Source organism: Rothia nasimurium (assembly GCF_928381415.1).
Classification (GTDB): Bacteria; Actinomycetota; Actinomycetes; order Actinomycetales; family Micrococcaceae; genus Rothia; species Rothia nasimurium_H.
In genome coordinates this window covers 171,957-229,627 of sequence record NZ_CAKMSF010000002.1, presented here as the reverse complement: position 1 = coordinate 229,627, position 57,671 = coordinate 171,957, and the positions used below count along the sequence as shown (strand labels likewise).

At 54.2% G+C, this 57,671-nt stretch carries 51 protein-coding genes and 1 tRNA gene; 33 read left to right on the top strand and 19 right to left on the bottom strand.

Features of this window, described 5'->3' with window-relative positions:
- Positions 1 to 110: 110 nt before the first annotated feature.
- Together L7A20_RS02905 and L7A20_RS02900 are read left to right on the top strand one after the other, a co-directional pair.
- Complete coding sequence (locus L7A20_RS02905) at positions 111 to 1,352, top strand: L,D-transpeptidase (RefSeq protein ID WP_237222349.1); 1,242 nt, start codon at positions 111 to 113, stop codon at positions 1,350 to 1,352.
- A gap of 135 nt (positions 1,353 to 1,487) precedes the next feature.
- Complete coding sequence (locus tag L7A20_RS02900) at positions 1,488 to 2,510, top strand: TIGR01906 family membrane protein (protein WP_237222348.1); 1,023 nt, start codon at positions 1,488 to 1,490, stop codon at positions 2,508 to 2,510.
- Between the two features lie 4 nt (positions 2,511 to 2,514).
- Here L7A20_RS02900 and L7A20_RS02895 read toward each other — a convergent pair whose 3' ends face one another.
- On the bottom strand, positions 2,515 to 4,122 hold the full coding sequence (locus L7A20_RS02895) for a dolichyl-phosphate-mannose--protein mannosyltransferase (protein ID WP_237222347.1): 1,608 nt from the start codon (positions 4,120 to 4,122) through the stop codon (positions 2,515 to 2,517).
- A 320-nt stretch (positions 4,123 to 4,442) separates the two neighbouring features.
- Here L7A20_RS02895 and L7A20_RS02890 point away from each other — a divergent pair, with 320 nt between their 5' ends.
- The 3 genes from L7A20_RS02890 (at position 4,443) to L7A20_RS02880 (ending at position 7,437) form a co-directional block, all read left to right on the top strand.
- Positions 4,443 to 5,369 (top strand): DUF559 domain-containing protein, encoded by a 927-nt coding sequence (locus L7A20_RS02890; protein ID WP_237222346.1) that lies wholly within the window; start codon positions 4,443 to 4,445, stop codon positions 5,367 to 5,369.
- A 102-nt stretch (positions 5,370 to 5,471) separates the two neighbouring features.
- A complete protein-coding gene (rsmI, locus tag L7A20_RS02885) occupies positions 5,472 to 6,356 on the top strand; it encodes a 16S rRNA (cytidine(1402)-2'-O)-methyltransferase (protein ID WP_237222345.1) in 885 nt (294 codons plus the stop codon).
- Between the two features lie 4 nt (positions 6,357 to 6,360).
- Positions 6,361 to 7,437, top strand: a complete 1,077-nt coding sequence (locus L7A20_RS02880; protein WP_237222344.1) for a TatD family hydrolase — start codon at positions 6,361 to 6,363, stop codon at positions 7,435 to 7,437.
- Here L7A20_RS02880 and L7A20_RS02875 read toward each other — a convergent pair.
- Positions 7,391 to 8,635 (bottom strand): glycosyltransferase 87 family protein, encoded by a 1,245-nt coding sequence (locus tag L7A20_RS02875; protein ID WP_237222343.1) that lies wholly within the window; start codon positions 8,633 to 8,635, stop codon positions 7,391 to 7,393. The two genes, L7A20_RS02880 and L7A20_RS02875, sit on opposite strands and share 47 nt — an antisense overlap.
- A gap of 105 nt (positions 8,636 to 8,740) precedes the next feature.
- Between L7A20_RS02875 and rsmA the strand changes: the two genes are divergently transcribed.
- The 3 genes from rsmA to L7A20_RS02860 are packed head-to-tail and all read left to right on the top strand — an operon-like array spanning position 8,741 to position 11,432.
- The gene (gene rsmA, locus L7A20_RS02870) at positions 8,741 to 9,649 is read left to right on the top strand and encodes a 16S rRNA (adenine(1518)-N(6)/adenine(1519)-N(6))-dimethyltransferase RsmA (RefSeq protein ID WP_237222342.1); all 909 of its coding nucleotides are present in this window, start codon (positions 8,741 to 8,743) and stop codon (positions 9,647 to 9,649) included.
- Positions 9,646 to 10,566 carry a 4-diphosphocytidyl-2C-methyl-D-erythritol kinase gene (locus tag L7A20_RS02865; protein ID WP_237222341.1) on the top strand — a complete coding sequence of 307 codons (921 nt, stop codon included), beginning with the start codon at positions 9,646 to 9,648 and terminating at the stop codon, positions 10,564 to 10,566. Before rsmA ends, L7A20_RS02865 begins: the two co-directional genes overlap by 4 nt.
- Complete coding sequence (locus tag L7A20_RS02860; RefSeq protein WP_237222340.1) at positions 10,563 to 11,432, top strand: glycosyltransferase; 870 nt, start codon at positions 10,563 to 10,565, stop codon at positions 11,430 to 11,432. The genes L7A20_RS02865 and L7A20_RS02860 overlap by 4 nt, the downstream gene beginning before the upstream one ends.
- On the opposite strand, the gene L7A20_RS02855 is transcribed toward L7A20_RS02860, so the two are convergent.
- From L7A20_RS02855 to L7A20_RS02835, 4 genes are read right to left on the bottom strand one after another with little or no spacing between them, the layout of a single operon-like run.
- On the bottom strand, positions 11,422 to 12,561 hold the full coding sequence (locus L7A20_RS02855) for a glycosyltransferase (RefSeq protein ID WP_237222339.1): 1,140 nt from the start codon (positions 12,559 to 12,561) through the stop codon (positions 11,422 to 11,424). The genes L7A20_RS02860 and L7A20_RS02855 overlap by 11 nt on opposite strands.
- A 14-nt stretch (positions 12,562 to 12,575) precedes the next feature.
- A complete protein-coding gene (locus tag L7A20_RS02850) occupies positions 12,576 to 13,502 on the bottom strand; it encodes a glycosyltransferase (protein ID WP_237222338.1) in 927 nt (308 codons plus the stop codon).
- Entirely contained in the window at positions 13,499 to 13,993 is a 495-nt protein-coding gene (locus L7A20_RS02840) for an acyltransferase (RefSeq protein WP_272879206.1), read from the bottom strand. The genes L7A20_RS02850 and L7A20_RS02840 overlap by 4 nt, the downstream gene beginning before the upstream one ends.
- 23 nt (positions 13,994 to 14,016) lie before the next feature.
- On the bottom strand, positions 14,017 to 15,840 hold the full coding sequence (locus L7A20_RS02835; protein WP_237222337.1) for an ABC-F family ATP-binding cassette domain-containing protein: 1,824 nt from the start codon (positions 15,838 to 15,840) through the stop codon (positions 14,017 to 14,019).
- A 173-nt stretch (positions 15,841 to 16,013) separates the two neighbouring features.
- Between L7A20_RS02835 and L7A20_RS02830 the strand changes: the two genes are divergently transcribed.
- The 17 genes from L7A20_RS02830 to L7A20_RS02750 all read left to right on the top strand — a co-directional run bounded on the left by L7A20_RS02830 (position 16,014) and on the right by L7A20_RS02750 (position 34,979).
- On the top strand, positions 16,014 to 16,604 hold the full coding sequence (locus L7A20_RS02830; RefSeq protein ID WP_237222336.1) for a hypothetical protein: 591 nt from the start codon (positions 16,014 to 16,016) through the stop codon (positions 16,602 to 16,604).
- 108 nt (positions 16,605 to 16,712) lie between these two features.
- Positions 16,713 to 16,784, top strand: a tRNA-Gln gene (locus L7A20_RS02825).
- A gap of 64 nt (positions 16,785 to 16,848) precedes the next feature.
- The gene (gene glmU / locus L7A20_RS02820; RefSeq protein WP_272879205.1) at positions 16,849 to 18,324 is read left to right on the top strand and encodes a bifunctional UDP-N-acetylglucosamine diphosphorylase/glucosamine-1-phosphate N-acetyltransferase GlmU; all 1,476 of its coding nucleotides are present in this window, start codon (positions 16,849 to 16,851) and stop codon (positions 18,322 to 18,324) included.
- Between the two features lie 5 nt (positions 18,325 to 18,329).
- Positions 18,330 to 19,313, top strand: coding sequence for a ribose-phosphate diphosphokinase (locus L7A20_RS02815; protein ID WP_237222335.1), 984 nt, complete (start codon positions 18,330 to 18,332; stop codon positions 19,311 to 19,313).
- 109 nt (positions 19,314 to 19,422) lie between these two features.
- On the top strand, positions 19,423 to 21,237 hold the full coding sequence (locus L7A20_RS02810; RefSeq protein ID WP_237209550.1) for an ABC transporter ATP-binding protein: 1,815 nt from the start codon (positions 19,423 to 19,425) through the stop codon (positions 21,235 to 21,237).
- A gap of 18 nt (positions 21,238 to 21,255) precedes the next feature.
- Entirely contained in the window at positions 21,256 to 22,290 is a 1,035-nt protein-coding gene (locus tag L7A20_RS02805) for a hypothetical protein (protein ID WP_237209549.1), read from the top strand.
- On the top strand, positions 22,283 to 23,470 hold the full coding sequence (locus L7A20_RS02800; protein ID WP_237222334.1) for a glycosyltransferase: 1,188 nt from the start codon (positions 22,283 to 22,285) through the stop codon (positions 23,468 to 23,470). The genes L7A20_RS02805 and L7A20_RS02800 overlap by 8 nt, the downstream gene beginning before the upstream one ends.
- A gap of 46 nt (positions 23,471 to 23,516) precedes the next feature.
- Positions 23,517 to 24,527: a CgeB family protein gene (locus L7A20_RS02795; RefSeq protein ID WP_237209547.1), complete on the top strand. Its 1,011-nt coding sequence runs from the start codon at positions 23,517 to 23,519 to the stop codon at positions 24,525 to 24,527.
- Complete coding sequence (locus L7A20_RS02790) at positions 24,518 to 25,591, top strand: RNA-binding protein (protein ID WP_237206684.1); 1,074 nt, start codon at positions 24,518 to 24,520, stop codon at positions 25,589 to 25,591. The genes L7A20_RS02795 and L7A20_RS02790 overlap by 10 nt, the downstream gene beginning before the upstream one ends.
- A gap of 4 nt (positions 25,592 to 25,595) precedes the next feature.
- Positions 25,596 to 26,315, top strand: coding sequence for a cytidylyltransferase domain-containing protein (locus L7A20_RS02785; RefSeq protein WP_237206685.1), 720 nt, complete (start codon positions 25,596 to 25,598; stop codon positions 26,313 to 26,315).
- A 5-nt stretch (positions 26,316 to 26,320) separates the two neighbouring features.
- Positions 26,321 to 28,564 carry an N-acetylneuraminate synthase family protein gene (locus tag L7A20_RS02780; RefSeq protein ID WP_237206686.1) on the top strand — a complete coding sequence of 748 codons (2,244 nt, stop codon included), beginning with the start codon at positions 26,321 to 26,323 and terminating at the stop codon, positions 28,562 to 28,564.
- Positions 28,555 to 29,682: a glycosyltransferase gene (locus L7A20_RS02775; protein ID WP_237222333.1), complete on the top strand. Its 1,128-nt coding sequence runs from the start codon at positions 28,555 to 28,557 to the stop codon at positions 29,680 to 29,682. The genes L7A20_RS02780 and L7A20_RS02775 overlap by 10 nt, the downstream gene beginning before the upstream one ends.
- A gap of 1 nt (position 29,683) precedes the next feature.
- Positions 29,684 to 30,919 carry a hypothetical protein gene (locus tag L7A20_RS02770; RefSeq protein WP_237197453.1) on the top strand — a complete coding sequence of 412 codons (1,236 nt, stop codon included), beginning with the start codon at positions 29,684 to 29,686 and terminating at the stop codon, positions 30,917 to 30,919.
- 14 nt (positions 30,920 to 30,933) lie between these two features.
- On the top strand, positions 30,934 to 31,824 hold the full coding sequence (locus L7A20_RS02765; RefSeq protein WP_237197451.1) for a glycosyltransferase family 2 protein: 891 nt from the start codon (positions 30,934 to 30,936) through the stop codon (positions 31,822 to 31,824).
- Positions 31,825 to 31,839: 15 nt separating this feature from the next.
- Positions 31,840 to 32,886, top strand: coding sequence for a glycosyltransferase family 4 protein (locus L7A20_RS02760; protein ID WP_237197449.1), 1,047 nt, complete (start codon positions 31,840 to 31,842; stop codon positions 32,884 to 32,886).
- 7 nt (positions 32,887 to 32,893) lie between these two features.
- Complete coding sequence (locus tag L7A20_RS02755; RefSeq protein ID WP_237222332.1) at positions 32,894 to 33,838, top strand: glycosyltransferase family 2 protein; 945 nt, start codon at positions 32,894 to 32,896, stop codon at positions 33,836 to 33,838.
- A complete protein-coding gene (locus L7A20_RS02750) occupies positions 33,795 to 34,979 on the top strand; it encodes a glycosyltransferase (RefSeq protein WP_237222331.1) in 1,185 nt (394 codons plus the stop codon). The genes L7A20_RS02755 and L7A20_RS02750 overlap by 44 nt, the downstream gene beginning before the upstream one ends.
- A 44-nt stretch (positions 34,980 to 35,023) precedes the next feature.
- Here the strand turns inward: L7A20_RS02750 and L7A20_RS02745 are convergent, their stop codons facing one another.
- The 4 genes from L7A20_RS02745 to rfbA all read right to left on the bottom strand — a co-directional run bounded on the left by L7A20_RS02745 (position 35,024) and on the right by rfbA (position 38,704).
- Complete coding sequence (locus L7A20_RS02745; protein ID WP_237197444.1) at positions 35,024 to 35,335, bottom strand: PqqD family protein; 312 nt, start codon at positions 35,333 to 35,335, stop codon at positions 35,024 to 35,026.
- On the bottom strand, positions 35,335 to 36,189 hold the full coding sequence (locus L7A20_RS02740) for a nucleotidyltransferase family protein (protein WP_237222330.1): 855 nt from the start codon (positions 36,187 to 36,189) through the stop codon (positions 35,335 to 35,337). The genes L7A20_RS02745 and L7A20_RS02740 overlap by 1 nt, the downstream gene beginning before the upstream one ends.
- A 92-nt stretch (positions 36,190 to 36,281) precedes the next feature.
- A complete protein-coding gene (locus L7A20_RS02735) occupies positions 36,282 to 37,700 on the bottom strand; it encodes a polysaccharide biosynthesis tyrosine autokinase (RefSeq protein WP_237197441.1) in 1,419 nt (472 codons plus the stop codon).
- A 143-nt stretch (positions 37,701 to 37,843) separates the two neighbouring features.
- Positions 37,844 to 38,704 (bottom strand): glucose-1-phosphate thymidylyltransferase RfbA, encoded by an 861-nt coding sequence (gene rfbA, locus L7A20_RS02730; RefSeq protein WP_237197440.1) that lies wholly within the window; start codon positions 38,702 to 38,704, stop codon positions 37,844 to 37,846.
- Between the two features lie 90 nt (positions 38,705 to 38,794).
- Between rfbA and rfbB the strand changes: the two genes are divergently transcribed.
- The 8 genes from rfbB (at position 38,795) to L7A20_RS02690 (ending at position 46,735) form a co-directional block, all read left to right on the top strand.
- Complete coding sequence (rfbB, locus tag L7A20_RS02725; protein WP_237222329.1) at positions 38,795 to 39,793, top strand: dTDP-glucose 4,6-dehydratase; 999 nt, start codon at positions 38,795 to 38,797, stop codon at positions 39,791 to 39,793.
- Positions 39,793 to 41,205 carry a dTDP-4-dehydrorhamnose reductase gene (rfbD, locus tag L7A20_RS02720; protein WP_237222328.1) on the top strand — a complete coding sequence of 471 codons (1,413 nt, stop codon included), beginning with the start codon at positions 39,793 to 39,795 and terminating at the stop codon, positions 41,203 to 41,205. The genes rfbB and rfbD overlap by 1 nt, the downstream gene beginning before the upstream one ends.
- A gap of 253 nt (positions 41,206 to 41,458) precedes the next feature.
- Positions 41,459 to 42,082 carry a 50S ribosomal protein L25/general stress protein Ctc gene (locus tag L7A20_RS02715; protein ID WP_237222327.1) on the top strand — a complete coding sequence of 208 codons (624 nt, stop codon included), beginning with the start codon at positions 41,459 to 41,461 and terminating at the stop codon, positions 42,080 to 42,082.
- Between the two features lie 122 nt (positions 42,083 to 42,204).
- Positions 42,205 to 42,786: an aminoacyl-tRNA hydrolase gene (gene pth / locus L7A20_RS02710; protein WP_237222326.1), complete on the top strand. Its 582-nt coding sequence runs from the start codon at positions 42,205 to 42,207 to the stop codon at positions 42,784 to 42,786.
- Positions 42,787 to 43,017: 231 nt separating this feature from the next.
- Positions 43,018 to 43,968, top strand: coding sequence for a glycosyltransferase (locus tag L7A20_RS02705; RefSeq protein ID WP_237222325.1), 951 nt, complete (start codon positions 43,018 to 43,020; stop codon positions 43,966 to 43,968).
- A 268-nt stretch (positions 43,969 to 44,236) separates the two neighbouring features.
- Positions 44,237 to 45,544: a SufS family cysteine desulfurase gene (locus tag L7A20_RS02700; protein ID WP_237222324.1), complete on the top strand. Its 1,308-nt coding sequence runs from the start codon at positions 44,237 to 44,239 to the stop codon at positions 45,542 to 45,544.
- A gap of 46 nt (positions 45,545 to 45,590) precedes the next feature.
- The gene (gene sufU, locus L7A20_RS02695; protein WP_237222323.1) at positions 45,591 to 46,049 is read left to right on the top strand and encodes a Fe-S cluster assembly sulfur transfer protein SufU; all 459 of its coding nucleotides are present in this window, start codon (positions 45,591 to 45,593) and stop codon (positions 46,047 to 46,049) included.
- 251 nt (positions 46,050 to 46,300) lie between these two features.
- The gene (locus L7A20_RS02690) at positions 46,301 to 46,735 is read left to right on the top strand and encodes an adenylyltransferase/cytidyltransferase family protein (RefSeq protein ID WP_237198666.1); all 435 of its coding nucleotides are present in this window, start codon (positions 46,301 to 46,303) and stop codon (positions 46,733 to 46,735) included.
- Positions 46,736 to 46,840: 105 nt separating this feature from the next.
- Here L7A20_RS02690 and L7A20_RS02685 read toward each other — a convergent pair whose 3' ends face one another.
- The 9 genes from L7A20_RS02685 to L7A20_RS02645 form a co-directional block, all read right to left on the bottom strand.
- Positions 46,841 to 47,347 carry a DUF2505 domain-containing protein gene (locus L7A20_RS02685; RefSeq protein ID WP_237222322.1) on the bottom strand — a complete coding sequence of 169 codons (507 nt, stop codon included), beginning with the start codon at positions 47,345 to 47,347 and terminating at the stop codon, positions 46,841 to 46,843.
- Positions 47,348 to 47,436: 89 nt separating this feature from the next.
- Positions 47,437 to 48,033, bottom strand: a complete 597-nt coding sequence (locus L7A20_RS02680; protein ID WP_237222321.1) for a glycosyltransferase — start codon at positions 48,031 to 48,033, stop codon at positions 47,437 to 47,439.
- Between the two features lie 9 nt (positions 48,034 to 48,042).
- Positions 48,043 to 48,492, bottom strand: a complete 450-nt coding sequence (gene pssD, locus L7A20_RS02675; protein WP_237187093.1) for a PssD/Cps14F family polysaccharide biosynthesis glycosyltransferase — start codon at positions 48,490 to 48,492, stop codon at positions 48,043 to 48,045.
- Positions 48,493 to 48,498: 6 nt separating this feature from the next.
- Positions 48,499 to 49,704 carry a YveK family protein gene (locus L7A20_RS02670; protein ID WP_237222320.1) on the bottom strand — a complete coding sequence of 402 codons (1,206 nt, stop codon included), beginning with the start codon at positions 49,702 to 49,704 and terminating at the stop codon, positions 48,499 to 48,501.
- A 29-nt stretch (positions 49,705 to 49,733) separates the two neighbouring features.
- A complete protein-coding gene (locus tag L7A20_RS02665) occupies positions 49,734 to 51,260 on the bottom strand; it encodes a lipopolysaccharide biosynthesis protein (protein ID WP_237222319.1) in 1,527 nt (508 codons plus the stop codon).
- Entirely contained in the window at positions 51,260 to 52,546 is a 1,287-nt protein-coding gene (locus tag L7A20_RS02660; protein WP_423817419.1) for an O-antigen ligase family protein, read from the bottom strand. Before L7A20_RS02660 ends, L7A20_RS02665 begins: the two co-directional genes overlap by 1 nt.
- Before the next feature lie 5 nt (positions 52,547 to 52,551).
- Complete coding sequence (locus tag L7A20_RS02655) at positions 52,552 to 53,463, bottom strand: glycosyltransferase family 2 protein (protein ID WP_237222318.1); 912 nt, start codon at positions 53,461 to 53,463, stop codon at positions 52,552 to 52,554.
- Positions 53,463 to 54,125, bottom strand: coding sequence for a CDP-alcohol phosphatidyltransferase family protein (locus tag L7A20_RS02650; protein ID WP_237222317.1), 663 nt, complete (start codon positions 54,123 to 54,125; stop codon positions 53,463 to 53,465). Before L7A20_RS02650 ends, L7A20_RS02655 begins: the two co-directional genes overlap by 1 nt.
- Positions 54,126 to 54,524: 399 nt before the next feature.
- Positions 54,525 to 57,671, bottom strand: a complete 3,147-nt coding sequence (locus L7A20_RS02645; RefSeq protein WP_237222316.1) for a fibrinogen-like YCDxxxxGGGW domain-containing protein — start codon at positions 57,669 to 57,671, stop codon at positions 54,525 to 54,527.

The following is a 57,671-nucleotide window of genomic DNA, read 5'->3' as shown; positions in this document are numbered from 1 at the left end:
AACGGGCTTTCTTCTACCCCGCTATATCAAAAAGTGCCCTAATCCGATAAACTTTGACGAGCACACAACACACTCGCGCCCACAGTCCGTGACATAAGGAAGATAAGTTCGTGGTCAACCCCATCAACGCAGCCAACCGAGACGCCTTCACCCGCCGGTCCTTCGTGACCGTAGGAGCTCTGGGCACAATGACTCTTGCTGCCTGCTCCACACCCGAGAGCAGTACCAGCAGCGCAAGTGCCGCTGCGACTGCAAGCTCAAGCCCCACTCCCACCGTAAAGTTTGCCGGTACTGTAGAGGTTTACCCCGCCCTCGACGAGGTAGAAATCAACCCCATCGAGACCGTCACCGTTACCACCACAGACTCAACACTCACCAAGGTTACTGTCGCCACCGCGGAGGGTGAGGAACTCGCCGGTGAGCTAGCTGCAGACGGTAAGAGCTGGACATCCACCGACCGTATGCTCTTCCACAGCGATTACACCGTAGAGTGGGAAGCAGAAGACGCTGCAGGTACCGCAGGAACCGGCGAGAGCACCTTCTCTACTGTCTCCGCTGCCTACGAAGTAGACGCCCTCATGAACTTTGAAGATGGAGCCAGCTACGGCATCGGCAAAATCATTCAGTTCAACTTCTCTGAGCCCGTGCTCAACAAGGCTGAAGTAGAAAAGCGCATCACCGTGAAGGGCGGAGGCGACCAAGCCGGTAAGTTCCGTTGGTACAGCGATTACATGGTGCGTTATCGCCCTGAAGATAAATGGGCCACTAACTCTACCGTAACTGTCACCATTGATATTTTTGGTCTCGATGTAGGCAACGGCATGATTGGCAACCACACCACCACCCGCACTTTCAAGACCTGGAACAAGCGCTACGCTTTTGCAGACAACAACACCAAGACCATCAAGATGTATGTTGATGATGTCATGGTGCGCGAAGCCTACATCACCCTGGGCAACTCCGAGTGGCCCTCAGTTGTTGGCCAGCTGGTCATCATGGAAAAGGCCGAGAGCTACTACTTCAACCCCGGCTCCCTTAACCTGGACGTGAACGACCCCCACTACTACGAACCCTTCTGGGCCTCCTGGACCTCCCGCCTGACCTCCGGCGGCGTATTCGTGCACCAGGCCCTGCCCTCAGCCTGGTCTTCGGTAGGCCGGGTAAACGTCTCCCACGGCTGCATCGGCATGCTGCCCGATGACGCTAAGTTCTTCTACAACACCTTCGGCGTAGGCGATGTGGTGGAGACCGTTAACACCGGCTACCCCCAGGCTGACCCCGATGACGGCTACGGCGACTGGAACATCCCCTTCGCCAACTACCACGACTCAAACTGGAAGGGTAACTGGTAAAACCAGAGCCTAACCGGCACAGACTGCAAAACTCCCGCCCCTAGCACCGCCCCGGTGCCCGGGCGGGAGTTTTTGGTTTCTAGCGCGTAGAATACACAGGCAGACGCACCCTAGACACCCGGGAGGAAACCCGCCGTGGCCCAGCAGCCCGACCAGAACCAGGAGTGGAAGAAACTCAGCCCCGCCGTCACCCCGCCTAAGGCCGATAGCCTACTGTCAGCCCGCCGGGCTGAGCGCGGTATTCAGACTCCGGCTCCTACCGCCCACGAGGTAGGTGATACCAGCCCGTCGGCAGAGCAGACCGGGGCGGACGCTCCCTCCGAGGCTGCCCCCTGGACCGCGCCCCTAGCCGCGGTGGCAGCTCCCGAAGGTAACGCGTCCGCTCCCGAAGCCACCCCGGCTGCAGAACGCGCCGAAGCCCGCGAAGTCGCGGTAGATGACAAGCCCCGCCTGCTGGGGCTGCGCCGGGCCCTTATCGCGCTGGCCGTTCCCGTGCTGACCATCATGCTAGCCGTGCGTGCCGTCGCCAGCCCCGCCTTCCTCTGGCTCGAATACCACCGCCCCGGCTTTCCCTCAGACAGCTACGGCTTCGATACCCAGGAAAGACTGCGTCTGGGCTCCTACGGGCTGGACTATATCTTGAACTTTGCCCCCCACACCTACCTGGCCGATATCACCACCGGCGGCAACACTGCCTTCCTTGCCAGCGAAGTTGAACACATGACCGACGTCAAACGAGTCATGCTCATCAGTATGACCTTCGCCTTCATCATACTGGTCCTTGCTCTGCTCTCAGCTCGAACCCTGCGCCTGCGGGCCCCGGGCGTCCTGCGCTCCTCCCTCTTCACCGGTGCCTGGCTCACCCTAGTCCTGCTCATCGGCCTGGGCGTTGCCGGCGCTATCGGCTGGGAAGCCTTCTTCACCACCTTCCACGAGGTCTTCTTCCCCCAGGGCAACTGGCAGTTCCGCATGAGCGATACCCTCATCCGTCTCTACCCGCCCCAGTTCTGGGTGGATGCCGCCGCCACCGCCGGTGCCCTCACCCTCTTGATGACGGCAGCCGTCCTCGCCATGACCTGGCCTACCCGCTACCGCAAGCAGCTAGCCCTCAAGCGCCGGGCAGAGCGTCAGGAGCTCAAAGAACTCCTGACCAAGTAAGCCCCTAAATCCAGGCGTCAAACCACATGCGCTCGCGCCACTCGGTGTAGGGGACGGTCTGGGCTGTCCAAATAGGCCAGTAGTAGATAGAGACTAACAGCGCGAAGACCACAAAGAGCCCTACCACCAGTAGCCCTGCCCGGCGGCGGCGTACGCTGTCGCCGGGGCGTCCTAGCGCTAGCCCCAAAATACCTGCCAGCATAAGAATCAGGTAGGGCTCGAAGGAGAGAGCGTAGAAGAAGAACATGGTGCGTTCGGGGTAGCCAAACCAGGGGAAGTAGCCCACCGCGAAGACCGCGAAAAGGGCCGCAAAACGCCAGTCGCGGCGGAGTACCACCAGCAGCAGGGAGAGAGTAGCCACGATAATAAAGGACCACCAGATGAGGGGGTTGCCGATATTGAGGACCGCCTCGGAGCAGGAATCAACCGTGCACCCGTTAACCCCCAGGTCAGGGGACTCATAGTAGTAGCTGGTAGGGCGGCCCAAAATGAGCCACTGCCAGGCAGGAGACTCGTAGGTGTGGGGGGAGTCCAGCCCGGAATGGAAGGAGTAGGCAGAGCGGTGGTACTCCCAGAGGGAGCGCAGAGACTCTGGCAGCCAGAGAAGTCCCTCGCCGGGGTGCTCCGTGGCCCAGTTGCGGTCGTAGGCAGAATCTGAGAGGAACCAGCCGGTCCAGGTCGCTAGGTAGGTGAGTAGGCCGGTGCCGATGAGGGCAAAGAAGGCGAGGACGCCGTCGCGCAGGAAACCTGAGATGTACCAGCGGCGGATACCTGCGATACGGCGGGCGTTAGCGTCCCAGAAGACCGTCATCAGGCCGAAGATAGCGATGAAGAAGAGGGCGTTCCATTTGACGCCAACCGCTAGGCCCGCGCAGATACCTGCGATAAACCGCCAGTAGCGGAAACCCAGCCAGGGCCCGTAGAGCATAAAACCGTCGGTGGGAGTGCCGCCCTGGGTGCGGGCATGAGCCGCTATACGGGCCGCGAGCCTACGCCTACCCTGGTAACGGTCAAGCAGTAGCGCCACAAAGGTAGCCAGCAACCAGAACATGAGGAAGATATCGAGCAGGGCAAAGCGGGACTGCACAAAATGCAGGCCGTCGATAGAAATCAGCAGGCCAGCCAGGGTAGCAACGGTAACCGAGCGGAAGAGAATCCAGCCAGCGAGCATGACCAGCCCCACCGATAGGGTGCCGGTCAGGGCTGCGGCAAATCGCCAGCCAAAGGGGTTATCATCGCCAAAAACTGCCATACCGAAGGCAATCATCCACTTACCGACCGGCGGGTGAACCACATATTCAGCGGTCTCAAGGATGCCCGAAGGGGCACCTGCGACGAAGGTTTCGTTAGCTGTATCTGACCAGTTACGCTCATACCCAAAATGCAAGAGAGAGTAAGCGTCTTTGGCATAGTAGGTCTCGTCAAAGACGATGGCGTTCGGGTTAGCCAGGTTCACAAAGCGCATAAGCCCGGCCAGCACCAGAACCAGCAGGGGTGCTACCCAGCCGTAACGGGGCAGGGGCACAGAGGCTACGGCAAGCCGAGCCCGCAGGGCTGATTCGGTGAAAGCGTCTTTGAGGGTCAGGACGGCAGAGGTTGGGTTAGATGTCACCCTAGCTATGCTACCCGGGGCAGCAGAATCATGCGCGCGGACGCGTGGGGACCAGATTTCTTTGGTCCTATTTAGTATGGACCAGATTCCTCCCAAAATACTTCGTGCCATGACCTACAGTCGGTATTTTTCTGGTCCCTACGAGGGGCGGGGTCTAACCCGCTGGGTGGTGAAGCTACCCTGTGGATATCTGTATATGCGCTGTAACAACCCGACCGATAAAAAATCTTTTTTGGCGCAATACGTTGAGACTGGGAGAAACTTTATCCACAGGAAACATCAGTTCTAGAAAATTAGCTCATACACAACAGAATGCTGTCATGGATATTCTCGATAGCCTTCAAACCGTTTATACCTACAGGGAACTGCAGCAGCTGGGTATGAGCTCTACTGTTATCGCTCGCCGGGTTAGACAACAGGAGCTGACTCGTCTCCTCCCTGGCGTTTATACAACCCAGTCAAATTTTCGTCAGCTTCCCCGCTATCAGCAGTACCCCTATTTTATTTCTGCTGTTTACAAGAAGAACCCTCAAACCATCTTTACCCACCAAACCGCTGCCTGGTTGCATGGCTTTGCTGTGGTAGATCAGAAGCTGGTAGATGTACAGTGCCACCCTAGTTCACGGGGGCGTGCTCAAGGTATTGCAAAGCACTATTCGTATACAGCTCTCGATACGATGTCATCGCACGGTTTATTTCACCTCACTACCCGCCTGCGGACTTTAGCTGACTGTTGCCGCTACCTGCATCCGTCCTCAGCGCTAGTTACGGTTGAGTCAGCGCTTTATCAGGGAGCATGCACCGTTGAGGAAGTCGCGGAATATTTGGGGCACCAGAGGGGGCGCGGAGTTCAGAAAATGCGGACGGTCGCCGGCCTCATGAGTTCTTCGAGCGAGAGTGCTGGTGAAAGCAAACTGAAATGGGTCTTACACATGAGCCCCTTACCCCTGCCAACCCAGCAGGTTGATGTCTGGGTTGATAACGAACACTTCCGGCTCGACTTTGCTTACGAGGATGAAATGATTGCCCTCGAATTTGATGGGCGGGTGAAATACCTTGATTCCCAGAGCCGCGATGAGGTTTTCTTCAATGAGGTGCGACGCGAGAAGCTGCTGAAAAACGCTGGGTGGGATGTGCTGCGCTATGACTGGTCTACCGTTGTGAACCATCCGCAGAGGATCGTTCGTGAAGTTCTTGCCACCATGCAACGGAAAAACGGGAGCAGCAGAATCACGGCGCTCAGGTAACAATGGACCAGAAAAGTAACGATTGTATGTGTGGTGGACAAGGACGTCGGGAGGAATCTGGTCCCTACTTGTAGGGGAACAAAAGTAGTAGGGTTTAACCCTATGGAATCCTCCCCTCACACCACGCCCGCTGCGCCGGCCGAAGGCGGCGCCCTCGTCCTGGGCGGCACCCCCATCGGTAACCTAGCCGACGCCTCCCCGCGTCTGCGTGAGGCGCTCGCGTCCGCCGATGTCCTGGCCGTAGAAGACAGCCGTACCCTGCGTAAACTAGCCGCCGGGCTGGGCGTCACCACCCGGGGGCGGGTGCTGGTCAACCACGACCACAACGAGGCTGACCGCGCCGGGCAGATCGTTGAGGCTGTGGCAGCCGGGCAGACCGTGCTGCTCATGTCGGACGCCGGTATGCCCGCTGTCTCCGACCCCGGCTATGTCGCAGCCGCTGCCGTGGCCAATGCCGGCCTGACCGTCACCGCCCTACCGGGCCCTTCCGCCGTCGTCACCGCTATTGCCGTGTCCGGGCTGCCCTCGGGGCGTTTCACCTTTGAGGGCTTCCTCGCCCGCAAGGGCTCCGACCGCACCCGGCGCCTGGCCGCGCTCGCTAGTGAAGAGCGCACCATGGTCTTCTACGAGTCCCCCCACCGGCTGGCCGCGACCCTGCACGATTTCGCGGAGGTCTTCGGGGCAGAGCGCCGTGCCGCTGTCTGCCGGGAACTGACCAAGCTGCACGAAGAAGTTGCCCGCGGCAGCCTGCAAGAACTCATTACCTGGGCCGAATCTAAACAGATCAAGGGCGAAATCGCCATCGTGGTGGAGGGCGCCCCCGAACCTGAGGCAGAAGAGGCAGAGAACCTGACCGACCTCGTCCTGGAGCTTGTGGCCGGTGGCGTCCGCCTGAAAGCCGCCTGCGCCCAGGTCGCCGAAGCCCACGGGGTGTCGAAGCGCGACCTCTACCAGGCAACCCTGGCCGTCAAAGATTCAGAAAGCTAAACCTATGTGTACCGACCACACTCTGACCGACGCCGAGCTCCGCGAGCTTGCAGAGCGCTTTGCCTCCTACCTGCCGAGTGAGGCCGAGCAGACCGCCACCATCTTTGAGACTCCTGAACCGATTCTGGAGGGCGAAGTACCCCCGGCCTACCAGGCTGATCGCTACAACACCGCGGGCGAGCCCAGCGGGGAGGGCACCCGCCGCCGCGGAGAGAAGGGCGAGGACGGACGCCGCCGCAACCTGGTCTTCCCACCCGCCCCTGCGCCCCTGCCCTATGCCATCGTCGATAATCACACCCACATGGACCTGCTCGACGGCGAGGTTGCTGTCACCGCCCGCGACGCCCTCGATACCGGCGAAGCCCTGGGCATCGGTGCGATTGTGCAGGTGGGCTGTGACGTTCCCAGTTCCCTCTATGCTGTGCGAGCTGCCCAGGCTGACCCCCGCGTCCTGGCCGCCGTGGCCCTGCACCCCAACGAGGCCCCCAAGCTGGCAGAAGCTGGCCAGCTAGAGACAGCCCTGGCCGCTATCGACACCCTGGCCGCTGACCCGCGCGTCCGTGCCCTGGGAGAGACCGGTCTGGATTACTTCCGTACCGGTGAAGAGGGCAAGGGGGCTCAGGAGGAATCCTTCCGCGCCCACATCCGCATGGCCAAGAAACACGGTAAGGCCGTGCAGATCCACGACCGGGACGCTCACGAGGACGTTGTACGCATCCTGCTGAGCGAAGGCGCACCCGAGACCGTCATCTTCCACTGCTACTCCGGCGAGCCCGACCTAGCCGAGATCTGCAACGACCAGGGCTGGTACATGAGCTTTGCGGGCACCGTAACCTTCAAGAACTCGCACGGTATTCAAGAGTCGCTGAAGCTAGCCCGCCGGGAGCTGATTCTGGCTGAGACCGACGCGCCCTTCCTGACTCCCCACCCCTTCCGGGGCCGTCCTAATGCCAGCTACATGACCAACTACACCGTCCGCTTTATGGCCGGCCACCTGGGTGCCGACCTGGAAGAGCTCTGCCGGGATATCCGTGCTAACTCCCTGGCAGCTTACGGGAGCTGGGGGATTGAGGGCTTCTAGCCCCTAGAGTCAGGTAGGCGACCGCCCAGGCCACCGGCAGGGCATGCAGGAGGGCCAGGTGCTCGGGCCACTCGTTGCCGCCCCAGTTGTGCCCGCCAAACCAGACCGCAAAGGGCATGGCAAAGATGAGCATACCGGTGGCGGCCAGATAGAGGTAGCCGGTGTGCGCGGTGCGCCAGCCGTAGAGGGCCGCGAAGACGAGGAAGGTGACGAACCAGACCCAGTGGTGGGTCCAGGAGATGGGGGAGAGCAGCAGCCCCAACACCGCCACGCAGGAGGCTGCCCCCAGGTAGGCGCCACGGACGTCCTGCCCGGCGAGCCTGCGCACGGCCAGGTAGGTGAGCACCACCGACCCCAGGGCGGTGACGGCAAAGAGGACGCCGGTGAGCCAGGCGGGGAAGAGCATAGCCCAGGTGCCGAGCAGGTTATAGTTCAGCGCCCCGGTAATTGACCCCACGCGGGAGGATTCAAAGATTTTCTCGGTGAAGTATTCGCGGGCTACCTCGAAATCCACGGCAAAGCTCAGCAGGATAGACGCGAGGCCGGTACCCACGAAACGGGCCAGGGACTTCCAATCGCGGGTGGCGATGAAAAGCAATCCGAAGATGGCTGGGGTGAGCTTGATGCAGGCGGTGAGAGCAATCAGCACCCCGTGCCAGCGGGTGTTCTTGAGGTAGATGACGTCGGTGAGAATCAGCAGTACCAAGAAGAGGTTGATTTGCCCCAGTTCCATATTGAAGCTGATGGGGAAGAACTTGAGCAGTAGGGGAGTGAGCCAGAGCCCGGCAGCTAGGGCGTGGCGCTTGCCTACCCCCATACCCCGACAGGAGAGGTAGACCAGGGCCACCAGCGCGGCAATGTTGAGCAACAGGAATATAGGCCCTGCGGTATCTGCGCTGGTGAGCAGCACAAAGGGGGTGAAAACGAGGGCAGCAAAGGGTGGGTAGGTGAATCCGTAGATTTCTTCGGGCGGCAGGGCCCAGTTGTAGAGCTGGCCGGTTTCGAGCCAGTGGGCAACCCCGCCGTAGTAGACCTGTAAGTCGAAGAATTCCCGAGCTACCATTTTTTCGTCCCAGAGGAAGGGGTAGGCGCTGATGAGGGTCAGCGCCAGGGCAGTGATTAGGGCTGGTGTGCTGGTGAGCGCTCGGGTAAGGGCGGCGATGGGCGGACGCTGGTGGGCGGCAGGTGCTACAGGCATGGGGTTCCCGGGGTTGGGTGGCTTGGTACGAGCAGTAATTCTACCGGGGGTGTTCTGAGGGTGGGGAAACCTACGTGTATATACAGACCCGGTAGACTAGAGAGCGTGACTGAACAGCTTTCTCCTGCGCCCGATGCCCTGTTGGGCCCCCAAGAAATTCGTGACTTGGCAGCCCAGCTCGGCATCCGCCCCACTAAGACCCTGGGGCAGAACTTCGTGATTGATCCCAACACGATTCGTCGTATCATCGCCGCCGCCGATATCAGCCCCGATGAGACGGTGGTTGAGGTCGGCCCGGGCCTGGGATCCCTTACCCTGGGTATTCTGGACGCTGCCCGCGACATGGTTGCTGTTGAAATTGACCCGCCCCTGGCCGAGCAGCTACCTGCAACGATTGCCCGCTTTCGCCCCGGCTCAGAAGACCGTATCAATGTGGTGCTCTCCGATGCCATGAAGGTTACTGAACTGCCGCGCACCCCGTCCGCCCTGGTCGCCAACCTGCCCTACAACGTGGCGGTGCCGGTGCTCCTGCACATGTTCGCGACCTTCCCCTCGATTGAGCATGCCCTGGTCATGGTTCAGGACGAGGTCGCCGATCGCCTCTCAGCCAAGCCAGGTTCAAAGATTTACGGGGTTCCCTCGGTCAAGGCCAACTGGTTTGCCGAAGTGTCTAAGGCCGGGGTGATCGGCACCAATGTTTTTTGGCCTGCCCCCAAAATTAAGTCTGGTCTGGTGGCTTTTAAGCGCCGCCCGGAGCTGCTATCTGACCTGCCTCGTGAAGAGGTCTTTGCCATTGTCGATGCCGCCTTTGCCCAGCGCCGTAAGACCCTGCGGGCTGCGCTCGCTGGCTGGGCTGGTTCTGCTGCCCGTGCCGGTGAGATTCTTGAGGTTGCCGGTATTGATCCGCAGCTGCGCGGTGAGAAGCTCGATATTTTTGATTTCATCAAGATTGCCGAGTCCGCTCGGCAGGTACCTGCCCCTGCCGACCAGAGCGGGGAGGGCGCGTCCGCATGACTCTGAGCGTTTCTGCTACCGCCCCCGGCAAGGTCAATCTGTATTTTGCGGTGGGGCCCCGGCGGGAGGACGGCTACCACGAGGTCGCCTCGCTCTATGCCGCAACCGATGTGCTAGAGCGTGTGACGATTTCTTCGGTTCAAGAACCCGGTATCGCCCAGTCTATGAGTGTTGCTGAAGGTTCACCGGTTGCGGAGCAGGTGGCTGCCGGGGCTTTTGACCCGGCTGTCGTTCCGCTCGATGAGTCTAATCTGGCTTACCGGGGTGCAGTCGCGGTAGTAGCTGCTCAGGGCTTGGATATTCAGGACGTCGCCGTTCAGCTTCACATTGATAAGGCTGTTCCGGTTGCCGGTGGGATGGGCGGAGGGTCTGCTGATGCGGCAGCCGCTATGAAGGCCATGAACGACTACCTGGTGCAGGCAGGCCTGGCCGCTGAGGCTCTTGGGCTTGAGCGTCTGCTGGAGTTGGCTGCTCCGCTGGGTGCCGACGTGCCCTTTGCCCTCTTGGGTGGCCTGGCTGTGGGCACCGGAGTGGGGGACAAACTCACGCCGATTGAGGTACCTGAGGGCGTTGAGCCGCTGAAGTTCGGGTTTGTGCCTTCAACGGCTGGGCTGTCGACCCCTGCGGTTTTCAGGGAGTTGGATGCTGGTCGGGCTGAGGGGCGCTACCCTGCTCCGGACGCCACCCTGCAGGTTCCGCAGGAGCTACTAGACCTGCTGACCTCGGCCGAGCCGCTGCAGGAGCGCCTGCCGGCTATCGCTGGGCTACTGCGCAACGACCTGGCTGCGCCCGCTGTTGCCTTGTTGCCTGAACTCGCAGAAACACTGAAACAGGCTGAAGCCCAGTCTGAAACCGTTGCAAGTTTCGTGTCGGGGTCGGGTCCTACTGCTATAGAGATAAGAAAGCAAAAGTTATGAACAAAATTGACTATTCTGTAATTATTCCTGCCCATAACAGTGCAAAAGTAATTAACCAACAGATTAATGCTTTAGCTCCACAAATTGAGAATAATAATCTTAAGGGTGAGATTATCATTGTTGATAATAACTCAAATGACAATCTCGAAAACATTATTATCGAATGCCGTCGAACTGTAAAATTTGATATTAAGCTTATTCAGGCATATGAAGGTTCCGGGCCTGCATATGCTCGCAACGTAGGAGCGGCGAAATCAGTAGGTGAAATTCTACTTTTTTGCGACAGTGATGATATCGTCAGCGAAAATTGGCTCAATTTGATGTATAACGCATGTTTAAAACATGTATTTGTTACAGGCTCAACGATTCCTTTCGTTAACGGTAAATTTTCTGGATTAGGTGAGGTTAGCAAGCCACTATACGCTGTTATCAATGATCAGAAAATCATTACTTCGTCAGGAGGTAACTTTGCTATTAGCAAAGACCATTGGGAATCGCTCGGTGGTATGCGTGAAGATCTAAAAACAGCAGAAGATCAGGAAATCGCAATCAGAAGCTACATTCAGGGGACCCCCGTTCATTTTGTAAAAGACGCTTCTATTTTTTACAGACAATCAGATAATTTTTTTGAAGGGGTAAAAAAATACTTTGGGTATGGTGTCGGTGTTGCTAGTCTAAGGCATATCTTCGAAGAACAAGGTATGATTCAACAAAGCTGGAAAGGCACCCTTAAGAATTTCCTGATATCTTTATTAGATTGTTCAAAGCAAAGAAATCTGAAGATGATTAAAGAATCGATAAAAAATTCCTCCTATTTCCTTGGTATTTTGTTAAAAACTGTAGATTTTCGGAAATCTAGTCAATAATTGAAATCCAAGCTCTGGTAAATCCTTCGATTGAATTATTTTTGGAGTAGTCAAGTGATTGAAAACTACGTTCATCGGAGTAGCTAAGTTCATTGAGAGCATCTAGAAGCCGTTTGGTGTAGTCTTCAACCTTATTTGATTCTGTGAGAAATCCATTTGTGCTCTCAATAAAATTAGTGACTGCGTAAGAACTTGAGTTGGAAATACACGGTGTTCCTGTGCTGGCTGCTTCAAGAAGAGCAACCGGCATACCTTCGAAATTGGATGCCATAGCTAGAAGACGAGAGTTTTTAAGCACTCTTGTGACTTCAAGAGTAGATAAAACCCCCTCATAATTTATTCGAGGATTATTCAATTTTTGTAGATGTTGAACTAGTTTTTCTGTATCCTCACCAGATCCATAGACATTTAAACTCCAGTCTGGGAATTGACGAGAAGCAGTATCAAATGCATCTACAATAGTGATAATATTTTTTTCTGGTGATATTCTACTGATAACAGAAATTTGTTTAGGCCTGGATAGAAAATTGTTATCCTCAATTGGAGATGGTGAAGGATTACTGATTGATACTGTTTTAGCTAAAATTTGTTTTGAAAAAATAGCAGAATCATCTTTGCTCAGCGTGACAAAGACATCCACGAGGTTTCCAATCTGAATGACCTGATCTGTTACGTAAGGAGAGTTTGCATTGCTATGGAATTGATATATTGTTTTAATATTCTTCCGTTTGATAATTTTCCTAAACAAAAGATTGTTCATGAAGGTGAAGGCAATGTCGGTCATGCTAAAAATAAGGACGGATCCGGAAGGCGCCGCCGCCAAAAATTTTACTATTGCTGTAAATTGATGAATTCTCCAAATTGGCACTAAAAGTTTCTTGATAATGAGCTTTGACTTGAGAGGGCCAGGATGTAGGCTTGCCAGCCCGTTTTTAGAAGTGTATTTTTTAAGCTTATTAAACTCAATGATATCTCTATCAGGAGTAACTTTTTGGAGGGAAATAAAAGAAACGTCATATTTATTGCGGATAAGACTTTCGAAAAGTATCTCATTAATGCGTGTTATCCCGCCGATGATGCCATGGGTGTCACTGGCAATAAAAATTTTTTTTGTCAATTCAAATTCCATTTATCTTGATTGGTTCAGTTTTTCAATTCGGAGATTCTATGTTTGAAGAATCTGTATATAATCATTCCGTAGAGTGCCCCCAAATTTCCTCCGATGAGGTAGGCGGAGTGGAGTCTTGAATGCTTGTTCAAAAGACCAGGTAAAGCTTTAAAAAAGCTTTCGACTGAGTATTTGACGCTGGGCCCTGACATCCCGAGACTTCTATACCTCATCCATAACTTAATTCTTGTCTTTTGATAGTTAAATTGTTGTTTGTATATTCCTTTGAAAGATGTTCTGAGGCGATAGTTGACTAATGCTTTATTGGCAAATACCATTTTTGCCCCCTTGTTGAGGGCTCGCCACGTAAAATCTGTCTCTTCAGAACCACCTATGAAAGATAAATCCATGCCTCCTGCGTAAAAATACATTTCCCGTGTAGATCCAAAGTTGCAGCCAGCTACTGAGGGCTTATAGCCGAATGCAGGTGGATTGTCTGTAGAGGCAGTAAACCTTTCCTGTGGGCTTTCTGCTCCCTCAGTAATTCCGTAACTTTGAATAACATGCGGTGGATTAATTTTTGAGTGTATAAGCCTTCCACCTACAACATCTGCCTTCTCTTCAATGAAGGCTGTATACATCTCGTAAATCCAATTAGGCTCTACGTAATCGTCTGCATCGCAAAATAAAATATATTTCCCTTTGGCGTGTTGTGCTCCAATATTTCGAGCATAAGAGATCCCGGGAACCAGAGATGAGTCAACAATAGATATATTTAATCTTCCACTAAACAATGTGATAGCTTTTTGTGGGGCGCCGTCAGTACTCCCATTATCACTGATGATAACTTCAAACTGAGGACACCTTGTCTGCAGGGAAAGATGCTCTAGCTGAGTAATGAGGAAAGTCCCACCATTCTTACAAGGAATAACTACTGAAACTTCTGGTATTTCTACAGTCAAAGCGGTAAATCCTTAATTTTCTTAGCGGGGATTCCAACGGAAAGGCTGTGAGGAGGAAGGTTAGAGGTAACAACTGCTCCAGCGCCGATAACTGCCCCGTCGCCGATGATGGTTCCAGGGAGAATCGTTACATTTGCTCCTATCCAGCATCCTTTTCCAATCTGTACTCCATGATGGGTAACCACTCCAGCCCTGCAAGCTGGATTAGACGAATCATGGGTGGCTGTTAATATTCTTGTCCCTGGGCCTATTGCTGTGTTGTCTCCAATTATTACTGGGGCTTGACATTCAATATATACGTCATTATTAATAAACACCCCCTCGCCAATGGTAATATTTTTACCTTCTAGTCTGAGCGAGTGGCCTATGATGGATTGCTGAATATTTGGGTAGCCTCTTCTATTGAGAACCTCCCATCGCTGGCTATTGGCAGTAAATTTTGAATACGTCATATATTCTTTAATAAGAATGATTGATTTTTTTATGCCCATGAATATGAATCTCTTTCATGTGTTTATATTATTTCACTAATTTTTATCCAGCGTATTTCTAACTCATCGATTTTGTTCTGGATGCCCTGCTGTTCAGTAGAGAGAGCCGCCAAACCTTCATAATCTGATGGGTCGTGGCTGGCCATCTTCTCATCCAGCTTGGCTTTTTGATCTGACAACTTAGCCAGCCTGCGGTCAATTTGGTTGATTTCCTTCTGGGCTGCGCGTACCTCAGCTCCGCTAGCCTTGGCCGCCGAGCTGCTACCGGCGTCCTGTTTACCGAGAGGCGAAGAATCCACAGCCTTGGTTGACGGGGCAGCAGCTGTAGATATCGAAAGTTGCAGATACTCGTCAACGCCACCCGGCAGATGCCTAAAAGTACCGTCAATCAATGCATACTGTTGGTCGGTCACACGTTCCATCAGATAGCGGTCGTGTGAAACCACAAGGAGTGTGCCGGGCCAGGTATCGAGAAGGTCCTCCATGGCCGCCAGCATGTCGGTGTCGAGGTCGTTAGAGGGTTCGTCCAGGATAAGGACGTTGGGTTCATCCAAGAGAATCAGCAGGAGCTGAAGACGGCGCTTCTGACCACCTGACAGGTCTTTAACCGGGGTTGATAGTTGTGCTGACGTAAACCCTAGACGTTCTAGAAGCTGCCCGGGCGTCATCTCCTTGCCGCCAGCTACATAAGAGGTGCGCTTGCGCCCGATGACATCTGACACCCGGTCGTTCTCGACCTCGCGCAGCTCATCGAGCTGTTGGGTAAGCGTTGCGACCTTTACAGTTTTCCCGTGCTTAACCCGCCCGCGGGTAGGCTCTACCGAACCAGTCACAAGGCCTAGCAAGGTTGATTTACCTGCGCCGTTGACGCCCATGATGCCGGTACGCTCACCCGGGGCGATGCGCCAGGTAACCTTCTTGAGCACGTCCTTGGTCGCGCCTGGAGTGCTGGCATCGGGGTAGCTGACGTCGACGTCTTCAATATCCACGACGTCCTTACCCAGGCGAGACACCGCCATCTGCGACAGCTCCACCTTGTTGCGGACAGGCGGTACGTCGGCAATCAGAGCATTAGCAGCGTCAATGCGGAACTTGGGCTTGGACGTGCGTGCGGGGGCCCCGCGGCGCAGCCAAGCAAGTTCCTTGCGCATAAGGTTTTGGCGTTTTGCCTCGGTGGCAGCAGCCTGGCGGTCGCGCTCAACGCGCTGCAGAATGTAGGCAGCGTATCCACCCTCGAAGGGCTCTACGATGCCGTCGTGAACTTCCCAAGTGTCGGTACAAATTTCGTCGAGGAACCAGCGGTCGTGGGTAACGGTTAACAGGCCACCCGCGTTCTTGGACCAGCGGGTTTTGAGATGGTTAGCAAGCCAAGTAATAGCCTCAACATCGAGGTGGTTGGTGGGTTCGTCAAGCATCAGGACGTCCCAGTCACCTGCCAGCAGAGCGGCAAGGGCAACGCGGCGGCGCTGGCCACCAGAGAGAGAAGAGACGGACGCATTCCAGTCGAGGTCCGAGACCAGCCCCGAAATGACGTCGCGAATCTTAGAATCTGAAGCCCACTCATATTCAGGCGTGTCACCGACAATAGCCTGGCCAACAGTGAGCGAATCATCGAGCACATCAGCCTGGTCAAGGAAGCCAATCCGGGTACCGGATCGCACCGTGACCTTGCCTGAATCGGGGGTAAGCCGCCCGCCGAGAAGGGAGAGAAGGGTTGACTTACCGTCACCGTTACGGCCCACGATGCCGATGCGATCGCCTTCGTTCAGGCCAACCGTGATGCCCTCAAAAATGGTACGGGTAGGGAATTCAATATGCAGGTCTTCGCCGCCAAGTAGATGTGCCACCCTTCTAGGCTACAAGGTAGGGGAGTTCTCTGTCAGCTATAGTGAATCTACTTTGCTACAACAAACGTAAATGTCTGTTAGGTTTAGTAGTTAGACAATTATCAGACAAGTAGAACGAGGAATTTCTGCAGTTCGCCTGGCTGACTTTTCTCAACTTTGTCACGGAGGTAGACATGGCGCTTTTTAACGTCGGAGCACTGCTTAAAAACAGGAATCCTGCTGTGCCTACAGAATCCGAAAGTCAGAAGCCTGGAAAGAAAATCCTATTTGTCTGTACAGGTAATATCGCGCGCAGTGCTTCCGCTCAGTATCTATCTGAACATCTCCTACCATCTGGTTCTGAATGGGTTTTTGATAGCGCTGGCACCGGGGCAGTGGTCGGTTCTGGGGTAGCGCCCTTCATTGACGAGGAACTAAAAAGGCGAGGAGTCGAGTTCCAGCGCCACCAGGCAAAACAAATTACAGAAGCCTTGCTTGCTGAGTCTGCTCTTGTGCTCGTGATGGAAAAAGAGCATCGTGACTGGATTGTGCGTGAATGGCCTCAGTACCACTCTAGAGTTCACCTATTGAAGCAGATGGCCAGAGTTAAAGAAACTGCTGGACGTAGAGTAGACCCCATTGCTTTTATGCTTCACCATGATGACCCCCCGCAGGCCCGTGACCGGATCGCAGACCCCTACCGTAAGGGGCCGGACGCGGCTCGGCAAGCAGTTGCTGAAATTGAAGATGCTCTCACCAAGATTATTCCTTGGCTTGGTGCTTAGTTGGTGAAGGTAGCGAAACACCCATGGGCCGTCATTTCGTTCTAGGCATGAGAGTTGGTAATATCTAGATTCGTCCGTACTGCTTCGCTGAAGTAGACAGGACGGTAATCCGCCATGGTGTAATTGGCAACACAGCGGCCTTTGGAGCCGTTATTCAAGGTTCGAGTCCTTGTGGCGGAGCTCAATACCCCCATCATTTCGCAATTAGTATTGGGGGACTCACTCGCTCAAGGAGTACCAACTAGTGACTGCTACTGCTTCAGTTCCGTCCGCTGTTATCGTTCTAGCCGCCGGAGCTGGAACCCGCATGAAGTCCTCTACCCCCAAGGTCATGCACCCCATTGGTGGGCGCTCCATGGTAGAGCACGCAGTAGCTGTGGCTCGTGAACTGACCCCAAAGAACCTGGCCGTTGTTGTGCGTCACCAGCGCGATAAGGTAGCTGCTCACGTCACCGCTTTTGATGCTGACGTCACCATCGTTGACCAGGACGAGATTCCCGGTACCGGCCGCGCCGTTGAAGTTGGTCTGCTGGGCCTGGATGCTGAAGCTGGAGAAGTCGAAGGCACCGTTGTGGTGACCTACGGCGACGTTCCCCTGCTCAAGACCGAGACCCTGCGCAAGCTCATTGCCTTCCATGAAGAGGGCAAGAACGCTGTCACCGTTCTGACAACCCACATTGATGAGCCCGGTTCCTACGGCCGTATCGTCCGCAACGAAGCAGGCGAAGTAACCGCTATCGTTGAAGCCAAGGACGCCACCCCTGAGCAACTTGCCATCACCGAGATTAATTCCGGTATTTATGCTTTTGACGCAAAGGTTCTGCGCGACTCGCTGACCCGCGTCACCACCGACAATGCCCAGGGCGAAAAGTACATCACCGACGTCCTTTCCATTGCCCGCGAGGACGGCTACCGCACCAGTGCTCTAGACATCGAAGACCGCTGGGAAGTTGAGGGTGCGAATGACCGGGTGCAGCTGGCTCAGCTGGGGCGTAAGCTCAACGATCGTCTAACCCACGCGCATATGGTCGCAGGTGTTACTATCGTTGACCCCGAATCCACCTGGATTGACGTTACTGTAACCATCGAAAACGATGTAACCATTCTGCCCGGTACCCACCTGCACGGCACCACCCACATCGCAACTGGCTCCGTCATCGGCCCCGACACCACTCTGACCAACGTCAAGGTAGGGGAGAACGTGACTATCTCCCGCACCGAGGGCTCTGACTCAGAAATCGCTGACGGCGCTACCGTTGGCCCCTTCGCCTACCTGCGCCCCGGCACCAAGCTTGGCCCCAAGGGCAAGATTGGCACCTTCGTTGAAACCAAGAATGCCGAAATTGGCGCCGGTTCAAAGCTGCCCCACCTCTCCTATGCCGGGGATGTCACCATCGGCGAAAATTCCAATATCGGCGCAGCATCAATCTTTGTGAACTACGACGGTGTGAACAAGCACCGTTCTACCGTAGGTAACAATGTCCGAATGGGGTCCGACAACATGTATGTCGCACCCGTACATATCGGAGATGGCGCGTATTCTGGAGCTGGAACCGTCATCCGCAAGGACGTCCCTGCAGGCGCCCTAGCAATTAACGAAGCCCCTCAGCGCAACATCGAACGCTGGGTCATTGAAAAGCGAGCCGGTACTGAAGCCGCAGAAGCAGCCCAGGCTGCACTGGAAGCGGAATCAGCCAGCTCAGTTAAGGAAAGCGAATAGCAGTAATGACTGAGATTACGAATCCAGGCGAAAAGAAGATGGCGCTGGTCTCAGGCCGTGCCCACCCCGAACTCGCTGAACAGATTGCAGCGGAACTGGGGAATGAAGTTCTTCCTTCATCCGCCTACACCTTCGCCAACGGGGAAACCTACGTCCGTTTCGAGGATTCAGTGCGAGGGAAGGACGCTTTCGTAATCCAGTCCCACCCGGCACCGATTAACGACGCCATCATGGAACAGCTGATTATGATTGACTCGCTCAAGCGTGCCTCAGCTCGTTCCATCACTGTGGTCTCTCCCTTCTACCCCTACGCCCGTCAGGATAAGAAGCACAAGGGCCGCGAACCCATCTCAGCACGCCTGATCTCAGACCTCTACAAGACTGCCGGCGCCCACCGCCTGATGAGCGTTGACCTTCACACCGCTCAGATTCAGGGTTTCTTCGACGGCCCCGTTGACCACCTGATGGCTATCCCCCTGCTCGCTGAGTACGTAGCAAGCAAGGTCGATACCGATAACGTCACCGTGGTTTCACCCGACACCGGCCGCGTACGCGTTGCTGAGCAGTGGGCTGAACTCCTTGGCGGCGCCCCGTTGGCTTTCGTCCACAAGACTCGCGATGTCAACGTGCCCAATCAGGCTGTTTCTAAGACCGTTGTGGGTGATATCAAGGGCCGTACCTGCGTGCTTATTGACGACATGATTGATACCGGTGGTACTATCGCCGGTGCAGTACGTGTGCTTAAGGAGCACGGTGCTAAGGACGTCATCATCGCAGCCACCCACGCTGTCTTCTCAGACCCCGCTGCGGAGCGACTGGCTAACTGCGGTGCTAGCGAAGTCGTTGTTACCAACACTCTGCCGCTCAAGCCCGAGCAGATGTTCGATAATCTGACTGTGCTGTCCATTGCGCCGCTACTGGCTCGTGCTATTAAGGAAGTCTTCGATGAAGGCTCTGTGACTAGTCTGTTCGATGGCCGCGCCAACTAAACCATGATTTACTGAAAGATAGCTCTGTGCTGTATAGCATGGAGCTATCTTTCGCTGTAGCGTAGTAGCTATGCTTAAATAGAGCAGTTCGCACGAGAATAGGGATGCTATGAAAACTATGATTACCCGTTTGAAATATTTATTTCCAGGGAAGAATTTATATCTACTTATATTGAATGTATTATTGCTCTTTTTGGTCTCGCTATTTGATTTGCTGGGAGTTGCAGCTATTCTACCTGTTATTCAGGTTGCAACAGGTGAAGACTACAGTGTGGGATATCTAGGTCAGCTTCATAAGCTGTTGGGTAGCCCCAATCGTGAAAATTTTATTTTAAGTATGAGCATTATTTTGGTGCTTTCCTTTATTGTTAAGGGAATCTTCTCTCTTGCTATTAAATGGTGGAGCTCTGGCTTTATTGCACGACAGCAGACTGCAAGTTCTGTGGCGATGCTAGGGGGGTACTTGCAGGAACCCTATATTGACCACAGGAAGCGGACTACTCCTGAGATTTTGCAAATTACTGGTAGCGCAAACGGGCAAGTGTATTCTGGGTATGTTGGTGGCTTTCTATCAATTATTGGCGAAGGGTTATCAATTGTATTATTGATGTGTTTGCTGGCGGTGGTAATGCCACTGGAAACATTGATAGCTTTTTTCTACTTTGGAGTCGCTGCTTTCCTCATTCAAAACTTTTTAAAGAAGCGAAATCGCAATGCAGGGCATATAGTTTGGACAAAAGAGTTAGAGTCATCGGCTGCTACCATAACCGCGCTTGATGGTTTTCGAGAAAATATTATCCATGGAATAGCGGAACGCAGCCTATACAATTATCAAGCTGCGCGGCTTGAGGCAGTGGAAGCTACTCGCCGTAAAGGATTTTATTTTGATCTGCCTAAATATCTGCTTGAGATAGTTTTTATTGGTGGAATTGCCATTATTATGGGGACCATGATTGCGCTGGGAGGGCTCCAGCAAGTTGCATATATGGCTATCTTCGCTGCTGCTTGTATTCGAATTCTCCCTAATTTTGTTCGTGTAATTTCAGCTCTTGGTACGATTCGTACATCGTTACCATATGTGGAGCGGTATGAGAGATCTATGCGTGAAATTAATGCTGGAATCTTTGAATTTTTGAAAACAGAGCCAAATATTGGGAATTTTTCTAAAGTGCATGAAAGTATTGAACGATTTGACGTTTCTATTGAGAATTTAAGTTATAAATACCCTGATGGGGAGCATGACGTTCTGAAAAATCTTAATTTTCAGGTTCCTAGTGGGACGTCAGTGGCATTTGTGGGAGGATCGGGTTCTGGAAAGACTACTCTCATAGATTTGATTTTGGGCCTGCTGCAACCTACACAGGGGAAGGTGGTTGTAAACGGATCTGATATTCAAAATGATATCGATACCTGGCATACAAATATTGGCTACGTGCCACAAGATGTTTTTATTTCAGGTAAAACGGTTCGTGAAGAAATTGCGTACGGATTAAAGCCTGCTGAAATTGATGATGCTCGTGTCTGGCAGTGTGTTCAGCTAGCTGAACTTGAAGATGTGGTGAAATCTTTGGAAGCTGGAATTGATACTAAAATTGGTGAGAACGGTGCGCGTTTATCGGGTGGACAGCGGCAACGTATTGGTTTAGCAAGGGCGTTCTATCGAAATCCCAGTGTGCTGATTTTGGATGAGGCAACTTCTGCTCTTGATAACGAAACCGAGCATAAAATTACGAAAGCAATCAATAGATTAACGGAAGGGCGAACTGTATTTATTGTTGCTCACCGCCTCTCGACAGTAAGGGATGTTGACCAACTACTTTTTATGTCGCAAGGCAGGATTGAATCTCGTGGTACTTTTTCAGAGGTTCGTGCGACGAACGCTGAGTTTGCACATTTGGTCGAGCTGGGTCAACTGCCCGAGTAGCTTGTAGAAGTCTGTTTCATGGTAAAAAATATTGATCTTCTAGTTTCGGTTCCTGCTGATAGGGGCTGGACCCCTATATGGCAGATGGTAGATTTGCTGCATCAGTACGCAGGGGGAAAGCTAATACGCATCGAGCCTCAACTATCTCAGCGGAAACGTACTAAAATACTCTCAGTTATCCCTCGGTATCGTAGAAAAAATAACCGGGCATGTATCGTAATTGCTTCTGATCCTGGTATTGCTAACTCTGCTTTAAGATATTTTGATATCTACTATAGATATGAAAAAGTTTACCTCTGGGTTATTGATAGCTTTTGGTCGGAGCGTATTCCAAGAGTTCTTAAAAAGAACAAAATTTTTGATAAATGTTTTGTCATGGATTCTGGGGATATATCAGACTGGAAGCGGCAGGTTGAAACCCCTTTAGGGGTCCTTCCCTGGGGCGCTGACGTTTTAAAAATTAACCCAGAAAATCTGTCCAACAAAGATATTGATGTTGTCAGGGTTGGTCGACAGCCTGAGGCATGGAGTGATAACCAGATTAACCAAAAGTATTTCACTCAGAAATCTTTAATCTATCTCGGAAGCCCCCATATACCTGGTGGAAATTTTAAATTAGAAGAGCACCTTGAACGGACTCTCGCTAGGAGCAAATTTTTACTTGCTTTTAATAATTTATCCAGCCCTGCTGCCTATACGCACCCGACGAGAAGCTATCTTACTTCCCGATGGGTAAAAGGTATATCCTATGGTGCTGTTATGCTTGGTACTATTCCTACAAGTAAAACGGCATTAGAACTATTACCGAGATGGGTGCACGTAGAAATTTCACCGACCTCCCCGAAGGACGCGGCTGAGGGGATAATGCAAGCCTCAGAGCAGTGGGACCCGAGATTGCCGTATGCCCTACATGCCTATGCCTGTAGTGTCTTTGATTGGCGTCACCGCTTTGCAGAGATTTTCTCTGACCTTGGGTTTGAAGCACCTAATCTTGAGCAAGATATAAAGACCTTAGAGGAACGCTCTAAAAAGTTAGGGGTGGACAGTGACTAAATCAGTTGTTTCAATATATGATATAGGTGCTTTGGGGGGTGCAGAGCGATACGCGGCTCATCTTTGTGAAGCCCTTCTAGCTGAAGGGCATCAGGTAACCTTATTGACAAATGGGGAAACAGCTGTAGAAGTTATTGAAAAATATTTTGGCCTTAATCTCGAAGGGCTCCGCATAAGGCAAGTGCCAGCTGGTATAAAAAATATACCTGTTGCACTTTCGAGAGCTTTGGTTGATTTATACAAGTATTTTATTGTAAAAGTAGATAGAACAGATTATTATTTCGAATGCGCCTATAAATCTGAGATGTTTGGCGCTGCGAAAAATAATTTTTATATCTGCCACTTTCCTCATAGTTTAGATATGGGCTTTGATAAGTCTTGGCGCAAGATTTATTTTTCTTCAATTCAGAAAATGCGAAATATTCTCATGGGGCGAGGAGATATATTCATTGATACATATGATGAAATTTTGGCTAATTCTCGGTTTACTCAAATGTATGTTAAGCAAAGATGGGGTAGGGAAGCCTCTTTGCTCTACCCTCCCTGCTCTTTAATGGAGGTGCCTTCGCTAACATCTGCTAAAAAAAAGCAAATTATTTCAGTTGGGCGGTTTGAAAAGCTTGTGCCCAATATTCCTCATAAGGGACAGCATCACCTTATTCGGGCCTTCAGCGAACTAGGCGATCTTCATGAACAGGGGTGGGAACTGCATCTGGTAGGTTCTTGTCGGGGCAGCGATAGCCAGTCCTATCTAGAAAGCCTTAAAAACCTGGCAGAAGGGTTGCCTGTTTACTTTCACCCGAATCTGGAATATGGAAGTCTGCAGAACCTGTTAGCCACATCAACCCTTTATTGGCATGCTCAAGGTTATGGACAGGATTTAGCAAAACACCCTGAGACGCAAGAACACTTTGGCATCACGACTGTTGAAGCTATGAGTGCAGCCTGTATTCCTGTTGTTATTAATTCTGCAGGGCCAAAAGAGGTGGCTGAGGGATATGGTGGTGAGACCTGGGACAGCTTGGAAGATTTGAGAGATAAGACACGTTTTCTGGCATCTTTGCCGATTTTGGAGCTACGTAAGCGCCAGACGGAGGCTGTAGAGCGGGCTCAATACTTTTCTGAAAAGAACTTTAACACTCGTATTTATAAACTACTGGCCCAAACATCAGTAGATTAAACTGTTTCCAAGTATCATCCACACTTTGCAAGGAGATTCGCTCGCGATGGCCTCCCCGAAACTTCTCATTATCAGCCCTGCCTTTCACGGCTACTGCTACTCTATCGCTGATGGGTTTAAGGGGCTTGGCTACGACGTAACGGTACACCGCTATGATGCCTTCGATACTGTTAAAGACAAGCTGCGTAATAAAGCTCTCTACGAGCTCCCATCTAAGGTCGGTTTCGACGGCCAGAAGGCCGCTGAAAAAGCAGCTACAGCCAAAGCTCTCCAGGTTCTTCGCGACGTAAACCCTGACAAGCTCATCGTCATCAAAGCTGACACTCTGGGCGATAACTTCTGGCAGGCCGTCAACGACCGCAAAATACCCTATATTCTCTGGCTCTACGATGATCTTAAACGCCACCGCTATACTCGAGATTTTCTGCGTAGCCTACCTACAGTTGTGAGCTATGCCCGCACCGAGGCGGAAGAATTTGCGGCCGACGGCATCAACGCCCACTTCGTAGCAAACGGCTATGACCCGAAGCTGGCAGATTTCCCGCGAACCCGCGTCCCTGAAATTGTTTTTGTGGGTTCTCGGTACGAGAACCGTGAGCAGATGATGTTGGCGCTTAAGGACGCCGGGGTGCCGGTACGCGTGTACGGCCGGGCCTGGTCTCACCACCCCTTTGACCGCCTTCGCACTTGGGAGCTTAAACGCCCCGACTTGCCAGCTGAACGTGATATCCCGCTGGCTGAAGCCTACCGCGTACAGGCAGCAGCGGCAGCCTCGCTCAACGTCCACGGACTACAGGCGGGTCTGGCTATGCGTACTTTTGAGGTGCCCGGTATGAACGGGCTTCAGCTCATTGATAGGCCGGATGTTGAGGAATTCTACGATGTCGGCTCTGAGGTGCTTCTTTACCAGAGTACCGACGAGCTCATTGAGCTGTGCCAGCGTATTATTGCTGATTCTAGCTGGAGCGATTCTATCCGCGCTGCGGGGCTTAAACGTAGCCAGGCTGAACATACCTTTTTCCATCGCGCACAGAAAATGGATACCCTATGGGGCTAATTTACCCTGAAGACCTTGAAGCCTGGAGCAGCTGGCAGGTAAACGCCCATCTGCTCCGCCGGGTTAAAAACACACTCAAGCACGCTCCTGCACGACTTCGCGGTGGCAAGGTAGCTACCAACACGCCTACTCCTGTTGCGGGCTATCTGCACGTATCCGGTAGCAAACCTCATATTCTGCTTGCTCTGGATTCAACCTCGCCGACCTCGCTAGGGTCTCTAGTGAGGCCCACTCGCTATCTTGCAACTGGCTCGTATGCGGTGTGGGCGCCCGAGGACGTCACTGCCCACCTCCCTGAGGGCGAGTGGGCTGTTACCCGCTTAGATGAGGTCGAACTCGATAATAAACTAGTTTCTCTCCGCCAGGTTCTTGCGCTAGGGCACTACATGGCGTGGGGTGGCGCGGCTTACCGACTGGCCCAGCGTATGGGCGCTCGTTTCATTACCGTCCAGCACGGTTTGCATACCCCCTATGCCCCGCCGCTGGCTCCCGGTACCCACCTTCTTGCTTTTAGCCAAGCTGATGCTGAGTTCTGGATATCAGGGCGAGACGACATTACTTATGATGTGGTCGGTTCTCAGCTTTTTTGGGAAGCCGCTAAAAAACCTAGCGTCACCCCAGCAGACTTATCAGCTACCCCTGTTTTCCTAGGTCAGATGCACGGTGCTGAGCTTCCTCGAGCTTCGTTTGCTTATTCGAGCATCAAGTTTGCGCGTGAACACGGTGCAGTCTATCGCCCCCACCCCAGCGAGAAAGACAAACTATCCCGCCTAACCCACGACTTCATGGGTAAACTGGGAGTAGAAATTGATCGCTCACAGCGGCCCCTGAACCAGGTCAACCAGCCGGTTGTCTCGATTTTTTCAACTGGTGTGCTAGAAGCGGCTTTGCGTGGAATCCCGGCATGGGTCTACCACGCTAATCCGCCTGCATGGCTTGTTGAGTTCTGGGACCGCTACGGTATGAACCAGTGGGGGAGTGCCCCCACTCCTGCTCCACAGCTACCAGAGCGTGAGCCAGCAGAACAGATAGCTACTATTCTCACTCAAACATTGGAGAGCTAATACTATGCGTATTCTCTGCGTGATACCCGTTCGCGGCGGGTCTAAGGGAATTCCGCGCAAGAATCTCAAGCCTATTGCGGGTAAACCCCTCGTTGCCTGGACCATCGAGCAGGCCCTTGCTGCAAAGGCTGAGCTGGAAGGCGAGCACCTGGTTGATGTGTTGGTCTCAACCGATGACGCGGAGCTAGCTGAGATTGCCCGCCAGTACGGGGCAGAGGTGCCCTTCATGCGCCCGGCCCACCTGGCAGAAGATACCACCGCTACCGAACCGGTGATTGAGCACGCTATCGAGTTCTATACAGCGGAAGGTAAGCGTCCGGACGCCGTCATGCTCCTGCAGGCGACCTCACCCGTCCGCCTGCCCGGCACCCTGGCCCGCGCTATCCGCCAGTTCGCTGCCTCAGCTTCGGATTCCATGGTGGGCGTTATCCCCATCGGCCCCTTTATCTGGGCTGCCACCGAGCCACCGACTGCCCAGTATGAGGTCATGGCCCGCCCCCGCCGCCAGGAACTTACCCGTGAGACCTTCCGCTACCGCGAAAACGGCTCCATGTACATCACCAAGACCGAGCTCTACGAAACCCTACACAACCGACTGGGCGGCAACATCGAGCTCTTCATGCTCGATGAGGTTGAGGGCGTAGATATTGACGCCCCCATCGACTTCTCCGTCGCAGAACACCAGTTGCTCACCACACTCGCATCAGAAGAAAACGAAGGCTAAAAACCATGATTATCGAACGTAATATCACCCCCTACATCGTTTTCTCTGAGGATCCGGTACTCACCGCCCTGCAGAAGATTTCTGCCAACGGGCAGCGCATTATCTTCCTTGTCAACGAATCGGGTGTGCTCAAGGGATCCCTGTCAGACGGTGACTTCCGCCGCTGGCTCATCGCCAACCCCACCGCGTCCCTCGAAACTAGCGCTCTGGAGGTAGCTAACCAGGGCGTTAAGACTGCCCCTATCGGTTCAGAGCCAGCAGAACTCCAGGGCGAGTTTGCTAAGGGCATTAGCCACCTTCCCCTGGTCGACGAACGCGGCCACCTGGTTGCTATCGCCATGGACGAGCAGAACGTGTTGCGTATCGGCCGCACCGAAATCACCGAAGACTCACCCTCCTTCATCATTGCCGAAATCGGCAACAACCACCAGGGTGATGTTGACCTGGCCAAGCGCCTGGTTGACCTGGCCGTCGACACAGGTGCGGACGCCGTTAAGTTCCAGCTGCGCGACATGGACGCCCTCTACCGCCAGAAGGGCTCAAAGTCAGCCGGCGAAGACCTGGGTGTGCAGTACACCCTCGATCTACTCTCCCGCTTCTCCCTGACCGTTGACCAGATGTACGAGGTCTTTGACCACGTCAAGCAGCACGATATGGACATCATGTGCACCCCCTGGGACGGCCCCTCGGTCCAGGCCCTGGTCGACTACGGTATTCAGGGTCTCAAGGTTGCTTCAGCCGACCTGACCAACCACGAACTGCTCCGTGATATGGCCTCCCGCGGCCTGCCCATGCTGGTCTCTACCGGTATGAGCCGCGAAGAAGAGATCCGCGAGTCGGTTAACCTGCTGCGCTCCCTGGGCGCCTCCTACGCCCTGCTGCAGTGCCAGTCCACCTACCCCGCTCCTTTCAAGGACGTCAACCTGGCCTACATGGACCGCTTGGCTGAAATCGGCCAGTGCCTGGTGGGCTACTCGGGCCACGAACGCGGCTACCACGTGCCCATCGCAGCCGTTGCCCGCGGTGCCAAGATTATTGAAAAGCACTTCACCATCGATAAGACCCTCGAAGGCAACGACCACACCGTCTCCCTGCTGCCTGACGAGTTCAAGGCTATGGTGCAGCAGATTCGTGAGGTAGAGGAATCTATCGGTACCTCAGCTCCCCGCGAGGTCTCCACCGGTGAGCTCATGAACCGTGTTAACCTGGCTAAGTCACTGGTTGCTACCCGCACCATCGCTAAGGGTGAGGTCGTGACCGAGGCGGACGTCGAGGTCAAGTCACCCGGCCGCGGCCTACAGCCCAACTACCTGCCCCAGCTTCTGGGCCGCACCATGCAGCGTGAAGTTGAAGCAGGCACCTTCTTCTTCGAGGGCGACCTGAAGGACGACCTCGTGACCCGCCGCGACTTCAAGTTTGACCGCCCCTGGGGCCTGCCCGTCCGCTACCACGACTACAAGCCCCTGATTGAGGACGCCGAGCCCGACTTCCTGGAATTCCACTTCTCCTATAAGGACCTTGAAGTCAACATCGATGAGGTCTTCGACCGCAAGCTCGACATGTCCTTTACCACCCACCTGCCCGACCTCTTCGCCGGTGACTTCCTGGTAGACCTGGCCTCTCGCGACCAGGAAACCTGGGAACGCTCCATCGCAGAGGTCCAGCGCACCATCGACATTACCCGCGATTTGACCCGCTACTTCACCGTGGACGACGACCCGGTCATGGTTGTCACCATGGGGGGCTTCACCAAGGACGGCCACATCGCACCGTCCGCCCGCGCCGACAAGTATGAGCGTATCGGCGAGGCCCTGGCCAAGCTCGATACCTCAGGCGTGCGTATCGCTGCCCAGACCCTGCCCCCCTACCCCTGGCTCATGGGCGGTCAGCAGTACCACAACCTATTCCTTGACCCCAAGGACACCGCTGACTTCTCAGACACCTACAACACCGCCCTCTGCCTAGACATCTCCCACACCATGCTGGCGGCCAACTTCCTCAAGATTCCTCTCTCAGAGGCCGTTGAGCTGCTGGCCCCCCGCTCCATCCACCTGCACCTGGTAGACGGTATCGGTGTGGACGGCGAAGGCGTACAGGTCGGTGAAGGCGACGTGGACTGGGCAGCACTCGGCAAGCAACTGCGGGAACTGACCCCCAAGTCCTCCTTCATTCCCGAAATCTGGCAGGGGCACGTCAACAACGGCGAAGGCTTCTTCACCGCACTCGATAGGCTCGAAAAGTGGCTGTAGATTCCAGCCTACCGGTAGCGCTGCACTGCGTACCGGTACCCGAATTTGGCGGTGTAGCCCGGCATATCAGCGACCTCGCTGAAGCCGGGCTACCCGGCTATCACCTCGTGATTCTCTGCCCCGCAGGCGCCCTGTCAGCGCGGCTCAAAGAGCTGGGGGCGGACGTCCGCGAAGCCGACTTTGGCACAGGCGCCGGGTTTGCGGCGTCCTTGCGTACGCTAGATACCCTCATTGACGACCATAAACCGGCCATCGTCCACTCGCACCTGGCCTATGCCGATGTGGTAGCGGCAGCTGCCGTCAACCTCCGGAAGGCCCGCAAACTTGTTCGCCGCGGAACCTATGTACCAACGCTGTTCACCACAGAGCACGGTATCGCCGGGGACGACGCAGTCTATCACGGTGCCTCCTGGCGTTCACGTCTGATGGAAACCGTACACCGGGTACGTCTATGGGGCACCGACGGGAAAATCGCTGTCTCGCGCTCAACTGCTGACCAGATGAGCCGGAAGTGGGGCGCTCGCGGTGTTGACGTGGTGTATAACGGGATTGATGTTGCTGAAACCTTCGATGCCGTTGCCGCGCACCGTGTAGAGGTGGGGGAGGGGGCACTTCGTGTGCTGTCCCTATCGCGCCTGGCACCTGAGAAGGGGCTTGATATCTTGGTTGAGGCTTTTGCTCGGGTGCACGAGCAGGTACCGGGCGCAGCCTTGGAAATTGCCGGGACCGGTGAACTCAAGGACGCTCTTACGCGACAGGTGGCAGAGCTAGGGCTTGAGAAAGCCGTAACCTTCCCCGGCTTCGTTGACCCCATCGAGGCTATGGGCAGGGCGGACGTTCTAGTGCAGCTTTCTGTCTGGGAAAACTGCTCTTATACCCTGCTGGACGCTAAGGCAGCAGGCCTGAAGGTTGTTGCGACCGCTGTGGGCGGTAATCCGGAGATTCTTGACGGCTCTGAGCTGATGCCCTCGTTGAACCAAATGAATCGGAAGGCTGCTGTTGCTGCAGTTGCCCAGAAGATTCTGGAGGCTAAGGAGCCTTCTAACGCACCCTTGAACTGGGTGAGCACAACAGATATGGGGCAGCAAATAGCTGACTTGTATAGGAGGGCGGGCTGATATGGCGCTTGTTGGTGTAAGTGAGCAAGGCAAGCTGACTGTGGGCGAGAAAACCATGGGAGAGCTCGCCCGTGAAACGGCTGAAAAAGCTAAGGTACAGGCGTCGCAGATACGGCTGCCAGAATTTTTTCTTTTTGCGTCACTCATTTATGGAGCACACCTACCAGGCATCGGCTTGCCCTTTAACCAGTTCATGGTCTTCGTGATTGTAGGTTATGCGTTGACTCGTAAACCTATCTTTGAGTTGGGCAAGTGGTCGAGGCTCTTCGCTGTGCTTGGGCTCCTGCTAGCTTACGTGGCTGTGGTATCTGCCTTTGCTGACCCTAGTGAGTATGCCTTTGAGTGGACCAGACGTTTGCTACGCATGGTAGGAACAACAGCTCTGATATATGTTATAGCTGTGGGACGGATTCATTTACGATCAGCAATTCTTGGTTATTCATCAGTACTTCTTATCAATGCTCTGCTCTTTTTTGCTGGTCTAGCTCCAGATACCTATGGCGGGTACCTCACTGGCTACTTGGGAGATAAGAACTTCGCAGGTTTGGTGCATGCTCTCTTCGCTTTGCTGATTATGACGGCCCTGGTGAAACGGGGGCATCAAATCATAGTACTTATTGTTTCATCTTTCTTACTCTGGGAAACTGGTTCTCGTACCTCGCTGGCTGCTCTGCTCTTTGCTTACCTCTGGATTCTTCTTGCTCCACGTCTGGTCCCTGCCGCTAAGGTAGCCTTGCTGGGGATTTTTTGGTGGGGGATTCAGCGAATCACTGAAAATTTTGCTGATGCTTCTGTTTTTGGCGATCGAACTGGTACGGACGCTCTACGAGCCCATATCGACGAAATGTCCTGGGCTAAAGTACAGCAAACTGGGTTTTTTGGCCAGGGACTAGGAGAAGCATATGTGTATGATTTTGAAGGAGAGCGGACCTGGCTTTTCCACAATTCCTATTGGTCAGCTTTGGTTGAAGGAGGATGGATTTGGGCAATTGGTATAGTTGCAGTAACTTTACTGGTTGCGGTTCGTCCGTTAAGTAATAACAAACAATGGACTGCATATCAGATTATTGCCCAGGGGCTAGGCATTGTGCTTTTGGTATGTGCGCTACGACTTGGGGAAGTGTTTTATACTTTTCCTTGGGGTGTGTGCATAGGGTACGTAGTTAGAGTTTCTATTGTTGAGAGTTATGCTAATCGTTCCATTGAATTATTTGGCTACGATAAAATTATAAAGTAGAAAGATTTCCTTTTATGGATGCCTCGATTGTAATTTGTGTAAAAAATGGCGGTGATCTGCTAGAAAAACAGCTTAATGCAGTGGCTAATCAGTCTACTAGTTATAGCTATGAAATAGTTGTTGTTAATAACGGGTCTAGGGATAATACAGACCAGTTGCTCAAAGACTGGGTGTATAATTCTCATGTCTCGGTGCCTGTCAAAATTTTTTCTCAGCCTGATCTTAAAGGTATACCTGCAGTAAGAAATTTTGCGGTTCAGCAAGCAGCGGGTGAGGTGATAGCTTTTTGTGATGCTGATGATGAGGTATCTGAAGGCTGGCTACAATCTTTTGTAGGTCAGATAAAAGGCAGGAAGGTGCTGGCGGGAGGGCGCATTGAAGCATATGACTCAAAAGGGAATTATTTGCCTTCATTATTTCCTCGGGGACTAATTGGAACCAGCTATTTACCTCATGTAGGAAACTGTAACTGTGCCATCGATAGAAAATTGTTTTTTGAAATCGGTGGCTATGATGAATCTTTACCTCGTTATGGTTTTGAGGATGTCGACTTTTCTTGGCGGATCCAAGAAGCTGGGTATCCTATAGAATATGTTGATGAGGCTTTAATCCGTTTCCGAGTGAGCGACTCGAAAACCTCCCTCAAGAAAAAATTCCTACTTGGTAAAGGCAGGGTACTGATGGCCCGTCGTTATCCTCGGTATGATAGCGCTTCCTACTCACTTGGGTACTGCATCAAAAAAAATGCAGTTATTACTTTATCAATTTTCAGGCGTCTTGCTCGGGAGCGAACCCTGAATAGGCGAGAACTGTCGATGTTGGTAGCTGCTGTAGGCAATTTATATGGCTCTTTGTATTACTCAGGTAACAATAAGAAACCTACGCCGAAACTTATAAACTCGTAAAATAAGGTGAACGCTGTGGATATCTATATAGCTTCTAATAATGGTGAGATTGGTGGAGGGGAGGTTATGCTTCTTCACCTAGCGCGTGCTGCCCGGTCATTAGGTCATAAAATCACAATTATCGGCCCTGCTCAGCCGGCAGAACTTATCGAAGCAGCCCAAGATGAAGGCTTTTCAACTGTCACAATACCTGCTACTAACCGCAAAGCCTATATGCTTGGATTGCGAGCCTGGCGTACTCGCAACAAACAAAAATTGTTGTGGTGTAACGGCCTTGTACCTGCACTAGCAACCGCCGGTAACAAAAATAGGATTGTTCACCTTCACCAGCTCCCTACAGGTTTGCAGCGCCAAGCTTTCATTCTTGCACGGCGGGGCGCCCAGAAAGTTCTTGTTCCAAGCCAATATATGGCTTCTCGCATCAAGAATAGTGTTACCTTCGAAAACTGGGTGGCGGAGATTCCACGAAACAAAAGCTTCTGCGACCAGACAGATAATATAGTGCGCCTGGGTTTTCTAGGGAGACCTTCCCTCATCAAAGGTACCCATACTCTCGCACAAGCCATAAAATCATTGAATGAGCCCGAGGGGAAATACCATTTTCAGCTTGTTATTGGTGGGGAAGCAAAATTCATTGATGAGAAGAGCTCAGACCAAGTTGATAGGTCACTTGCAGAACTAGGTAGCGACGTAATCTCATTAGGGTGGGTTGCCCCAGAGGATCTCTTCTCACGGGTTGATATTCTTGTAGTTCCCTCTGAAGTAGAAGAGTCCTTCGGGCTGGTAGCCAGCGAAGCTATGAGTGCTTATCAGCAGCTTGTTATTTCTGATGCCGGGGCGCTCCCAGAAATCCTGGGCCCTGACTATCCCTGGATTTTTTCACAAGGTAGCGTAGCTGGACTTGCAACTAAGGTTATGGATTTGACCCATCAAATTAGAACGGACAAAAAAAGTACCGACGAACAGTTAGCAGCCAACTACTGGCGCTGGCACGAGAATTACTCACCTGAAGCTGGTAAAGAAAGACTTCGCCTTCTGCTAGAAACACTAGAAAGAAGCTAATCGAAATATGAGCACTTATTCAGCCGCTGTTATTATCCCAACTAGGGGAGGCGCCGCTAAGCTTCACTACCCCCTTGATGCACTAGAGAAGCAGACCGAAAAGAACTTTCAAGTCATCGTCGTTATTGACGGTGATATCGATCGGTCAGCTGACGTCGTCCAGAATTATATTGATCGCGGGTTACTTAACCTTTCAATGATTGTCTTTGAGGAAAACCGCGGACGAGTAGCAGCCCTTAACGCCGGACACCAGGTTGCAGATGCAGATGTGCTTATTAGATGCGACGATGATATTGAGATGGAACCTAACTACGTTGCCACGCATCTTTCATACCATACGGAAAAGCCTAACCGAGCTGTGATGGGACTAGTACATAACCTCTACCCAGATACACCACACGCGCGAGCCTACGGTTACTTCCGAGATCATAAATTTCGCGAAGATGCGTATTTAACCCCTCAAAGTCATCACTGGAAGTTCTGGGCTGCCAATTGCTCTATGCCAGCAAATCTATACAGTCAGGTAGGAGGGTACGATCCTCGCTATCGCCTCTATGGCTTCGAAGATGTAGATATGGGGAAGATGCTTAAAGACGCAGGGGCAGAATTCGTTCTCGCTCGCGATTTAGAGGTTAAGCATCATATTGCTGCTACTACAACAGCTGGGAAAGCTCGACGTGCGCTGTTCTCCGGCGCAGCACGTAATATTTTTCTAGAAAAGCATGGCCTTGACTCTCTTCCGGCTGTAGAGCCTAACGGCTTATGGGGGAACGCGGTTAAAGCACTTGCAAAGATATCTACAGAAACTAGCGTAAAATATATGGGTAATATTGCAGATGCTATTGTCGATAAGGTACCTGTTCGTATGGGGGAAAAGCTTATCTCTCTCATCGTGGAATCAGCAAGCTATGCAGGTATCAACCACCCTCACCGTGCACAGAAAAACTTCTAGTCGAAAGAGCCGCCCCATGCGTCCTGATCATGAATCGCCTGCCACGAAGCGGCCCCCAATCGCTATAGCCCATGATTACCTCACTCAACGTGGCGGCGCAGAACGAGTAGTGCTTGCCCTGCACAAGGCCTTTCCGGAGGCCCCTATCTATACGACTCTCTACGACCCCGAGAATACCTATCCTGAATTTAAAAATTCAACTATCATTGTTTCGCCCCTAAACAAGATAGGTATTTTCCGAAAAGATCACCGCCTCGCACTTCCTTTCCTCCCCTACTTCTCAGGGAGAATAAAAGTTCATGCAGAGAAGGTGATTGTATCTACAACCGGGTGGGCCCACGGGTTCGACCTGCCCGATGCAAGCTTTATTTACTGCCACTCACCAGCTCGATGGATCTACTTAACAGACCAGTATATGGGGAACCGCATCAATAAAAGTGTCGCAAGGGTGTTTAAGGCTATGAGACCATTCTTGCGCCAGTGGGACAGGAAAGCGGCGAGAAAGCACAAAAATTATGTAGCGAACTCGTCTACGATTCAACAGCGTATTTTTGATGTATACGGTAAGCGAGTAGATATTATCTTCCCTCCCTACTCAATTGGAGAGCATGGGCGACAAGAGCCTATTCCTGGGCTGGAGACTTTCATGGAAGACGGATATTTCATGATTGTCTCTAGGCTTCTTCCTTATAAAAATGTTCAGCATGCAGTAGAAGCATTTGCTGGGACGGACGAAAAGCTGCTTGTTGTAGGAGCTGGTCCCATGGCAGAAGAACTAAAAGCAATGAGTACTGATAATATTGCTTTTGCTCACAATATCTCGGATGAACAAATGCAGTATGCCTATGCAAATGCAAAAGCTTTACTAGCTGTATCGCATGAAGACTTTGGTATAACTCCCCTAGAAGGCGGAGCCTTTGGAAAACCTACGATTGCTCTTCATGCCGGAGGTTTTCTCGACACTATCGTAGAGGGCCTGAATGGAACCTTTATCAAAACTCCTAGTGCCTGCGATATTAAGGAAGCTGTCGAAAAATTTAATTCTCAAGAGTTTTCAGCGGACAAAATTAAAAGACACGTTGAAAAATTTAGCGAAGAGCGATTCATTCGCGAGATTAAAGAGAAAATAGATAATTTATAGAATTCTGAATACAGTAGGCATATCAAAAGGGGAGAGAACGGCTTTTAGATTTCTTCTAATGTGCTAGTTTCTGAAACTTCTACTAGTCCCTGCGCTTTTAGATCGTAAAGAAAATCTAGTACGCTCGCTGCAACAGTTTCTTTCGAGACCCCGTAGATTTCAGTTATCTCTAAAATGATGTCTTCCGAAGTCGTTGGGTTTTCTAATATTTCCCATATCACGGCGCTAGGACCGTTGAGCACTGCAATATTTGAGGTCAGAAGATTAGCTACATATGAGGCGTCATCTGTAGCCTCTTCGCTCTCAAAACCCATGACAAAAGCAGTATGAGGGCATCTACTGTATACAGCACCCACTATTTTCTCCTTAGATTCTGGGCAAGGCCTTTAAACCTACTAAAAAATTTCTCACGAATTTCTTGCTGACTTGGAGCATGGCCTAGCTCCATAGCTAGATGATCTTTGTTAACAAGGAAGATACTTGCGATGACCTTTGCTTTGTTCTGGAGACCCTTTGCATGGGTAATACGAGCTTTCCACTGTACGTATTCTGGAGTGTCTTCTGAAACAGATTTCCAGAGTAGGTAATCCGGGTGATTCTGGTACTGATCCAAAGTGCCTAGTGCCGCCGCGTACGCAAGATTAGCTTGGAGCTGAGGCACCCTAAAATCCATCTCTCCCCATTCTTCTGGAGCCAGAGTCTCACGCAAGTGCTCTATATCTGGATTTTTCTCATGAGTGGAACGAGCCCCATGAACAACCACTAGAATGCGAGAATCTACAACTGAAGGTAGAGAGCAAGGGTAGTTAGCAATATCTTTGCTACGACGATGCTTCCAGAGAGTTTCAAAGGCAGAACCTTCTGCATCGCCAACACCAGGAAAATAGCGGTGGATATCTACTAACCCCCAAGAACCATGGTAAAGAGTCATAGCATGCTCAAAAATTGAACCTGTCTCAAAATGAGTAAGAATCTCCCATCCATCTGCTAGCGCAAGTTCAATAAAACGCTCTAGATGCGATGGTCTGACGAGTAAATCGACGTCTGTACTTTTGCGGCCTGCACGATAAACTTCTTGGGCAAAGGCATAGCCTTTTATGTGCAGCAAATCAATTCCGTTGCTATTAGCGAGATGCTGAAAATACGCATGGGATAGCTGAATACGAATAGCCAAGGGAACATCAAGATGCTGGGCATCGGGAATACTCATAGGACCAACTCAATACAATAGTAGAAGATAAGCCTTATGCCAGCCTACCGTCAAGCAGACTGGCATAAAACCAATATGATGAAGCAAACAGCTTAGGTAGAAGCCTGGTTTTTCTTCTTCCTCTTCTTTGAGGTCTTCTTGCCTTTCTCCTCAGAGCCGTAGTAACTGGTGTATGCGCCAGTGGAGCTGTAGGCAAAACCGTAGTAGGAATTGCCTAGTCCGGTGCGAGGTGCTCGGTTAATGACGACGCCGAGAATGCTGGCGCTTACTTTACGCAGGTTACTGGTTGCTTCTGCAAGGTTTTCTTTACGAGTTTTTCCAACAGTTGCTACCAGTACCACGCCGTCAACAGCTGTGGAGAGAAGAGCCGCGTCGGTTACGGGTAGCACCGGAGGCACATCCACTACAACTGTAAACTCGCCTGACAGCTCAGAGATAAGCTGACGCATTTTATCTGATCCGAGAAGTTCAGACGGGTTCGGAGGAATACGGCCTGCGGGCAGAATGAAGAGCTGGGTGTCTTCAAACTGGCGGACTGCATCAGCTAACTCAACCTGCCCAGCAAGGACCTGAGTCAAACCAACTTTCGAATCAATCTTGAATTTCTTCGCGATGGTAGGACGGCGTAGGTCAGCATCGATGATAATGACGGGTTCGCCGGCATCAGCGAGGGCACGGGCAATTGACGTTGAGACAGTGGACTTGCCTTCACCAGGCTCAGCCGACGTAACAATAAGAGATTTAGGCGGGTTATCTACATTGACGAAACGCAGGTTAGTGCGCATCTGACGAATAGATTCCTGAGCAACATGGTCGCTACCAGCTCGGAGAATATTTTCTTCGGTGAGTTCTTCAGATACGGGGAGCACACCTAGCACACCTGCATCGGTTGCCTTGGTCGCGTCATCGCGTGTGCGGAGCTTGGTATCAACAGTGCGACGCAACAGCACAGCGGCTAAGACGAGTGCTAACCCGCTGCCAGCTCCCATCAAAACAAGCTTTTTGGTATCGGGGCTTACAGGAGCCTTGTTCAAGGTAGCATCTTCGAGAGGGATAACCCGAACAGTGCTGGAGCCTTCAAGGTCATTCGCGACCTTTGCTACAGCTTCGAGAGAGCTATTTGCCAAAGCCTGAGCAGCTTCGGGTGAAGAGGCAGTTGCAGAAACATTAATCAGTGCAGAATTCGAATCAACTGTTGCTGACAGATTGCCCTGAATTTGTCCGCGAGTGAGATTAAGTTCTGGGTTGGCCGCGATAATCTCATCGGCAACAGCTCCGCTGTTAACCAATGCAAGATAGGCGGCTGCTTTTTCCTTGGCCGCAGCTGAGCCCGAAATAACATCTCCGATGCCGGCTCCGTCTCCTACGGTCACGTAACCAGTGGAAGAAGAAGCATAAACTCGTGGCTGGAGCAAGGAATAGCCAAAACCAAGTAGAGCGCCTAAAACAAGACCTATCAGCAGAAGCTTTAGGTTGGCGCGTAGCATTCTCACGAAATCAAGTATGGTCATGGAAGCCCCAAAGACATAGCAGTGTAGTGTACTTAGGTTCTGGTAAGAACCCCGGAAATAATTCTAACAGTGTATAGCCCTCACAAAGCGGAAATGGGTATACAAGAGACTTATGACTAGCCCGTAACTGTTTGCGTGGCCTCTTATTTTATGAGGCTCATTAGGTAATTACCGTACCCGCTTTTGACGAGAGGCTGAGCAAGCTGCTCAAGACGCGCGTCGTCAATCCAACCCATACGCCAGCCAATTTCTTCTGGGGAACCGATAGACAGTCCCTGGCGAGCTTGCACGGTACGGATAAAGCTGGTGGCATCGGCTAGCGAATCAAAGGTACCCGTATCGAGCCAGGCTGTACCTCGCGGAAGAACCTCAACGTGTAATTTGCCCTGATTGAGATATATGCGGTTGAGATCGGTAATCTCGAGCTCACCGCGGGGTGAGGGAGTAATAGCTTTTGCGTACTCTACTACATCGTTGTCGTAGAAATAGAGACCAGGAATGGCATAGTCGCTCCTAGGAACTTCTGGCTTCTCCTCAATAGAGATAGCCTTGAAATTTTCGTCAAACTCAACAACGCCATAGGCAGTAGGGTTAGCTACCTGGTACCCAAAAACAGTGGCTCCGTCTACGTTATTGTACTTACGCAGCTGATTGCCAAGGCCCGGACCATAGAAGATGTTGTCACCGAGTATGAGTGCAACCGAATTATTCCCGACATGGTCTTCGCCCAAGATAAAGGCCTGAGCCAGCCCGTCGGGGGAAGGCTGAACCTGATAGCTAAAGTTCACCCCGAATTGGGAGCCATCTCCCAGTAGTCGCTGGAACTGTTCTTGATCTTGGGGGGTAGTGATAATCAAGATGTCCTGAATTCCGGCAAGCATCAGGGTAGAAATAGGGTAATAGATCATCGGTTTGTCATAAACCGGAGTGAGCTGTTTACTGATGCCGAGCGTAATGGGGTGGAGGCGTGACCCCGTACCACCTGCAAGTAAGATTCCCTTCATACTTTCATTGTTGCATGAAAGAACTGTAAAGAGATCAGGCTGGCGGTTTGTCGTGCCGTATAGGAGTAATAGATAGGTAATCTTGTATCTATGGGAAATATTCTTGTTACCGGTGGTGCCGGTTTCATCGGCTCTAACTTTGTCCACTATCTGGTAGATAACACCGACCACAAGGTCGTAGTGCTCGATAAGATGACCTACGCCGCCAACGAAATGTCACTCGGAGGGCTTCCTTCTGATCGTTTTGAGCTGGTCAAGGGCGATATTGCTGACATGGACGTCGTCGACCCCCTGGTTGCGCAGGCGGACGCGGTCGTCCACTATGCAGCTGAGTCACACAACGATAACTCACTCAACGACCCTAGCCCCTTTATCCACACCAACCTTATCGGCACCTTCACCCTGCTTGAAGCTGTGCGTAAGCACAAGACCCGCTACCATCACATCTCAACAGATGAGGTGTTTGGCGACCTCGAGCTAGACGATCCCGCTAAGTTCACCGAAACTACCCCCTACAACCCGTCCTCCCCCTACTCCTCAACCAAGGCTGGCTCAGACCTTCTGGTCCGTGCCTGGGTTCGTTCCTTCGGTATTGAAGCAACGATTTCTAACTGCTCCAATAACTACGGTCCCTACCAGCACATTGAGAAGTTTATTCCCCGCCAGATCACTAATATCCTGGCCGGCATTAAGCCCAAGCTCTATGGCGAAGGTTTGAATGTGCGCGACTGGATTCATGCCTCTGACCATTCTTCAGCTGTGCACACCATCCTCGAAAAGGGCAAGGTCGGTGAGACCTACCTAATCGGCGCTAACGGCGAAGAAAATAACATCACCGTTCTGCGCACCATCCTGCGCCTTATGGGCCAGCCCGAGGACGCCTTTGAGCACGTCGTAGACCGTCCCGGTCACGACCTGCGCTACGCCATCGACGGCACCCGTCTGCGTGAAGAGCTTGGCTGGGAGCCCCAGTTCACCAACTTCGAGGCAGGTCTGGCAGACACCATTGCCTGGTACACCGATAACCGCGCCTGGTGGGAGCCCCTCAAGGCAGAGGTTGAAGCCAAGTACGCAAAGGCAGGCCAGTAATGCCCAAAGAATTGGCCGTTCATACAACGGATATCCCCGGCTTACTTGTTATTGATATTCCCCAACACGGCGATAACCGCGGCTGGTTCAAGGAAAACTGGCAGCGCGAGAAAATGGTTGCTGCGGGTCTGCCAGACTTCGGCCCTGTACAGAACAACATTTCTTTCAACGCAACCGCAGGTACGACCCGCGGCATCCACGCTGAACCCTGGGACAAATACGTCTCGGTAGCCACCGGCCGTATCTTCGGAGCCTGGGTTGATTTGCGAGCCGGAGAGTCCTTCGGCAAGACCGTAACTGTCGAGCTTGGCCCCGACACCGCTGTTTTTGTTCCCCGCGGGGTGGGCAACTCCTTCCAGACCCTGGAAGACAACACAGCCTACACCTACCTGGTCAATGACCACTGGTCAGCGGACGCCCAAGGGGAGTACTCCTTCCTCAACCTCGCCGATGAGACCGTAGCGATTGACTGGCCGATTTCTCTGGAGCAGGCAGAACTCTCTGAGAAGGATAAGAACCACCCCCGTCTCGCTAACGTCGAGCCCCTTGCACCAGCCCCCCTGCTGGTGGTCGGTGCGAACGGGCAGCTGGGGCGTGAGCTGGTCAAGCAGCTTGACGCATCCGGTACCCCCTACATTGCAGCAACTCGAGCGGAACTTGACCTGGCGCGTCCTGACAGCTGGGCATCTGCCTACCGTTGGCGTTCCCTGCGCGGCATTATCAACGCTGCTGCCTACACCGCGGTTGATCAGGCAGAGACTCCCGAAGGGCGCGCGGACGCCTGGGCCGCCAATGCGAGTGGCGTTGCGGTTTTGGCCAGGGTGGCGGACGAAGCTGGCATCCCGTTGGTACACGTTTCTACCGATTACGTTTTTGATGGTTCCCTGCCCTTAGGCGAAGAGTATGCAGAGGACGCCCCGATGGCCCCCCTCGGAGTTTATGGCCAGTCAAAGGCTGCCGGTGAGATGGCTGTTCGCGCGGTACGCCGCCACTACATCGTGCGAACCTCTTGGGTTATGGGCGATGGTAAGAACTTTATTGAAATTATGAAGTCGCTGGCTGAACGCGGAGTGAACCCCACAGTGGTGAACGACCAGTACGGCCGCCCCACTTTCACCGAGGACCTTGCTGGAGCGATCCTGCACCTGGTGGAGAATAGCTGTGAGTTTGGTACTTACCATGTTTCCAACTCGGGCGAAGTCTTGACTTGGGCTGACCTAGCAAAAACTGTGTTTGAAGCTTCCGGGCATTCAGCAGATTGGGTAACCCCGGTCTCTACAGCTGAGTATTTTGCGAAGGCCGAGGTTTTCTCGCCTCGACCGACCAATTCAGCTATGGACCTCTCGAAAATTATTGAGGCAGGCTTTACCCCGCGCAACCACCGCGAAGCGCTCGCGTCCTACTTCGCCTAATGCCTCCCAACCAGCAGGGATGCTGTGGTGTACAACAACCGTGTGCCCCAGCGCCCTTGCTTGTTTTAAGCCACAAACTCCGCAATAATTGAGGGGTTGCGCTGAGCACAGCGCACAAGCCAAGGCAGTGGAATGCCGGTGGGAAACCCCGGTAGGTCCGGAACTGACGGTGGCTGGTTAGAAAGCGATTTCTGGCGCCAGTTCACTACACCACTTGGCGCATCGATAACTAACCACAGAAAGGATGGCCCTCATGTCAGAGACCATCAAGATTGCCGCAACCGTCCGCACCGACTTCGGTAAGGGCTACGCCCGTCGCATCCGCATGGCCGGCGACATCCCCGCCGTCATCTACGGCCACGGCGAAGAGCCCAAGCACGTTGTACTGCCCGGCCACGCAACCACCCTGGCAGCCCGCGTTCCCAACGCTATCCTCGACCTCGACATCGAAGGCGACTCACACCTGGCCATGATCAAGGACATCCAGCGCCACCCCATCCGCCCCGAACTGCAGCACATCGACCTGCTGACCGTTAAGCGTGGCGAGCGCGTTGAAATCGAGGTTCCCGTACACGTTGAAGGCGAGCCCGCCGTTGGCGCCGTTGCAAACCAGGAAGAAACCGCTCTGCTCGTTGAAGCAGACGCCCTGAAGGCTCCTGAAGCTCTCGTTGTTAACATCGAAGGCCGCGAAGCAGGCGCCCACGTTCACGCTTCTGACGTTGAACTGCCTACCGGTGTAACCCTCGTTGCAGACGCAGAACTGCTGGTTGTTAACATCTCAGAGCCCGAGGAACTCGACGTACCCGAGACCGGTGAAGAGGGCGAAAACGCTCCCGAGGGTGCAGAAGCTGACGCTCAGGTAGACGAAGCTAAGTAAGCTCTATAGTTACCTCACCCTTTATAAGGCCCGTACCGTAGTCAACGACGGTGCGGGCCTTCTTCACTCGATAAACTCTTTACATGCTTACCGCATTCTTGCGCCGTAGGAAGGGCGAAAATATGTCAGATGCTTGGCTTGTCGTTGGTCTGGGTAATCCTGGTCCCGAGTACGCTGCGACCCGTCACAATATTGGGCAGATGGTGCTCGATGAACTGGCAGTAGTTGTGGGCGGCAACTTCAAAAAGCACAGCAAGGCCCGTGCCCAGGTCCTAGAAGGGCGCCTGGGCGTGGGGGGCGCGAAAGTTGTGCTGGCAAAGCCCCTGACCTACATGAACGTATCGGGCGGGCCCGTCTCTGCCCTGGCCCAGTTCTACGGTATCGACCCTGAAAAAATCATCGTGGTGCACGATGAGCTCGATATCCCCTTCGATTCCATCAAGCTGAAAATCGGTGGGGGAGAGGGCGGCCATAACGGTTTGCGCGATATTAGCAAGGCTCTGGGGACTAAGAACTACTACCGGGTGCGTACCGGTATTGGTCGCCCTCCGGGCCAGATGCAGACCGCCGATTTTGTGCTGAAGCCTTTTACAACCGCGGAGAAGAAAGATTTGCCCTTCCTCATTTCTAATGCAGCTGATGCTGCAGAAATGTTGATTAAAGATGGTCTTTTAACGACTCAGCAGAGATATCATATTAAATAGGGCTTGTTCAGAAGAAGGTGCACAGGCTCACGTTCGTTGCATGCAATTTTTTCACCTTGTTTGCTGGCCCTCATATGGACGGTTCGCTCCAATCGTGATCTGGTAGCATTGCTGGCAGACTGACTTTACTTCATATATTTAAATACAATCAATTTTTAAAATAAATCAGATAATATATTCGATTTATATATCCCCCCATATTTGCGCTTAGTGCTAGAAAGGAAGTGTGAAATGTCAGTAGCAGACCATGCTGTGGAAAAAGAAGTGAGTGTTGTAATTCCTGCATATAATGCATCAAAAACAATAGTCGAACAGCTTGTAGCGCTAAATGAACAAGTAAGAAATAAAATATTTACACTCAATACAAAATGGGAAGTTATTGTCGCAGATAATGGGTCGGACGATGATACTGCATTGATAGTATCAGATTTTCTGAGGAAGAATCCTGAATTTCCGGGGAGACTTATTCATGCAGACTTGCGTCGTGGTCCTGCGCATGCGCGAAATGCAGCTCTATTGCAGGCGCAAGGTAAATATATTTTCTTTTGTGATGCAGATGATGTTGTTTCTTCTGAATGGATTAGTACTGGTCTCAATCATCTTCAAGAACTAGCACAATCTGGAAGGCCACATGATGCGATTGGAGGCGGGCTTCGGCCACCAAAAAAAATTCCGGAATCTGCAGGTGATTGGCGTCCAACAAGCTCCATTCAAAAAATTATCAATGGAACAGGGATTATAACTTGTAACGCTGCAGTTCCTAGAAGTACACTCCTTGAAGTCGGCGGATTTGATGAATCCCTGCCTCGATACGGATCAGAGGACACTGAACTCAGTATTCGAATAAATAAGATGGGATACCGGTGTCATAATAAATCTGATTTTTGGATTTATTACAGTACTCCTTCCTCTTTTAAGGTGAAGATTTATAAAAACTTTCTAATCGCAAAATCTGAGGTTTTGTGTTGGAAGAGGCATCAAGATTTATTTAAATCTAATCTTGGCTTTTCGGGGATAATTAATGACTTTAATATTTTTAAAAAATATTACTATCGAGCAAAGAGTGAAAAAAGGATAGCCCCTATTCTTCGCGCTTCTGTGGTTATTCTGGGCCATCGGTGGGGTTCATTTATCTATACTATTTCCAGGCCGAGTCCCATCCATCCTCTCGGTAAGAACTAAAATTGGTGTTTTATTCTTTAAATGTGGGAAAATAGGTTTGTGGTGAACTTGATCGCACGGCAGATTGTGCAAATTGTCCTTGTGGGTGTTAATAAATGCGATGAAAGGTTGCGATGGGAATAATTCCGTTAAGAATAAGCCTCTCAGCCGTGTATCTGTGGCCTCTTCTAGTCCCCAAGCTCAGCCTAACTACCAATTCCGCCCCGCAGGGAATAGGCTAGAAAAACATGCCGTTATACCAGGCGTACCCAACGGAAAGGCAAAGACAGTGGCCAGCAGCTACCGCACCCCAGCCGGGGCAGAGCTCACCAACGAACTCGTCACCGAACTTCGCAAGGACTACCCCATCCTCAACCGCGAGGTCAACGGCCACCCCCTGACCTACCTCGATACCGGTGCCACCAGCCAGAACCCCCTGCAGGTCCTCGACGCCGAACGCAACTACTACCTTGGTGCCAACTCCGCCGTCCACCGCGGTGCCCACACCCTTGCCGTTGACGCTACCGACGCCTTCGAGGACGCCCGCCGCACCGTAGCCTCCTTCGTTGGCGCCGCAGAAAACGAGCTGGTCTGGACCTCCAACGCCACCGAAGCCCTCAACCTGCTCACCTACTCCTTCGGCAATGCGTCCGCTGGAATCGGTGGGGACGCCGCCACCCGCTTCGCGCTGGCAGAGGGCGACGAAATCGTCACCACCGAGCAGGAACACCACGCCAACGTCATTCCCTGGCAGATTCTGGCAGCCCGCACCGGTGCAACCCTGCGCTATATCCCCGTCACCGACCAGGGGCTCATTGACTACGAAGCTGCCGAGAAAATCGTCACCGACCGCACCCGCATCCTTGCCTTCACCCATGTCTCAAATGTAGCGGGCTCTATCACCGACGTGGACTTCATGGTCACCCTGGCTAAGAAGGTCGGAGCTCTGACGGTGCTGGACGCCTGCCAGTCAGTGCCCCACATGCCCGTCGACGTGAAAAAACTCGGCGTAGACTTCGCAGCTTTCTCAGCCCACAAGATGCTGGCCCCCACCGGTATCGGTGCCCTCTACGGCCGTAACGAGCTGCTTGAAGCCATGCCCCCCTTCCTTACCGGTGGCTCCATGATCACCAAGGTCACCATGACCGAAGCCGAATGGATGCCCGCCCCCATCAAATTTGAGGCAGGAACCCAGCGCGTTTCCCAGGCCGTAGCCTGGGCTGAAGCCGTACGCTACCTCCAGCACCTGGGCATGGAGCAGGTGCATGCCTGGGAATCCAAGCTCGGCCAGCTCCTTGCCGACGGCGTAAGCTCGATCCCCGGCGTCCGCCTCATCGGCCCGGCAGCAGGCCAGCCCCGAGCTGGACTCACCTCGGTGCACGTCGACGGCGTGCACCCCCACGACGTCGGCCAGCTTCTCGATGAAAAGGGTATCGCCGTGCGCGTAGGCCACCACTGCGCCCAGCCCCTGCACCGGGCTCTTGGCATCACCGCCTCAACCCGCGCCAGCGCCTACATCTACAACACCACCGACGACGTAGAACGCTTCATCGAAGAACTCGCTAAGGTGCGCCGCTACTTCGGCTACACCGACTAAAGATAAGCGCAACTAGCCACCACACCGTGAAAGAAGGACACCGACTATGAGCGGCCTTGAACAGCTCTACCAGCAAATCATTCTGGAACACTCCAAGCAGCGATCTGGCGAGGGCCTCATCGACCCCGCTGACGGAACCCGCGCCGCAACCAACCACCAGTACAACCCCACCTGCGGCGACGAAATCAACCTACGCGTCATCCTCAATGACGACGGGAACACCATCGACTCCATCTCCTGGGAAGGCGACGGCTGCTCCATCTCTATGGCCGCAGCCTCCGTACTCTCAGAAATGGCCCCCGGCATGAGCACCCAGGAATTCCAGAAGCTCGTCGACGACTTCCGCGAAATGCTCCGCTCCCGCGGCCAGGTTGAACCTGACGAAGAAGTCCTTGGTGATGCCGCCGCCTTTGCCGGTGTCTCCAAATTCGTAGCCCGCGTGAAATGCGCCATGCTCTCCTGGGTTGCAGCCGAAGAAGCCACCAAGGAAGCAGCGGCTGCCTAACCCGGCATAAAATCCTAGCTCAGCTTAAAGCCCCAGCTCAGCGCACAGAACCCACCCCAAAGCGTCCGCCTCTGTCGGGCTGCAGCGGGGTGGGTTTCTCTGTTACCCCAACCACCCTCTGACCTGGGGTGTCCCCCAAAGTGGCCCCGGCTGCGTCCTTACCCTGCCCCGAACCTTAACGTAGGGTTAAAAGACAAACACACCCGTACTAGCGCGCTCGCACCGCGCCCATACGCACACCTGGGGGACCCATGAACATCGGCTATGCCGCCGGCGCCTTCGACCTTTTCCACGTAGGCCACCTCAACATCCTGCGCCAAGCTAAAAAGAACTGCGACTACCTGATCGCCGGAGTGGTCTCCGACGAAATGCTAGAACTCACCAAGGGCCGTAAGCCCATCGTGCCCCTGGCTGAGCGCATGGAAATTGTCTCCCACATCGATTTCGTAGACGAAGTCCGGGCTGAAACCGTGGTCGACAAGCTCGAAACCTGGGAGCAGGTTCGCTTCAACACCTTCTTCAAGGGCGACGACTGGAAGGGCACCCAGCGCGGCATCGACCTGGAAAACCGCTTCGCTGAGGTCGGCGTGCAGGTAGTCTACTTCCCCTACACCGCCCACACCTCCAGCACCAAGCTACGGGCAGCACTCGAAGCCCTCAACACCCCGGTCGCCGCTGCTGCGTAACTGCTTCCTGCCCTAGAGCGAAGCCCAGAGATAACGAAGGACGCCCCGCCCTCCTTCCCCTTGAAAGGGAACGGAGGACGGGGCGTCCTCGGTATCTAGAGACTCTTAGTAGTTAGCCTTGATGTACTCTTCGGCGCTGGTGCCCAGGGCTGAGAAGACGCGGCCAATCTGGGGCTCAGCTGCTGCAGCAATCTTCTTACCAACCAGGGGAATGGAGCACTTGACCTCACCGTCGACCTTAACCTCGGTGGTCTCACCGGCGGGGGTCAGGGTCTGGGTTGCGTTACCGGTAACGGGGATACCCTTGACAGTGACCTCAGAAACTACGGTGCGGGAGCCGTCTGCTGCGGGAGCTGAGACGCGGTCAACCTGAGAAACGGTCACACCGTTGGATACACCGGGGAGCTTCTTTGCCATATCGGGGATGCGGTCTGCGGGGATAGCGCGCACGGTGGCGGCGGTGAAGGCGCCGGCGGGGTCGCCATCAACTGAGAAGGACTCGAAGGAGATACGGACCTTTTCGCTGGCGAAGCGAGCGAAGTTCTCGTCGGCAAAGGCGCGGATGACGTTGTCGATAGAAGCGTTGATGGTGGTTGAACTCTGAACAGCCATGGGCTCTCTCTTTCAGGGGCGGTGATAAAGGTGTCGTGCCCTATTCTACGGGGTGTGCTTGAGGGCGCGAAAGCGCGGAGCGGCCTTGCTTACTGAGAGCGGAATCCGGCAATAATCTGGGCGGTTCGGCGGATGAAACCGCTGTTATAGGCTGTGCCCAGGGCTTCTAGCTCGGCTGAGAGGTTATCTGAGGCCTGGTCGCTACCGGGCACCCGGTAGGTGCCCCGGAGCGAACCGGGGTCGGCAAAGGCCGCGTCCAGCTTGTTCCGCAGATCTTCGGGGCTAGTGACGACGATGGCTTCGCCGTGGGTCTCCATAACCCGGGAGAACTCAACCTGGTGGTTATCGACGACCTCGTCGAGCTCAGCCACACGCGGTACAGCAAGCGGGATAGCCCCGACCTCACGGGCATCGAGAATCGACCCCGGGCCACCCTGAACCAGCACTACTTTGGCAGCCCGGTAAAGATCAAGCAGGTCGGCGCGGGGCATGCGTTCGACGGCGTCCGCATGCTGGGGAGGCGCGGTGAAACCGTGCTGCACCAGAGCAGTAATCTCTGGCCGATCTGCCAGGTAGGAATCAACCCACTGAATCAGCCGGTCAAAATGGTGATGGTCGGTGCCCAGAGACACCACTAGATCGTAAGCCTTAGCCTGGGCGGCATCCGGGCGCGGGTTTTCTGTCACGGCAGCCTCCTAGAGAATATGGCCGATATTGACGGCTTCGGGGAAGGTTTTCTTCTGCTCATCCCACTGCACCACAAAGAGGTCGCTCATGGGGTAGCACATGCGGCCGGTGAGGGTGGGCATGGTGATGCGGTCGTAGGCCTCGATAAAAACGGTCTTGATGCCCAACAGCTTAGCGATGATAAAGAAGGGCACCGCGACCGCTGCTCCGGTGGAGACCACCGCGTCGGGCCGCTCCTTACGGAGCACCCGCCAGGCTACCCCGATATTGCGAATAGCGTTGGGAATGTTGCGGGTGGTGGGGAAGTGCACCCAGTAGGTGCGCTCGCCCTCTAGAGCAGCTTTGACTTCGGGCAGTTCGAAGGTGGCCCAGGCACGGTCGTGTTCTTTCCAGAATTTATCGAGGGCAATGAGCTGGGCCAGGTGGCCGCCAGCGCTTGCGGTGAGGAGTACTTTCATGGCTGCTTATTTCTGGGTGGGTGCGTCGAAGTAGACGGGGATGACCTGGGTGGAGCTGGCCGGGGTGAGCTCGTCGAAGAGTCGCTGGGCGCTCTTGACAGTGCTCTTTGAGGTAAAGGGCAGCAGCAGCACGCGGGTATGGTCGGCGGCAAGCAGGACCTTTGATGTCGAGGCAGACGCGGGGGCATCGATGATGACGGGGGAGTTCTGCTTGATGTGGTCCTTGAGGTTCTCCAGGCCCAGGGCGTTGAAAGTAGCGGCGTCGGCGATGCTGTAGTTGCTATCGGTGAGGACACCGGTGAGCAGGGAAGTCAGCGAGGCTGCTGCGCGGGGGGTGGGGGAGAAGATGGTGATGCCGCGCAGATCGGCGTTCTTGAGGCGCCCGTCTGCTACGCCGATACGGCGTAACAGCTGGGTTGCTGATTCGGTTTCGGCACCGCGGGCAATGATGGAGACGGGAGCCCCTGAGATTTCTGAGAGGCGCTCTGAGTAGCCCAGGGTGCGGTTGGTGCGGTCTACAACGTAGGCTGCGAAGATACCGATGAGCAGACCCATGGCGCCACCGATGAAGATGGTCTGGGCCAGGCTAAAGTTTGAGGGGGCGTCGGGCACCTGGGCCTCTGAAATGATGGTGCCGCTGTCGGTAGAAGTTGCTTCTAGGGTCAGAATTGCCTGGTCAACGAGGGCCTTATCCATACCGTTAGAGACAGCGTCGATGTTCTCTCGGGTCTCTTCTCGGCTGGCACGCAGGGTATCTGATCGATGGGCCAGGTAGGCGCGGGCAACGGTGTTGGCGATATCTGCTGCCTCGTTGGGGTCCTTGGCATTGACGATGATATCGAGGATAGTGCTATTGGAGTGCCCTGCTGCGGTGACCTGGTCTTTAAGGTCGGCTACGTCCATGCCCAGCTCGTCAGCTGCGGCCTGCAGAACCACACGGGAGGAGGCGATGGCTTCTTCGGTGTCCATGTCGATGGAGTTGAGGGCAGCACGCAGGCCACTGGCACCGGCACTGGGCTGGGTGACGTTGATGACGGCCTTGGACTCATAAGAGTGGGGCAGGGCTAGGCCGGCGACTGCGCCCAGGGCAGCGAAGATGAGAGTGCTGATGAGTACAACGATTTTGTGACGCAGGATGCGGCGGACGGCTGCCCCCAGCGAAATAGGGGTTGCCTGTTGGTCATTGGCGCGGGCTCGTGAAGAGCGTTCCATGTGTGTTCCTTCCCTAGGAGTCTGTGAGCCTAGCGGCGAAGTTTGCGAGTGATTGATGCGACGAGAGTTTCAAGACCGACCGCTCGGCGGAAACGGTAGATCAGGGCTAAGTAGAGGGGGACAAGGAGTAACGCATAGGCAGCTAAGGCTAGCAGACTTTGCCCCCATAGCAGGATGGTCAGCGCTGCCCCCACACCCGGTGTAAGGGCTGCAAGAGCCATAATTGGCAGGACCTCGGTGAGACGGGGGCGGATGCCCAGCTTGCCGTAGACCTGGGCTGTAGCGAGACCACAGTCGGTGAGGACGGCAGCCGCCCACGCGGTTGCTGCCCCGGCCAGCCCCCAGAGAGGGATGAGCGCCAGGTTCAGCACAAGCGCCACCAGCAAAGCCGAAAGCTTGTTGTAGAGCTGCCAGCGGGCGCGTCCGCTCATCAGGAGAACCGACTGCACACCGCCTGCCGCCATCTGCACCAGCATCGCCGCCCCAATGATAAAGAAGAGCGGGGCACCTGCCGTAAAGCCCTCACCGAAGAAACCCAAGAGAACCGGGCCAAAGGCGGCAAGCGTAATGAAGAAGGGCCAGCCGACAGCAATCAGAATACGGGTAGCCGAGACAAAAATCTGGCGGGCCCGGAGCTGGTCGCCGGTAGCGATAGCTGCTGAGATATCGGGGCCGGTGACCACCCGGGCGGTGTGTTCAACCATAGCGCCCACCCGAACACAGCGATTGACGGCACCGTAAATACCGCTAGCAGCGGGCCCCAAGAAGAAGCCGATGAGCAGCACATCAATCCACTCCAGTACCGCTTCAACCATGGCAGAGACACCGCGAGCCGAGCTAAAAGCCCAGAAAGAACGGGCCGACTCGGGGGCTGCCACAGCGCTAGTGGGCACCTGCTCAACCGCAAGGTGGCGAGCCGGGTAGCTGGGCACGTCCTCCTGCTGGGGCATATATTTCCGCACCCAGAGCGTTGCCACCACAAAAACCACCAGAAGGGGCACAGCCCAGGCAAGTGCCAGGTAGGCAATAGCTCCCGAGAAGGCCACCGCCAGTAACACTGCACCGATACGTAGGGTCGGCAGCAGGGCTGACTGCAAGAAGGTGAACTCAACCGTGTGCCCCAGCCCGCGCAGGGCGCCAAAGCACAGGGTCATCCAGGCCGCCACCACCACAAAGGGGGCAGAGACGAGAACCGCGGCGCGGACGTCCGCCCCCAGATTCGGGGTCACAGCTGGCAGCGCACAGAGCAGAGCCCCTAGAGCTAGCACCAGGGCAATGACGGTTGCCGGGCCGACAGCAAAACGCATGAGCTGGGGCAGGCTAGAGTAGCGCCCCACGGCACGCTGGGCGCTCATGGTACGCACCAGACCGGTGTCGGCACCGAATACGCAGAGAGAAGTGGCAATTGCGAAGAAAGCCATGACCTGGAAGAAGGCGCCGGCCCCGGCTTCGCCCACCCCGTTAGAAACAATCAGGGTAGCCACGAAAGCCGCAGCAGAACCGTACATCACGTAGAGGGAGGAGAAAGCCCCGCTCCGAGCAAGAGAACGAGCCATCACAAACCCTCCCCGTACATACGAGAGCGCATCATTAGAGCAACTGACAGCATCAGCACGGTCAGCTGGATCACGTCAAAAGAGTAGAAGAAAACCACAGCCAGTGCCGAGACAATCACCGAGTGAACCCACATGCCGGTAATCGAGGCGATATTCCAGGTGTTGATCAAAACCGAGACCACGTACAGCAGGAATAGCCCCAGACCCACGAAGCCAAAGCAGAACATCAGCGCCCAGACCTGGCCCTGGGTACCCATCGACACACCCACGCTGTCGGCCATCTTCGAGGTGCCGTAACCCACCAGCGGAGAGCGCAGGGTGTATTCAAAGGTCAGCTCGTAGAGCGAGGCGCGGCCACCGGTGGAGTCAGAGTACTCCTGACGGCCCAAAATATCCTCGACAGCGCCAGAAACTAGCAGGTAGGTCACCACGCCAACGCCCAGCACAGCACCGATACCTAAAGCCCGCCAGTCACCCTTGAGCAAGAGACGGAAGAGTACGTAGGCAAAAGCCGAGCCCAGACCGATAAACATACCGCGATTGGACGTTGCCACAGCGGGCACCAGCGACACAGCGACAGCTAAACCCAGCCCCAGCTGAATCTTCTTAGAATGCACACCGGTCATCACCGCGAAAACCACCGGAGTCAGGAGCGCATAGGCCAGGCCCCAGGAATTAGCGTAGGGGAAAGGAGCGGACGGGCGAATGTAGGCTACCTCGGCCCCCCAGGGCCACTGGACCTCAGCCATGGGCGGAAGCACGTAGTCTTTGACCAGCTCATTATTGAGCAGGGCCCCCGGCAGAATAAAACTCATGGGAGTAGGCAAGCGGAAATCAGGGAAGGCGAGAGCCAGATAGCCCAGAATGACGACCGTGAACCAAATCGTCAGCAGACCGCCCAGCATCACGTGGTTGGGGATGCGCTCGCGGGCATTGAAGAAATAGAGGGTGTAGATACCCACGTTAAAGATGTTCATATAGCGCTGGAACCAGCCCAGGAATTCCGATGCGGTATCAATCGAAACAAGGCAAACTATTCCCCAGAACATGAGGGCAAACCAGATCCACATGGTTGAATGCACCAGTACATGGCGGCGCATGACCATGAGCACAATCATGCAAGCAGCGAGAATGGTAGGGGCGAACTGCATGAGACCCATGGCCCAGACCAAAGGAAAGCCGTAGAGCAGGACCAGGATAGGCCATGCTGGTAGGGGAGCCCCGGCCGTGGGGGCCACAGCTGATAAGAAGCGATTGTGGCGGTGAGTTGGAGTCAGCACGGTCATGAGCTTTAAAGGCCTCGACCAGTCTTATTCACAGCCGCCAAAAGTGCAGAGGGGCTCACCAGACCCAGGGCAACAGGCAACGCAGCCCAGGCTCGTAGCTGCGCGGGATCACGGCGCAGCGTAGCTCGTACATAGGCAAGAGCCAGCTTTTTATTCCCCAGCGCAGCGTGAATAAAAGCAATCTGCCCAGAGACGCGGGCTAGGCCCTTGGGGTCGCTTTCAAACTCGGGGAACTTACGCAGCAGATAGGTGAGACCCGCAGCCATGTTTTCCCACTTGCCGGCAAAGAAGGAGGGGCGGTCCCAGAGAATCAGGACCAGCGGCTTTTCGACCGAGTAGATATCACCGAACTTAGTGGCGCGCAGGAGCAGGTCGTAGTCCTCACCGTAGGCAGCCGGGAGGTCCTCGTCAACGAGCCCCACGCGTCCTACCAAATCTGAGCGGCGGTAGAGCATCGCCGAGGGGTGAATCTCGGTAATGCGGGAGCGGAGAAAATCTGTGAAGGTAGCTCGGGCCGGGGCCAGACGGTCGATGTCTTTACCGCCGGAACGCACCCTGATACCCGAAGAAATCGCAACTGCCTGCGGGGCGTACTGCCAGAGCTCTAGCTGGTCGGCCAGCTTGGTTGGCAGCCAGTAGTCGTCGTCATCGCAGAACCCCAGTATCTCTCCCGCAGCAGCCTCAATACCGGTGTTGCGGCCACCGGCTAGACCCTGGGGGCGGGTATTGAGGATGGTACGCAGGGAGCGATTTTCCGGGACGGGGACGTCGGTGAGCGGGTCAATCTCAACGTGGTCAAAGACCACCAGCACCTCAACCGGGCCGGTGTAGGTCTGTTCGAAAAGAGCGGTAACCGCGGTACGCAGTAGCTCAGGACGCTTGCCGTTGGTGGCGATAATAACGGAAACGCTCTGCATTAGGCACCTACCGGCTGAGCGAGAGTAACGAACTTACGACGCATGGACAGCAGGACGGTAGCGGCATTAGCAGCAAAGAGCAGACCGTAGACCAGCACAAAGCCAAGACCGGTGCCCCAGAAAACAAAAATCCAACAGAAGGTACCGGCATCCATATGCAGGTTCACAAAAGAACGGAGGGTTCCACCGGTTGCTGGGGCCGCAGTGCCCCGGTTGTTACGCAGCTGCTCTGCCAAAATCTGGCTCATAAAATGCCCGGTTACCAGCACGGTAAAGGCCAGAGGAAGCCACCAGAGTTGCCAACCGGTAAAGGGAAAAGCTGCCGGGTACTTGATAAAGCCCACCAGAATAGTCAGATGCATGGCGGGGGTGCGCATAGCATCAACTACGTGATCAAGCCACTCACCGGCGGGGGAGGACGCCCCCGTTACTCGAGCTACCTGGCCGTCCGCAGAATCTAGGGCGTAGCCCAGAGCAAAGAGCAGGGCCACGCCCAGACCCTGGAGTAGTGAAGGTGGGAAGAAAATCATCAGGAGCATACCCAGTACAGAAACACTGGCACTGAGAGCCGTTACCCCGTTGGGGCCCAGACCAATCTTGACCGCAGCTGCAGCAAAGATACGGGCAACACGGCGGTTGACCCAGCGAGTATAGGCGGGCACCCCGACCCCGGACTTCTGGGCAGAATTCAGTTGCGTCAGTGTTTCCCTAAACCCACGGGGGGCCAAAGTGCGAGTGCTAGTCATAAACCCTAGTTAATCCTTGAAAGTGTGTGCGAGACGGGCGTGGCTCTGAGTCTTAGGCAGAGCTACCACAGTGCGATGGTTAGGAGCTCAAACGAGAGGAACACGCCCGAGTACTTAATTTTAGGTGAACAACTGTGCCAGCCATAGGTGAAAACTAGCCCACAAAACTATGACCTTCAATATGTTCTTACCCCAGATCCGCTGACTCATCCTGTCGGGGTGAATACCGGCGTCCGCCTCTGCCGTCTTGAAGAAAAAGACGTGGCCCGTGCTCATCGAGCACGGGCCACAGACTCTTACCAGCAGGTATATGCCTTACTTAGTGCGCAGAACTGCTTCCATATCGAAGGTTGCGCTTTCAGAACGGCGGTAAGAGTGAACCTCAACGGCAATCACGTTCTTACCCTGGTTCAGCTGGCTAGCGGGAACAACCACGGTAATCGGGGTTGCCTTGGCCAGTGAGTAGGGAACAGCCTTCCGCGCCGGGGTGTTGGGAGCTGCGTTAGCCATCAGGTTGGTGCGGTTGACCTCGCGGCCGTTGACGTAGATAGCGATACCGTCATCTGCGTAGGTGGTCAGAACCAGCTCCTGGTTAGCCTGCGGGGTCAGCTGCATCTCCTTACGCAGGAACATCGACATAGGCTGATTGTAGTAGGCGAACTGGACGCGGTTTGCCAGCGAGAATTCGCCCCAACCGATGGAGGTCGGTGCAACGTACCACTGACGGGCGGTGTTATAGGCGTAGTTGGTATTGCGCCAGGTCTTGTCATACTCATTGGTCAGTACGAAAGCTACATCCCACTTATCGCCAGAAGCAACAACCTTCTGATCTGCAGGCTTGACCGGCTCAACCGGTGCTACAGGCTCAGCAGGGGCCGGGTTCTCTTCAACTACCGGCGGAGCAGGCTCTTCGGTAATTTCCTCGATGGGCTTGACGCTTGCGCTAGCTGAGGGGGAAGCGGACGGCGCTGCGGTAGTAGGTTCAGCGGTCGGCTCAGCGGGAGCTTCAGTGGTGGGCTCCGCAGTGGGCTCAGCAGGTGCCTCGGTGGTGGGCTCCACCGTGGGCTCAGCGGTCGGCTCTACCGGTGCCTCAGTCGTAGGATCTACAGTGGGCTCCGGGCTGGGAGCGGGCTTAGCGGCTACAGCTACAGGAGTGGAGGCTGAGACGTTACCGGCAGCATCTGCCACGCGAACGAAGTAACGGGCGTCCTCAGTAGCAGGCAGCTTGTAGCTGGTGTCTGAGGTCGAGGCAACAACGCGGTTGTCGCGCAGAATCTGGTAGGTGACACCGCGCTCAGAAACACCGGTCCATGACAGGGTATCGGTGGTTCCGTCGGTGGTGACGGAGAGGTTGGACGCGGTAGCCGGAGCAGTAGAATCAGCGGGCGCGTAGCGGGCGAAACCGACAGTCTGCTGCACACCGTTGTAGCCCAGGGAGCGGGTAATGTCGCCACCGACCCAGAGGGTGCCGGTGGAGTCGGTGAAGGAGGCCCAGATGCCATGGCCGCGCTGGCCCTGCAGGCTGGGGTTGAACTGGGGCAGGATCTCGCCGGTCTGAGCATCGAAAGCTGCAATCAGGCGGATGGTGTTGACACCGTTATAGGTGGGGGCGTCCCAGGGATTGTCGTGGGTGGTGGCGCCGTAGTAAATCCAGTCACCACAGTGGCAGGCAGCGTAGAGCACGCCATTATCCATGGACAAATCTTGGAAGTCGCCGCCGCTCTTAGTGATAGCAGCGGTCAAACGGTTGTTCAGGTTAGCCTTGTCGTACTGGGCTACCAGGTGCTCTGCGCCGGCCGTCCAGACCGTCGAACCGGCATCTTGTACATCGAACTGGAAGCCGTCGCGAGCATTAGGGTTGTTTGCGCGGTGGGACAGAGTCCACTCCCAGTTCTGGGCAGCACTGCCATCGGTAGTATTGATGTAGGCCAGTTTCCAAGCACGCTGATCGTTCAGAGTGGAGAAGTAGCCACCGATAGCAACACCCTGATCGCTTGCAGAAACACCGTTGACGGTACCGTTAGTTACGGGGCGCCAGGACCAGTCAACCGAGTTATCGTTGAGACGGAAGCGGGCGATGTTCTTGGAGTAGGCATAGGTATCTGAGGTGGCACCCTTAACGTGGGTGAAGTTACCACCGATGTAAACGTAGTTGCCCTGCACGTCAATGGACTTGACGAAGGAGACACCGCTGGCGTTGCGGTTCACGACATCCCAGCCCAGGGAGGTGTCGGTTGCGCCGGTTACAGGGTCAAGGATGACGAAGCCATTGGAGGGCTGCCCATTGACGCGGGTGAACTCACCACCTACAGCAAGCTTGCCGTTGGGTAGGGGGGAGATTGCCTTGACCTGCCCGTTGAGCTGGGGGGTGAAGGTTCGCACCAGCTCACCGGTATTGACGTTGTAGCCTGCGATGAACTTTTGCTGGACCTTCTCACCGGTAGTGGCATGTTCAACGTAGGCGAAGTCGCCACCGGTGAAGACAGTATCGCCCAACTGGTTAATGGCCTGCACACGGGTGTTGAGTTCACTGGTGGAGCCGGTGCCACTGTTAGGGCTGGTGCGCCAGGTGACGCGGGAAGAGAAGCTGGCGGGCAGGGCGCGTTCGGTGGCCGCTGCGGTACCGCTATCTGCGATATTGGTCAGATTTAGGTCTGCCTGGGTAATCTTGGGGCGCACAAAAACCTGGGTGAAGGGAATAGCGTAACCTGCCCGGCGGGGGGACCAGAGGTAGGAAGTCGCAGTATCGGTTCCCTGAACGAGACGGCCGTAGGCGAAGCCGATCTTCCAGGACTGGTTGCTACGCCCGTAGAAGTTGTTGGAGTAGTAGTAGTCGTTATTGTTGGAGATACGGTTGACCGAGGTCGCATAGCTCCGGTCAGCGCCCAGTGCGGGGTCGTTATCGTAGCGGATATTTTCCCAGGGGTGGTAGGCAGAAAGAGTCCAGGACCAGTCTTCGGTCTTGGTGCGCTTGGCGTACATGTTCTGCCAGGTGGTGCCAGTTGCGTTGCCAGCACGGTAGAAGCGGACACCGTCCTCAAGATCCTGGACCTTGGTATCGCCCAGCAGGGCGTCCACGGTGGAAGAGGGCAGCTGGACGGGGGAGAAGGCGTCCGTGCCGTCGGGGTTGGTTGCCAGCTCGCGGGGGTCACCCTTGCCAGCGTAGTCTTCGGTCCATCCTTCGCGGCCGCGGCCGATCATGACCCAGCCACCGCCGTTGGTTTCCTGGTCACAGTAGAACTGGGCGGGGGCGTCCATTTCGTCGGTCCAGAGCCAGTAGGCGCCGGACTTGGATTCGGGGTCGTTCTGCTTGATTTCCCAGCAGGACGCCGCTGCGGTTTCGGTAGTGAGACCGTTGGCTACATACTCGTTGGTTGCAATAGCACCGGGGATGACGGAGACGCCAACGCCCAGGGCGACCGCACCAACGGCGATCTTAGTAAATAGTGAGGGTTTTTTCAT

Excerpts from the sequence above, each read along its gene's own strand:
- L7A20_RS02890 (WP_237222346.1), top strand. The coding sequence starts at position 4,443 with ATGGATATTCTCGATAGCCTTCAAACCGTTTATACCTACAGGGAACTG.
- rsmI (WP_237222345.1), top strand. The coding sequence starts at position 5,472 with ATGGAATCCTCCCCTCACACCACGCCCGCTGCGCCGGCCGAAGGCGGC.
- L7A20_RS02880 (WP_237222344.1), top strand. The coding sequence starts at position 6,361 with ATGTGTACCGACCACACTCTGACCGACGCCGAGCTCCGCGAGCTTGCA.
- L7A20_RS02875 (WP_237222343.1), bottom strand. The coding sequence starts at position 8,635 with ATGCCTGTAGCACCTGCCGCCCACCAGCGTCCGCCCATCGCCGCCCTT.
- L7A20_RS02865 (WP_237222341.1), top strand. The coding sequence starts at position 9,646 with ATGACTCTGAGCGTTTCTGCTACCGCCCCCGGCAAGGTCAATCTGTAT.
- L7A20_RS02860 (WP_237222340.1), top strand. The coding sequence starts at position 10,563 with ATGAACAAAATTGACTATTCTGTAATTATTCCTGCCCATAACAGTGCA.
- L7A20_RS02855 (WP_237222339.1), bottom strand. The coding sequence starts at position 12,561 with ATGGAATTTGAATTGACAAAAAAAATTTTTATTGCCAGTGACACCCAT.
- L7A20_RS02840 (WP_272879206.1), bottom strand. The coding sequence starts at position 13,993 with ATGGGCATAAAAAAATCAATCATTCTTATTAAAGAATATATGACGTAT.
- L7A20_RS02830 (WP_237222336.1), top strand. The coding sequence starts at position 16,014 with ATGGCGCTTTTTAACGTCGGAGCACTGCTTAAAAACAGGAATCCTGCT.
- L7A20_RS02815 (WP_237222335.1), top strand. The coding sequence starts at position 18,330 with ATGACTGAGATTACGAATCCAGGCGAAAAGAAGATGGCGCTGGTCTCA.
- L7A20_RS02810 (WP_237209550.1), top strand. The coding sequence starts at position 19,423 with ATGAAAACTATGATTACCCGTTTGAAATATTTATTTCCAGGGAAGAAT.
- L7A20_RS02805 (WP_237209549.1), top strand. The coding sequence starts at position 21,256 with ATGGTAAAAAATATTGATCTTCTAGTTTCGGTTCCTGCTGATAGGGGC.
- L7A20_RS02795 (WP_237209547.1), top strand. The coding sequence starts at position 23,517 with ATGGCCTCCCCGAAACTTCTCATTATCAGCCCTGCCTTTCACGGCTAC.
- L7A20_RS02790 (WP_237206684.1), top strand. The coding sequence starts at position 24,518 with ATGGGGCTAATTTACCCTGAAGACCTTGAAGCCTGGAGCAGCTGGCAG.
- L7A20_RS02785 (WP_237206685.1), top strand. The coding sequence starts at position 25,596 with ATGCGTATTCTCTGCGTGATACCCGTTCGCGGCGGGTCTAAGGGAATT.
- L7A20_RS02780 (WP_237206686.1), top strand. The coding sequence starts at position 26,321 with ATGATTATCGAACGTAATATCACCCCCTACATCGTTTTCTCTGAGGAT.
- L7A20_RS02770 (WP_237197453.1), top strand. The coding sequence starts at position 29,684 with ATGGCGCTTGTTGGTGTAAGTGAGCAAGGCAAGCTGACTGTGGGCGAG.
- L7A20_RS02765 (WP_237197451.1), top strand. The coding sequence starts at position 30,934 with ATGGATGCCTCGATTGTAATTTGTGTAAAAAATGGCGGTGATCTGCTA.
- L7A20_RS02755 (WP_237222332.1), top strand. The coding sequence starts at position 32,894 with ATGAGCACTTATTCAGCCGCTGTTATTATCCCAACTAGGGGAGGCGCC.
- L7A20_RS02750 (WP_237222331.1), top strand. The coding sequence starts at position 33,795 with ATGCAGGTATCAACCACCCTCACCGTGCACAGAAAAACTTCTAGTCGA.
- L7A20_RS02740 (WP_237222330.1), bottom strand. The coding sequence starts at position 36,189 with ATGAGTATTCCCGATGCCCAGCATCTTGATGTTCCCTTGGCTATTCGT.
- L7A20_RS02735 (WP_237197441.1), bottom strand. The coding sequence starts at position 37,700 with ATGACCATACTTGATTTCGTGAGAATGCTACGCGCCAACCTAAAGCTT.
- rfbA (WP_237197440.1), bottom strand. The coding sequence starts at position 38,704 with ATGAAGGGAATCTTACTTGCAGGTGGTACGGGGTCACGCCTCCACCCC.
- rfbB (WP_237222329.1), top strand. The coding sequence starts at position 38,795 with ATGGGAAATATTCTTGTTACCGGTGGTGCCGGTTTCATCGGCTCTAAC.
- rfbD (WP_237222328.1), top strand. The coding sequence starts at position 39,793 with ATGCCCAAAGAATTGGCCGTTCATACAACGGATATCCCCGGCTTACTT.
- L7A20_RS02715 (WP_237222327.1), top strand. The coding sequence starts at position 41,459 with ATGTCAGAGACCATCAAGATTGCCGCAACCGTCCGCACCGACTTCGGT.
- pth (WP_237222326.1), top strand. The coding sequence starts at position 42,205 with ATGTCAGATGCTTGGCTTGTCGTTGGTCTGGGTAATCCTGGTCCCGAG.
- L7A20_RS02705 (WP_237222325.1), top strand. The coding sequence starts at position 43,018 with ATGTCAGTAGCAGACCATGCTGTGGAAAAAGAAGTGAGTGTTGTAATT.
- sufU (WP_237222323.1), top strand. The coding sequence starts at position 45,591 with ATGAGCGGCCTTGAACAGCTCTACCAGCAAATCATTCTGGAACACTCC.
- L7A20_RS02690 (WP_237198666.1), top strand. The coding sequence starts at position 46,301 with ATGAACATCGGCTATGCCGCCGGCGCCTTCGACCTTTTCCACGTAGGC.
- L7A20_RS02685 (WP_237222322.1), bottom strand. The coding sequence starts at position 47,347 with ATGGCTGTTCAGAGTTCAACCACCATCAACGCTTCTATCGACAACGTC.
- pssD (WP_237187093.1), bottom strand. The coding sequence starts at position 48,492 with ATGAAAGTACTCCTCACCGCAAGCGCTGGCGGCCACCTGGCCCAGCTC.
- L7A20_RS02670 (WP_237222320.1), bottom strand. The coding sequence starts at position 49,704 with ATGGAACGCTCTTCACGAGCCCGCGCCAATGACCAACAGGCAACCCCT.
- L7A20_RS02665 (WP_237222319.1), bottom strand. The coding sequence starts at position 51,260 with ATGGCTCGTTCTCTTGCTCGGAGCGGGGCTTTCTCCTCCCTCTACGTG.
- L7A20_RS02660 (WP_423817419.1), bottom strand. The coding sequence starts at position 52,546 with ATGACCGTGCTGACTCCAACTCACCGCCACAATCGCTTCTTATCAGCT.
- L7A20_RS02655 (WP_237222318.1), bottom strand. The coding sequence starts at position 53,463 with ATGCAGAGCGTTTCCGTTATTATCGCCACCAACGGCAAGCGTCCTGAG.
- L7A20_RS02645 (WP_237222316.1), bottom strand. The coding sequence starts at position 57,671 with ATGAAAAAACCCTCACTATTTACTAAGATCGCCGTTGGTGCGGTCGCC.